General features: G+C 59.7%; 54 protein-coding genes (1 of these 54 only partly in view). 22 read left to right on the top strand and 32 right to left on the bottom strand.

What is annotated here, in order from left to right:
* From AC3IP0_RS00270 to coxB, 3 genes are all read right to left on the bottom strand, one after another.
* A protein-coding gene (locus AC3IP0_RS00270) for a cytochrome c oxidase assembly protein (protein ID WP_489317803.1) crosses the window boundary here: on the bottom strand, window positions 1–14 show its 5' portion. It extends 538 nt beyond the left edge of the window; 14 of the gene's 552 nt are visible here — the first part of the coding sequence; the start codon lies at window positions 12–14; its stop codon lies beyond the left edge, outside the window.
* A gap of 117 nt (window positions 15–131) precedes the next feature.
* Window positions 132–1724: a cytochrome c oxidase subunit I gene (gene ctaD / locus AC3IP0_RS00265; protein WP_056726727.1), complete on the bottom strand. Its 1593-nt coding sequence runs from the start codon at window positions 1722–1724 to the stop codon at window positions 132–134.
* An 82-nt stretch (window positions 1725–1806) separates the two neighbouring features.
* Complete coding sequence (coxB, locus tag AC3IP0_RS00260; protein WP_489317802.1) at window positions 1807–2934, bottom strand: cytochrome c oxidase subunit II; 1128 nt, start codon at window positions 2932–2934, stop codon at window positions 1807–1809.
* Between the two features lie 369 nt (window positions 2935–3303).
* Here coxB and AC3IP0_RS00255 point away from each other — a divergent pair, with 369 nt between their 5' ends.
* A complete protein-coding gene (locus AC3IP0_RS00255) occupies window positions 3304–3954 on the top strand; it encodes a hypothetical protein (protein WP_489317801.1) in 651 nt (216 codons plus the stop codon).
* Between the two features lie 57 nt (window positions 3955–4011).
* On the opposite strand, the gene AC3IP0_RS00250 is transcribed toward AC3IP0_RS00255, so the two are convergent.
* The 3 genes from AC3IP0_RS00250 to AC3IP0_RS00240 form a co-directional block, all read right to left on the bottom strand.
* Window positions 4012–5538, bottom strand: a complete 1527-nt coding sequence (locus AC3IP0_RS00250; protein ID WP_489317800.1) for a SulP family inorganic anion transporter — start codon at window positions 5536–5538, stop codon at window positions 4012–4014.
* Between the two features lie 90 nt (window positions 5539–5628).
* Window positions 5629–6360, bottom strand: coding sequence for a carbonic anhydrase (locus tag AC3IP0_RS00245; RefSeq protein ID WP_008045785.1), 732 nt, complete (start codon window positions 6358–6360; stop codon window positions 5629–5631).
* Window positions 6361–6604: 244 nt separating this feature from the next.
* Window positions 6605–7663 carry a PA0069 family radical SAM protein gene (locus tag AC3IP0_RS00240; protein WP_489317799.1) on the bottom strand — a complete coding sequence of 353 codons (1059 nt, stop codon included), beginning with the start codon at window positions 7661–7663 and terminating at the stop codon, window positions 6605–6607.
* Window positions 7664–7885: 222 nt separating this feature from the next.
* On the opposite strand from AC3IP0_RS00240, the gene AC3IP0_RS00235 reads away from it, so the two are divergent.
* The 3 genes from AC3IP0_RS00235 (at window position 7886) to AC3IP0_RS00225 (ending at window position 9567) form a co-directional block, all read left to right on the top strand.
* The gene (locus AC3IP0_RS00235) at window positions 7886–8188 is read left to right on the top strand and encodes a hypothetical protein (RefSeq protein ID WP_489326408.1); all 303 of its coding nucleotides are present in this window, start codon (window positions 7886–7888) and stop codon (window positions 8186–8188) included.
* A gap of 85 nt (window positions 8189–8273) precedes the next feature.
* Window positions 8274–8813 (top strand): hypothetical protein, encoded by a 540-nt coding sequence (locus AC3IP0_RS00230; RefSeq protein ID WP_489326407.1) that lies wholly within the window; start codon window positions 8274–8276, stop codon window positions 8811–8813.
* Between the two features lie 109 nt (window positions 8814–8922).
* Entirely contained in the window at window positions 8923–9567 is a 645-nt protein-coding gene (locus AC3IP0_RS00225) for a dual specificity protein phosphatase family protein (RefSeq protein ID WP_489326405.1), read from the top strand.
* A 41-nt stretch (window positions 9568–9608) separates the two neighbouring features.
* Here AC3IP0_RS00225 and AC3IP0_RS00220 read toward each other — a convergent pair whose 3' ends face one another.
* Both AC3IP0_RS00220 and prlC read right to left on the bottom strand, forming a co-directional pair.
* Window positions 9609–9896 carry a YheV family putative zinc ribbon protein gene (locus AC3IP0_RS00220; RefSeq protein ID WP_223443553.1) on the bottom strand — a complete coding sequence of 96 codons (288 nt, stop codon included), beginning with the start codon at window positions 9894–9896 and terminating at the stop codon, window positions 9609–9611.
* Window positions 9893–11944: an oligopeptidase A gene (gene prlC, locus AC3IP0_RS00215; RefSeq protein WP_489317796.1), complete on the bottom strand. Its 2052-nt coding sequence runs from the start codon at window positions 11942–11944 to the stop codon at window positions 9893–9895. Before prlC ends, AC3IP0_RS00220 begins: the two co-directional genes overlap by 4 nt.
* An 88-nt stretch (window positions 11945–12032) precedes the next feature.
* Between prlC and AC3IP0_RS00210 the strand changes: the two genes are divergently transcribed.
* Window positions 12033–12578 carry a gamma carbonic anhydrase family protein gene (locus AC3IP0_RS00210; protein ID WP_477753447.1) on the top strand — a complete coding sequence of 182 codons (546 nt, stop codon included), beginning with the start codon at window positions 12033–12035 and terminating at the stop codon, window positions 12576–12578.
* Between the two features lie 26 nt (window positions 12579–12604).
* On the top strand, window positions 12605–13255 hold the full coding sequence (locus tag AC3IP0_RS00205) for an HAD family hydrolase (protein WP_489326403.1): 651 nt from the start codon (window positions 12605–12607) through the stop codon (window positions 13253–13255).
* A gap of 143 nt (window positions 13256–13398) precedes the next feature.
* Here the strand turns inward: AC3IP0_RS00205 and AC3IP0_RS00200 are convergent, their stop codons facing one another.
* From AC3IP0_RS00200 to AC3IP0_RS00160, 9 genes are all read right to left on the bottom strand, one after another.
* Complete coding sequence (locus tag AC3IP0_RS00200) at window positions 13399–14022, bottom strand: ABC-type transport auxiliary lipoprotein family protein (RefSeq protein ID WP_489326401.1); 624 nt, start codon at window positions 14020–14022, stop codon at window positions 13399–13401.
* Window positions 14019–14957, bottom strand: coding sequence for an MlaD family protein (locus tag AC3IP0_RS00195; protein ID WP_489317793.1), 939 nt, complete (start codon window positions 14955–14957; stop codon window positions 14019–14021). Before AC3IP0_RS00195 ends, AC3IP0_RS00200 begins: the two co-directional genes overlap by 4 nt.
* Before the next feature lies 1 nt (window position 14958).
* Complete coding sequence (locus AC3IP0_RS00190; RefSeq protein ID WP_489326400.1) at window positions 14959–15762, bottom strand: ABC transporter ATP-binding protein; 804 nt, start codon at window positions 15760–15762, stop codon at window positions 14959–14961.
* Window positions 15759–16907, bottom strand: a complete 1149-nt coding sequence (locus AC3IP0_RS00185) for an ABC transporter permease (protein ID WP_489317791.1) — start codon at window positions 16905–16907, stop codon at window positions 15759–15761. Before AC3IP0_RS00185 ends, AC3IP0_RS00190 begins: the two co-directional genes overlap by 4 nt.
* A 54-nt stretch (window positions 16908–16961) precedes the next feature.
* Window positions 16962–17990, bottom strand: a complete 1029-nt coding sequence (locus tag AC3IP0_RS00180; RefSeq protein WP_489317790.1) for a DUF5924 family protein — start codon at window positions 17988–17990, stop codon at window positions 16962–16964.
* 145 nt (window positions 17991–18135) lie between these two features.
* Window positions 18136–19512, bottom strand: a complete 1377-nt coding sequence (locus tag AC3IP0_RS00175; protein ID WP_489326399.1) for a M16 family metallopeptidase — start codon at window positions 19510–19512, stop codon at window positions 18136–18138.
* A gap of 56 nt (window positions 19513–19568) precedes the next feature.
* The gene (locus AC3IP0_RS00170) at window positions 19569–21227 is read right to left on the bottom strand and encodes a Na/Pi cotransporter family protein (RefSeq protein ID WP_489317788.1); all 1659 of its coding nucleotides are present in this window, start codon (window positions 21225–21227) and stop codon (window positions 19569–19571) included.
* A gap of 293 nt (window positions 21228–21520) precedes the next feature.
* On the bottom strand, window positions 21521–22288 hold the full coding sequence (locus tag AC3IP0_RS00165; RefSeq protein ID WP_489317787.1) for a TerC family protein: 768 nt from the start codon (window positions 22286–22288) through the stop codon (window positions 21521–21523).
* An 85-nt stretch (window positions 22289–22373) separates the two neighbouring features.
* On the bottom strand, window positions 22374–23681 hold the full coding sequence (locus tag AC3IP0_RS00160; RefSeq protein ID WP_008045759.1) for a CitMHS family transporter: 1308 nt from the start codon (window positions 23679–23681) through the stop codon (window positions 22374–22376).
* 319 nt (window positions 23682–24000) lie between these two features.
* Here AC3IP0_RS00160 and AC3IP0_RS00155 point away from each other — a divergent pair, with 319 nt between their 5' ends.
* On the top strand, window positions 24001–24402 hold the full coding sequence (locus AC3IP0_RS00155) for a GFA family protein (protein WP_489317786.1): 402 nt from the start codon (window positions 24001–24003) through the stop codon (window positions 24400–24402).
* On the opposite strand, the gene AC3IP0_RS00150 is transcribed toward AC3IP0_RS00155, so the two are convergent.
* Complete coding sequence (locus tag AC3IP0_RS00150; protein ID WP_489317785.1) at window positions 24403–24729, bottom strand: DOPA 4,5-dioxygenase family protein; 327 nt, start codon at window positions 24727–24729, stop codon at window positions 24403–24405. It abuts the gene before it with no gap.
* A gap of 86 nt (window positions 24730–24815) precedes the next feature.
* Between AC3IP0_RS00150 and AC3IP0_RS00145 the strand changes: the two genes are divergently transcribed.
* Window positions 24816–25478 (top strand): NAD(P)-dependent oxidoreductase, encoded by a 663-nt coding sequence (locus AC3IP0_RS00145; protein ID WP_489317784.1) that lies wholly within the window; start codon window positions 24816–24818, stop codon window positions 25476–25478.
* Here the strand turns inward: AC3IP0_RS00145 and AC3IP0_RS00140 are convergent.
* Window positions 25475–26425: a choline sulfate utilization transcriptional regulator gene (locus AC3IP0_RS00140; protein WP_150728139.1), complete on the bottom strand. Its 951-nt coding sequence runs from the start codon at window positions 26423–26425 to the stop codon at window positions 25475–25477. The two genes, AC3IP0_RS00145 and AC3IP0_RS00140, sit on opposite strands and share 4 nt — an antisense overlap.
* A gap of 114 nt (window positions 26426–26539) precedes the next feature.
* On the opposite strand from AC3IP0_RS00140, the gene betC reads away from it, so the two are divergent.
* The 3 genes from betC to AC3IP0_RS00125 all read left to right on the top strand — a co-directional run bounded on the left by betC (window position 26540) and on the right by AC3IP0_RS00125 (window position 30711).
* The gene (betC, locus tag AC3IP0_RS00135) at window positions 26540–28054 is read left to right on the top strand and encodes a choline-sulfatase (protein ID WP_489326397.1); all 1515 of its coding nucleotides are present in this window, start codon (window positions 26540–26542) and stop codon (window positions 28052–28054) included.
* A 16-nt stretch (window positions 28055–28070) separates the two neighbouring features.
* The gene (gene choX / locus AC3IP0_RS00130) at window positions 28071–28991 is read left to right on the top strand and encodes a choline ABC transporter substrate-binding protein (protein WP_489317781.1); all 921 of its coding nucleotides are present in this window, start codon (window positions 28071–28073) and stop codon (window positions 28989–28991) included.
* 151 nt (window positions 28992–29142) lie between these two features.
* Window positions 29143–30711 (top strand): SulP family inorganic anion transporter, encoded by a 1569-nt coding sequence (locus AC3IP0_RS00125; protein WP_489317780.1) that lies wholly within the window; start codon window positions 29143–29145, stop codon window positions 30709–30711.
* 78 nt (window positions 30712–30789) lie between these two features.
* On the opposite strand, the gene aroE is transcribed toward AC3IP0_RS00125, so the two are convergent.
* Window positions 30790–31611 carry a shikimate dehydrogenase gene (gene aroE, locus AC3IP0_RS00120; RefSeq protein WP_489326395.1) on the bottom strand — a complete coding sequence of 274 codons (822 nt, stop codon included), beginning with the start codon at window positions 31609–31611 and terminating at the stop codon, window positions 30790–30792.
* A 13-nt stretch (window positions 31612–31624) separates the two neighbouring features.
* Entirely contained in the window at window positions 31625–32539 is a 915-nt protein-coding gene (hemF, locus tag AC3IP0_RS00115; RefSeq protein WP_489326394.1) for an oxygen-dependent coproporphyrinogen oxidase, read from the bottom strand.
* 163 nt (window positions 32540–32702) lie between these two features.
* On the opposite strand from hemF, the gene AC3IP0_RS00110 reads away from it, so the two are divergent.
* Entirely contained in the window at window positions 32703–33680 is a 978-nt protein-coding gene (locus AC3IP0_RS00110; RefSeq protein WP_489326392.1) for an NADPH:quinone reductase, read from the top strand.
* Window positions 33681–33778: 98 nt separating this feature from the next.
* Here the strand turns inward: AC3IP0_RS00110 and tsaC are convergent, their stop codons facing one another.
* The 3 genes from tsaC to AC3IP0_RS00095 form a co-directional block, all read right to left on the bottom strand.
* Window positions 33779–34336: an L-threonylcarbamoyladenylate synthase type 1 TsaC gene (tsaC, locus tag AC3IP0_RS00105; RefSeq protein WP_489317776.1), complete on the bottom strand. Its 558-nt coding sequence runs from the start codon at window positions 34334–34336 to the stop codon at window positions 33779–33781.
* 54 nt (window positions 34337–34390) lie between these two features.
* A complete protein-coding gene (gene dprA / locus AC3IP0_RS00100) occupies window positions 34391–35497 on the bottom strand; it encodes a DNA-processing protein DprA (RefSeq protein WP_489326390.1) in 1107 nt (368 codons plus the stop codon).
* Window positions 35498–35578: 81 nt separating this feature from the next.
* Complete coding sequence (locus AC3IP0_RS00095; RefSeq protein ID WP_489317774.1) at window positions 35579–36403, bottom strand: peptidoglycan-binding protein; 825 nt, start codon at window positions 36401–36403, stop codon at window positions 35579–35581.
* Between the two features lie 184 nt (window positions 36404–36587).
* On the opposite strand from AC3IP0_RS00095, the gene def reads away from it, so the two are divergent.
* From def to AC3IP0_RS00070, 5 genes are all read left to right on the top strand, one after another.
* Window positions 36588–37094, top strand: coding sequence for a peptide deformylase (gene def, locus AC3IP0_RS00090; protein ID WP_008045730.1), 507 nt, complete (start codon window positions 36588–36590; stop codon window positions 37092–37094).
* A 57-nt stretch (window positions 37095–37151) separates the two neighbouring features.
* Entirely contained in the window at window positions 37152–38111 is a 960-nt protein-coding gene (gene fmt, locus AC3IP0_RS00085) for a methionyl-tRNA formyltransferase (RefSeq protein ID WP_489326388.1), read from the top strand.
* A complete protein-coding gene (gene rsmB, locus AC3IP0_RS00080) occupies window positions 38108–39418 on the top strand; it encodes a 16S rRNA (cytosine(967)-C(5))-methyltransferase RsmB (RefSeq protein ID WP_489326387.1) in 1311 nt (436 codons plus the stop codon). The genes fmt and rsmB overlap by 4 nt, the downstream gene beginning before the upstream one ends.
* A 22-nt stretch (window positions 39419–39440) precedes the next feature.
* Window positions 39441–40817 (top strand): Trk system potassium transporter TrkA, encoded by a 1377-nt coding sequence (gene trkA / locus AC3IP0_RS00075; RefSeq protein ID WP_008045725.1) that lies wholly within the window; start codon window positions 39441–39443, stop codon window positions 40815–40817.
* 177 nt (window positions 40818–40994) lie between these two features.
* Window positions 40995–41309, top strand: coding sequence for a tetratricopeptide repeat protein (locus AC3IP0_RS00070; RefSeq protein WP_489326385.1), 315 nt, complete (start codon window positions 40995–40997; stop codon window positions 41307–41309).
* On the opposite strand, the gene AC3IP0_RS00065 is transcribed toward AC3IP0_RS00070, so the two are convergent.
* The 3 genes from AC3IP0_RS00065 to AC3IP0_RS00055 all read right to left on the bottom strand — a co-directional run bounded on the left by AC3IP0_RS00065 (window position 41310) and on the right by AC3IP0_RS00055 (window position 43107).
* Window positions 41310–41549 carry a PilZ domain-containing protein gene (locus AC3IP0_RS00065; RefSeq protein ID WP_489317770.1) on the bottom strand — a complete coding sequence of 80 codons (240 nt, stop codon included), beginning with the start codon at window positions 41547–41549 and terminating at the stop codon, window positions 41310–41312.
* 72 nt (window positions 41550–41621) lie between these two features.
* Entirely contained in the window at window positions 41622–42509 is an 888-nt protein-coding gene (locus tag AC3IP0_RS00060; protein WP_008045719.1) for a lysophospholipid acyltransferase, read from the bottom strand.
* Window positions 42510–42549: 40 nt separating this feature from the next.
* The gene (locus AC3IP0_RS00055) at window positions 42550–43107 is read right to left on the bottom strand and encodes a DNA-3-methyladenine glycosylase I (RefSeq protein ID WP_150728125.1); all 558 of its coding nucleotides are present in this window, start codon (window positions 43105–43107) and stop codon (window positions 42550–42552) included.
* Between the two features lie 81 nt (window positions 43108–43188).
* Here AC3IP0_RS00055 and glyQ point away from each other — a divergent pair, with 81 nt between their 5' ends.
* The 4 genes from glyQ (at window position 43189) to AC3IP0_RS00035 (ending at window position 47601) form a co-directional block, all read left to right on the top strand.
* Window positions 43189–44142, top strand: coding sequence for a glycine--tRNA ligase subunit alpha (gene glyQ / locus AC3IP0_RS00050; RefSeq protein ID WP_025112261.1), 954 nt, complete (start codon window positions 43189–43191; stop codon window positions 44140–44142).
* Window positions 44139–46193, top strand: a complete 2055-nt coding sequence (gene glyS / locus AC3IP0_RS00045; RefSeq protein WP_489317769.1) for a glycine--tRNA ligase subunit beta — start codon at window positions 44139–44141, stop codon at window positions 46191–46193. Before glyQ ends, glyS begins: the two co-directional genes overlap by 4 nt.
* Before the next feature lie 4 nt (window positions 46194–46197).
* Complete coding sequence (gene gmhB, locus AC3IP0_RS00040) at window positions 46198–46737, top strand: D-glycero-beta-D-manno-heptose 1,7-bisphosphate 7-phosphatase (protein WP_489319834.1); 540 nt, start codon at window positions 46198–46200, stop codon at window positions 46735–46737.
* A gap of 84 nt (window positions 46738–46821) precedes the next feature.
* Window positions 46822–47601 carry a lysophospholipid acyltransferase family protein gene (locus tag AC3IP0_RS00035; protein WP_489317768.1) on the top strand — a complete coding sequence of 260 codons (780 nt, stop codon included), beginning with the start codon at window positions 46822–46824 and terminating at the stop codon, window positions 47599–47601.
* Between the two features lie 215 nt (window positions 47602–47816).
* Here the strand turns inward: AC3IP0_RS00035 and AC3IP0_RS00030 are convergent, their stop codons facing one another.
* Window positions 47817–49352 (bottom strand): sensor histidine kinase, encoded by a 1536-nt coding sequence (locus tag AC3IP0_RS00030; RefSeq protein WP_489317767.1) that lies wholly within the window; start codon window positions 49350–49352, stop codon window positions 47817–47819.
* A 170-nt stretch (window positions 49353–49522) separates the two neighbouring features.
* Between AC3IP0_RS00030 and AC3IP0_RS00025 the strand changes: the two genes are divergently transcribed.
* Complete coding sequence (locus tag AC3IP0_RS00025; protein WP_489317766.1) at window positions 49523–50239, top strand: response regulator transcription factor; 717 nt, start codon at window positions 49523–49525, stop codon at window positions 50237–50239.
* A 61-nt stretch (window positions 50240–50300) separates the two neighbouring features.
* Here the strand turns inward: AC3IP0_RS00025 and gyrB are convergent, their stop codons facing one another.
* From gyrB to dnaA, 4 genes are read right to left on the bottom strand one after another with little or no spacing between them, the layout of a single operon-like run.
* A complete protein-coding gene (gene gyrB, locus AC3IP0_RS00020; RefSeq protein ID WP_223455160.1) occupies window positions 50301–52718 on the bottom strand; it encodes a DNA topoisomerase (ATP-hydrolyzing) subunit B in 2418 nt (805 codons plus the stop codon).
* Between the two features lie 5 nt (window positions 52719–52723).
* Complete coding sequence (gene recF / locus AC3IP0_RS00015) at window positions 52724–53827, bottom strand: DNA replication/repair protein RecF (RefSeq protein ID WP_489326384.1); 1104 nt, start codon at window positions 53825–53827, stop codon at window positions 52724–52726.
* Window positions 53828–53847: 20 nt separating this feature from the next.
* The gene (gene dnaN, locus AC3IP0_RS00010) at window positions 53848–54951 is read right to left on the bottom strand and encodes a DNA polymerase III subunit beta (RefSeq protein ID WP_489326382.1); all 1104 of its coding nucleotides are present in this window, start codon (window positions 54949–54951) and stop codon (window positions 53848–53850) included.
* A 39-nt stretch (window positions 54952–54990) separates the two neighbouring features.
* The gene (gene dnaA, locus AC3IP0_RS00005) at window positions 54991–56511 is read right to left on the bottom strand and encodes a chromosomal replication initiator protein DnaA (protein ID WP_489317763.1); all 1521 of its coding nucleotides are present in this window, start codon (window positions 56509–56511) and stop codon (window positions 54991–54993) included.

Below are 56511 nucleotides of genomic sequence, written 5' to 3'. Positions count from 1 at the left end.
ATCGAGTCAGCCATAACTTCGAACCTCCACACCAATCCCTGTGGGAGCGAGCTTGCTCGCGATAGCGGTTTGCCTGACACACCGCGTCGCATACATCGCAGGCAAGCCAGCTCCCACAGGACCGAGGCGTTTCATTTCACTTCCGGCGGCGTGGTGAAGGTGTGATACGGCGCCGGCGACGGGATGCTCCACTCCAGACCTTCAGCCCCATCCCACGGCTTTGCCGGTGCCGGCGGGCCGCCGCGAATGGTCTTGATCACGATGAACAGGAAGAAGATCTGCGTGGCACCGAACATGAATGCGCCGATCGACGACACCATGTTGAAGTCGGCGAACTGCAGGTTGTAGTCCGGAATCCGTCGCGGCATGCCCGCCAGCCCTACAAAGTGCATAGGGAAGAAGGCCAGGTTCATGCCGATGAACGACAGCCAGAAATGCAGCTTGCCGAGGGTTTCGTCGTACATGTGGCCGGTCCATTTCGGCATCCAGTAATAGGCCGAGGCGAAGATCCCGAAGATCGCCCCCGGCACCAGCACGTAGTGGAAGTGCGCGACCACGAAGTAGGTGTCCTGGTACTGGAAGTCCGCCGGGGCGATGGCCAACATCAACCCGGAGAAACCGCCGATGGAGAACAGGATCACGAACGCCACGGCAAACAGCATCGGCGTCTCGAACGTCAGCGAACCCTGCCACATGGTGCTGGCCCAGTTGAACACCTTCACGCCGGTAGGCACCGCGATCAGCAGCGTGGCGTACATGAAGAACAACTCGCCCACCAGCGGAATGCCGACCACGAACATGTGGTGCGCCCAGACGATGAACGACAGGAACGCGATACTCGCCGTGGCGTAGACCATCGAGGTGTAGCCGAACAGTGGCTTGCGCGAAAAAGCCGGAATGATCGAGCTGACGGCACCGAACGCCGGCAGGATCATGATGTACACCTCGGGGTGACCGAAGAACCAGAACACATGCTGGAACAGCACCGGGTCTCCGCCACCGGCTGCACTGAAGAAACTGGTGCCGAAGTGGATGTCCATCAGCATCATCGTCACGCAACCGGCCAGTACCGGCATCACCGCGATCAGCAGGAACGCGGTGATCAGCCAGGTCCAGACGAACAGCGGCATTTTCATCAGCGTCATGCCGGGGGCGCGCAGGTTGAGGATGGTGGCGATCACGTTGATCGCGCCCATGATCGAACTGATCCCCATCAAGTGGATGGCGAAGATGAAGAAGGTCACGCTTTCCGGCGCGTAGGTCGTCGACAGCGGCGCGTAAAACGTCCAGCCGAAGTTCGGCCCGCCGCCCGGAGTGAACAGGGTCGACACCAACAGCAGGAACGCCGCCGGTAACAGCCAGAAGCTGAAGTTGTTCATGCGCGGCAGGGCCATGTCCGGTGCGCCGATCATCAGCGGGATCATCCAGTTGGCGAGACCGACGAAGGCCGGCATCACCGCACCGAAGACCATCACCAGACCGTGCATGGTGGTCATCTGGTTGAAGAATTCCGGCTGGACGATCTGCAGCCCCGGCTGGAACAGCTCGGCGCGAATCACCATCGCGAACGAACCGCCAAGCAGGAACATGGAGAATGCAAACCACAGGTACAGCGTACCGATATCCTTGTGGTTGGTAGTCAGCACCCAGCGCATCAGGCCTTTGGCGGGGCCGTGGGCGTGGTCGGTGGCGGTATGAACATGTTCATCGATTACAGCAGTCATGTTCTGTCTCCTGCAAACAGATGGGCTGGGCAGGCCGGGGTGCGTAGCCCCGAGCGGTTCCTTAGGTGCGCAATAGACCGGGTCATTTGCTTTCCGCCTGTTTCAGCTCCAGCACTTCTTTAGGCGTGACCATGTCGCCCTTGTTGTTGCCCCAGGCGTTACGTTCATAGGTCACGACCGCCGCGATATCGACCTCCGAGAGTTGCTTGCCGAATGCGGCCATGGAAGTGCCAGGCTTGCCGTGGAAGACAATGCTCAGGTGAGCGTCTTTCGGTCCGGTGGCGATTTTCGAGCCCTTGAGTGCCGGGAACATCGGCGGCAGACCCTGGCCTTCGGCCTGGTGACAGGCCACGCAGGTGGTGTGATAGACCTTGTCGCCGCGTTCCTTGAGCTCCTCGAGCGTCCATTCCTTGCTGGTCAGTTCTTTGAGTTGCGCGGCCTCGGTCTTGCGATCGGCCAGCCATTTTTCGTAATCGGCCTTTTCCTTGACCTCGACCACGGTCGGCATGAAGCCGTGATCCTTGCCGCACAACTCGGCGCACTGGCCACGGTAGATGCCGGGCTTGTCGACGCGGGTCCAGGCTTCATTGACGAACCCGGGAATCGCATCGCGCTTGACCGCGAAAGCCGGCACCCACCAGGAGTGGATGACGTCGGCGGAGGTCACAAGGAAGCGCACTTTGGCGCCGACCGGCAGCACCAATGGCTTGTCGACTTCGAGCAGGTAATGCTCGCCCTTGGTTTCCTTGTTGTGGATTTGATCCTGAGGGGTGGTCAGGTTGCTGAAGAACTCGACGTCCTGGCCCAGGTATTTGTAGTGCCACTTCCACTGGTAGCCGGTGATCTGGATATCGATTTCCGGCTCGCTGGCGTCGTACATCTTGATCAGGGTCGCGGTAGCGGGAATCGCCATGGCCACCAGGATCAGGAAGGGTACGATGGTCCAGAGGATTTCGACGGTGGTGCTTTCATGAAATTTGGCGGCCACCTGCCCGGTCGAGCGGCGGTGGAGAATCATCGACCAGAACATGGCACCAAATACGATGATGCCGATCACCACACAGATCCAGAAAATGATCATGTGCAGGTCGAATACTGCGTGACTGATTTCAGTCGCTCCAGGCGCCATATTCACAGTCCAGGCCGCTTGCGCCTGACTGAAAATCGACCACAACAGGAGGCCCATCCAGACATGTGGATGTCGCATCATTGCGGGTTCCCCTTATCGTTCTTGTTATCCCGCCGGCTTTCACCTGCGGCAAGGGAGCGGCTGCATCAGACTACGAACTTGAGCACCGGGCCTTGCTGCATATGCAGTCGGGCGTCATCAGCTAACTCCATTCCAACCCGAGTATAGACAGCACCTCTGACCTCGCAATGCGAAGGCGTAAATCATCTGAAACAGCATTAACTTGCTTTGCAGGGTACGAATGGAGAAGGATGCAGACGAGTGGTGGCAAACCGATATAACGGGGCCGTCTCAAGGATGAAATAATTATGACAAATGCGTCTTAGCATTTTTCGTAAGCCAGCTAAGTTATGTCTTCCCTATTTCATTGCCTTGTTTCCTGGAGTTTTCATGAACACCGCCGCATTGCGCGAGCAGATCCAAAAAGCCCAACAACACGAAGCCGAGACCGGCCTGCTGACGCGTCAGCTGGAAAGTAAACTGCCTCATCTGCACCCGGCGATCCAATTGCCGGAGACCGATACCAACGGCGTACTGACGCGATTTGTCGCCGCCTACATCGAAGAAGTGCCCGATCTGCTGGATGCAGCCAATGAAGTCGCCAGGGAAGCGGGCATTGAGTCACAGATCAAACCGGTGCTGGCAATCGCCGAGCAGTACTTCCTCCAGCCGCCAGCCATCATGGCCGGCCATGTCGGGCTCGACAGCCTGCTGGATGAAGCCTATCTGGCGCACCGGTTTGTCGAAGAGGTCAATGACCTGTACATCAAGCATTTCGGCCAGCCACTGATCCCCTTGGACATGACTGTCGCCAACCTGATTGCTCATCAATTGATCGGTGAGTCGTTCGCCAACCAACTGGACGAAGTGGTGCATCACGCCATCGACGAGATGCTCAACGACGAAAGCTTCGCACTGGAGTCGGTGGAAGCCTACCGTGAAAAGCTCAACAGCCCGGACACCGGCACCGCGTGGAAACGCTGGCCGTGCATGTCCCGCCGTTTGGGCGTAGGCCTGGAACTGGATCAGCCGGCGGCTTGATCCACCGGTAAACACAATCCCCTGTGGGAGCGAGCAAGCTCGCCCCCACATTGGACCTCAGCCAGCCGCACCTATGCCCGTGTTGGTACGAACCCTGCCTTCGAGCCTGCGCTTCAATCCCCGCGATTCAATCAACAGCTTCGAACCCTTGGCCGCGTTCGCCCGGCCCCATTCCTCAAGCAACTCCAGACACGAGTGATCGATGTAGCTCAAGTTATTGAGCGGCACATGCACCGTCGCGCCTGGCGGAATGCTACCCAGCACCTGGGTCAGCGCCGGCACTTTGAGGAAGGTCGCCGCCCCTGCCAGGCGCAATTCCATTTCCCCATCCTGCGGCAGGTCGATCAGGCTGATTTTCAACCGCGAAGCTTTCAGCGCCAGTTTCACCAGCGTCAGGCCGAAACCAATCAACACGCCAGTCAGCAAGTCCGTGAAAACGATGGCGAGCGCGGTTGCCGCATAGGTGAACATCGGTGCCCGACCATACCGGCCCAAACCACGGAAGACCTTGAGATCCACCAGCTTGAAACCGGTGTACACCAGCACGCCCGCCAGGCTCGCCACCGGAATGCTTTGCAGCACGCTGGACAGCAACAGTACGAACGCCAACAACCACAGGCCGTGGAAAATGGTCGAAAAGCGCGTGGTTGCGCCGGCCTGAACATTCGCCGAACTGCGTACGATAACGCCGGTCATCGGCAACGCCCCAAGCAGGCCACACAGCATGTTGCCGATACCTTGCGCCGACAATTCCCGGTCGAAGTCCGAGCGCTGACCACTGTGCATGCGATCAACCGCGGCGGCTGAAAGCAAGGTTTCGGCGCTGGCGATGAAGGCCACGGCAAACGCCGCGATCAGCAAGGTCGGATCAGCCAGGTTGAGCAGATCCGCGGGCTTCAGCCAGTCGATGGCCTCCGTCAGGTTGGCCGGAACCTCAACCCGTTTGACCTGCAACGCCAGCACCAGGCTGGCAAGCGTGGCCAGACCGACGCCAAGTAGCGCGCCTGGAACGAAGCGCAGGGATTGCGGACGGAATTTCTCCCACAGCCACATGACAGCGATCGTCGACAAACCGAGCAACCCGGCTTGCCAGCCAAACGAGGGCAACGCCTGAGCCATCGCCGCCGGGAAGGCCGCCAGGTTATCCAGACCCGAGGGTTTGGGCACGGCATCCAGCATCACATGTACCTGAGACAGGATGATCAACACGCCAATCCCGGCCAGCATGCCGTACACCACCGCAGGTGCCGTCACCCGAAACCAGCAGCCCAGCTTCAAACGGCCAGCCACCAGTTGCAACAAACCCGCCAGCAACAGAATGGGCCCAAGCATGGCAATGCCGTGCTGGCGGACCAACTCGAATACCAGAACGGCCAGGCCCGCCGCCGGACCGCTGACTTGTAGCGGCGAGCCGGCCAACCAGCCGACCACCAGACCACCGATGATGCCGGTGATCAGGCCTTTGGCCGGCGGCAGCCCCGAGGCAATCGCGATGCCCATGCACAGGGGCAGGGCGACCAGAAACACAACCACAGAAGCCAGCAGCTCCCGTGGCAGAACAGCTTTGAGTCGAGCAGCACGCATGGCGAGTCTCCCGAAGTTTTCTTCAGGCATGGCAAAACCAGGCTGCCTGAACGGCAGCCTCGGCTGAACCACACAACGATTTAGGAGGGTTTAGAAGCGCGCTTTGGGCGTCGCCACTGGAATTGGCAGGCTGCCATTGAGCGGCAGGAAACAGCCTTGATCGGCGTCGTACGCTTTGATTTCGCTGGTTTCGATGTTGTAGACCCAGCCGTGAATAAATAGCTGACCGTTGGCCATGCGCGAGGCCACCGACGGATGGGTGCGCAGATGCTGCAATTGGGCGATCACATTCTCTTCGGTGAGGATGTGCATGCTTTCGCTTTCGCTAGAGCAGTTGCAGTTCTCCTGCACCATGGTCTTGGCCACTTCGGCATGACGCAGCCAGGCTTTGACCGTGGGCATTTTTTCCAGACTGTCCGGGTTGAGCACCGCGCGCATGGCGCCGCAGTCGGAATGCCCGCAAATGATGATGTGATGCACCCCCAGAGCCAGAACGGCGTACTCGATGGCCGTGGAAACACCACCGTTCATTTGCCCGTAAGGCGGCACGACGTTGCCGACGTTACGGGTCACGAACAGGTCGCCGGGGGAGCTTTGGGTAATCAACTCGGGAACGATGCGCGAATCGGCGCAGGCGATGAACATCGCTCGTGGCCGCTGGGCTGTGGCGAGTTTCTTGAAGAGCTCTTCCTGCTGAGGAAAGATCTCATGATGAAAATGCAAAAAGCCGTCAACGATATGCTGCAACGCTGCATCGGCGGTTTCGGCCTCGGGTTGGGCTGAAGCCGACGCAGCCAACGGCTGTTTATCCTTGTCACTCATCAATTCATCCTCATTGGCGGGCTCAGGGAATCTTCCCGTGTGGTCCGGTGTGAAGCCAGTGGCTGGTTAAAAAACATCCAGGCCAAAAATCTCGACCCATCAGTCACTCGATGAACAAGGTAGCGGCCGAATCTTAATTGAAACTGAATAAAACGCTCTAGAATGCGTGTTCCAGGTCACAAAAAACGTGACCAGCCCAAGGCGTGAGCGCGATCTTCAGTACTCAACCATAGGCCAATTGTCCTCAAATCAACGACATTTGGCGACCGGGCGGACAAAAGGCATTGCAGTCCAGATCAAAGCCTTCCCGGCGATTGAGCCCCAGGCGCTTGATGGTTTTGGCAAAGCGCTGTGCCAGCAGGTCGGCGAAGGGGCCTTCACCGCGCATTCGAGCGCCAAAGCGGCTGTCGTAGAGTTCACCGCCACGGCTCTGGCGAATCAGGCTCAGCACATGTGCCGCCCGTTGCGGATAGTGGGCGCCCAGCCATTCTTCGAACAGCGGCGCCACTTCCAGCGGCAGGCGCAACATCATGTAGGCAGCACTTTGCGCCCCGGCCGCATGGGCCTCGGTGAGCAGGCTTTCGAGTTCACTGTCGTTGATCATCGGAATCATCGGTGAACACAGCACGCCCACCGGAATGCCCGCCTCGCGCATGACCCTGATAGCCCGCAACCGGGCCTTGGGCGCTGCGGCGCGGGGTTCGAGGATGCGCTTGAGCTCGTCGTCCAGGGTGGTCAGGCTGATCATCACCGCCACCAGTCTTTGGCTGGCAAGTTCGGTCAGCAGGTCCAGGTCGCGAAGAATCAGCGAGCCCTTGGTGACGATAGTCACGGGGTGTCGGTAACGCAGGAGCACTTCGAGGGTTTGCCGGGTGATTCTGTATTCACGCTCGATCGGCTGATAGGGGTCGGTGTTGGAGCCGAGGTTGATCGGCGCACATTGATACCCACGTTTGGACAGCTGCTCCTCCAGCACATCCACGGCGTTGGTCTTGGCGATCAGTTTTGTCTCGAAATCCAGCCCCGGTGACATGTCCCAATAAGCGTGACTGGGGCGCGCATAGCAATAAATGCAACCGTGCTCGCAGCCGCGGTAGGGATTGATCGAGCGGTCGAAGGGCAAGTCCGGTGAAGTGTTACGGGTAATGATGGTTTTTGCCCTTTCAATGCTCACCTCGGTGCCCTGGGTGAGCGGAACTTCCTGGTACCAGCCGTCGTCCTCAACCACCGAATGACTGGGGGCAAAGCGGTTGTGCGGGTTGGTTGCGGTGCCGCGGCCGCGGGGAGGCATAGAGCTAACCATCGGCGGACTCCTTGATCTGTATATCCATACAGTATACGACCCACTGCGAATCGACCAGTACCGCTCAGCCCTTCATCTGGCGACGGGGCGTCGTTAGTTACTTGTTCGTCAATGATGAGAAAACTGAAGAAACATATAGTCAGTGGTTAGATCAAATACCCACCCGTATATTCAGCCCGACAAACAACACCCTCAACAGCGATCAAATAAAAGGATTTATTAATGTCTTTCTTTAACCAGCGCGGTATCTTTCTGCAACTCATGCAACCGAGTCCTTCGGAGCCCAACACACTGGTTTCGCTACAACTTGCTCGAAAAGAGCTGAGTTGGGATGCGGAAAACAATGTTCAAATTGAAAACCTGGTCGACTCGGAGTTTTACACAGCTGTTTCCACAGACCGTGGTAACTCGTTCAGCATCAGGGCTGTTGGCAAGGATGTCGATGGCGACGGAAACATCGGTGCCGACGACAAAGCCAAGTTGCAGGCGCTGGCAAAAGCCTATGCCAGTATCGTCAATCCCTGAGCCCTGACTTTCCAATCTCTGGAAAGCGCTATGCCGAATGCATGCGGGCTCCCGCATGCATTCCAGACAGCCACGAGGATAAAAAATGTCCAAGCCCATAAAAACCGGTGCTTATCTACAAAAAATAGAAACTCCAAAAGATGTGCAGGTAGTTATCAAGCTAATAAGGGCAGACGAGTATCCAAACAAAACAATGGAGCAGTTCGCTGATGTTCTCGCAAGCGCTCCCTCCGTGACACTCCATATAAAAGACGATAGCAAGACTTCAAAGCTCGATTTTGATCCATGGTCCGATATCAATGTCATTCCAGACAATAGTATCGACGAAAAGGACACTGCCGCCCTTACACAACTTGCACTCGCTTTTTATCATCAACAGATAATTGCTCCAGAGGGCATAGCGTACCTATATCGTCTTCCCGCTGAGCTTCGAGTAGATGTTGAGGTATTTGACATTGATGAAGAGGATCATCAGCTGTATAGCCTCGGTGTGTACGAGACCAAATCTGCGGATTCCGGCTCGCCTTTTGAAGGTCGTGAACGCAACCCTGAAACTGGACATGTGTTTGACTATGGGGCCGAACTGAACGGTTTGCTCAAAGCATTCATCAAACTGAAACTATAACCTGAGCGCAGGCTTCACGATTCTTTGACAGTCAGCTCACAGGCCTTTGACCGTGCATGGCTGATCCTTGCCACCCTCTTCCCGTACCTTTCTGAACGGTCGCTCAAGCATGCCTTTCCCACGTTTTTTATCTGCAATATGCCTGTCGCTGGTTGCACTCGTTAACCTGACACCGGCACTTGCTGACGACGGTGGGATGAAGCGTCCGGCAGACTGGGCTCAACAGGTAGAGAAGCAATACAACCTCTTCCAGATGTCGCCGACGCTCTATCGCAGCGCCTTGCCGGACAAGGGCGCGGTGCCGCTGCTGGAGAAACTCCAAGTGGGTACGGTAATCAACTTCCTGCCCGAAGCAGATTCCAGTTGGTTGTCCACGCCAGGCATCACGCAAGTACAACTGCCTTATCGCACCAACCATGTGGATGACGCCGATGTGCTCAAGGCCTTGCGCGCCATTCAGTCTGCCGAAGCCAAAGGCCCGGTGCTGATGCACTGCAAACACGGTTCCGACCGTACCGGCCTGATGGCAGCCATGTACCGGGTTGTCATCCAGGGCTGGACCAAGGAGGAGGCCCTGAACGAAATGACCCAAGGCGGCTTTGGCGACAGCACCCACTTCAAGGACGGCATTCGCTACATGATGCAGGCCGATGTGGAAAAACTGCGCACGGCCTTGGCCAATGGCGACTGCAGCACCAGCCCGTTCGCCGCGTGTTCTATGAAGAGCTGGTTCAAGTCCGCTCATATCGAATAAAAAAAGCCCCCGTTGCATTGCGCAACGGGGGCTTTTTTCACTCAGTTTTGTTCGTCAGGCTTTTTCTTCAGTTTCGGATTCGGGAAGAACTGAACCGCCTGAACCTTGGTGTCGGCAGGTTTGAGTGCGCTGGTGTTAACCCGCGTACCCAACTCCTTGGGCACCGACAGTCCTTGCTCATTGAGTGTGTCGGAGTAACCGCAGGCCACGCACTCTCGGTGCGGGACCTGGTCTTCATTCCACATCATCAACTTGTCCGGCTCGCTGCATGCCGGGCAGACCGCCCCGGCGATAAAGCGTTTTTTCGTAATCACAGGCCCCTCACTCATGCTGCCGCGTCCTCACTCAGGCCGCTGTGGCGCAAGAGTGCGTCAATTGATGGCTCACGACCACGGAAGTCGACGAACAGCACCATCGGCTCCTGGGAGCCGCCACGGGCCAGGATTGCTTCGCGGAACGCACGACCGGTGTCGGCGTTGAGCACGCCTTCTTCTTCGAACTTCGAGAACGCATCGGCCGACAGCACTTCAGCCCATTTGTAGCTGTAGTAACCCGCGGCGTAACCGCCAGCGAAGATGTGAGCGAAGCTGTTAGGGAAACGGTTGTAGGCCGGTGGACGCATCACCGAGACCTCGTCGCGCACGCCTTCGAGCACTTGCAGCACGCTGCGGCCGTCGCCGTGGGTGGCGTGCAGTTCGAAGTCGAACAGCGAGAACTCCAGTTGGCGAACCATCATCAGGCCGGACTGGAAGTTTTTCGCCGCGAGCATTTTCCCGAGCAAGTCCTGGGGCAGCGGTTCGCCGGATTCATAGTGACCGGAAATCAGCGCCAGGCCTTCCGGCTCCCAGCACCAGTTTTCCATAAACTGGCTCGGCAGCTCGACCGCATCCCAGGCCACGCCGTTGATGCCGGACACGCCAGCATGCTCGACTCGGGTCAGCAGGTGATGCAGGCCGTGACCAAACTCGTGGAACAGGGTGGTGACTTCGTCGTGGGTCAGCAGCGCAGGCTTGCCGCTGTCAGCCGGGGTGAAGTTGCACACCAGGTTCGCCACCGGGCTTTGCAATACACCGCCAGCGGTGCGACGGCGGTCGCGGGCGCCATCCATCCAGGCACCGCCACGCTTGTTGGCGCGAGCGTAAAGGTCGAAGAAGAAGCGGCCGACGTGCTGGCCGTTTTCCTTGATTTCAAACAGGCGGACATCCGGGTGCCAGGTATCGAAACCTTTCTGCTCGGCAATCTCGATGCCGTACAGGCGCTGGACGATGGCGAACAGGCCGCTGAGCACCTTGTCGATCGGGAAGTAGGCACGCAGGGCTTCCTGGGCCACGCTGTAGCGTTGTTCACGGAGTTTTTCACCGTAGAAACCGCTGTCCCAGCTTTGCAGGTCCGGGCAGCCCTGTTCGGCGGCATAAGCCTTGAGCTGTTCCAGATCCTGGGCGGCGAACGGCTTGCTGCGCTTGGCCAGGTCCCGCAGGAAGCTCAGTACCTGATCGCTGGATTCGGCCATTTTGGTCGCCAGGCTCAGCTCGGAGAAACTGCTGAAACCCAGCAGCTTGGCCAGCTCCTGACGCAGGTCGAGGATTTCTTCCATGACCGGGCCATTGTCGTTCTGGCCGGCGTTCGGGCCCTGGTCCGACGCACGGGTGCAGTACGCGGCGTAAACCTCTTCACGCAATGCGCGGTCCTGGGCGTAGGTCATCACCGCGTAATAGCTCGGGAATTCCAGGGTGATCAGCCAGCCGTCCAGATCCTTGGCCTGAGCCGCGGCGGCCATTTGCGCCTTGGCCGAGTCGGTCAGGCCGGCGAGGGCTGCTTCATCGGTGATGTGCTTGGTCCACGCCTGAGTGGCATCGAGCAACTGGTTGGAGAAACGGCTGCCCAATTCGGACAGCTTGCTCTGCACTTCGGCGTAACGCTTCTGTTCGGCTTCCGGCAGGTCGATACCCGACAGACGGAAGTCACGCAGGGAGTGTTCCAGGATAGTTTTCTGCGCCACGTCGAAACCGGCGGCCTCCGGGCTGTTGGCCAGGGCTTCGAAAGCCTGGAACAGTTCGCGGTTCTGCCCCAATTCGGTGGAGTAGGCGCTCAAGGCCGGCAGGCACGACTCGTAGGCTTCACGCAGTTCGGCGCTGTTGCACACGGCGTTGAGGTGGCTGACCGGGCTCCAGGCGGCGCCCAGGCGGTCGTTGAGTTCGTCCATCGCCAGCACCAGGCCCGCCCACGTTGGCTGTTTGACCTGGGTCTTGAGGATCTCGACGATGGCGGCACGGTTGTCAGCCAGGATCTGTTCAATGGCCGGTTGTACGTGTTCGGCGCGGATGGCGGAGAACGGCGGCAGGTCATAGGACTGCAAAAGAGGGTTGTTCACGCTCACGGTTGATACCTTGGCTGGAGAAACATGCAGTCATCTTAATTACAATCGACGCTCACCGCAGCTATCAGCAACAGAGAGAAACCCTATCGTGAACCTTCGCAAGTATCAGAACCACACGCCGCTGCTGGGTAAAGGCGCTTTTGTCGACGGCTCGGCGGTGGTGATCGGCGACGTTGAAATTGGCGAAGACAGCTCCATCTGGCCGCTGACAGTGATTCGTGGCGACATGCACCGCATCCGCATCGGCGCGCGCACCAGCGTGCAGGATGGCTGCGTGTTGCACATCACCCACGCCGGGCCGTTCAACCCCGACGGTTTTCCGCTGCTGATCGGCGATGACGTGACCATTGCCCACAAGGTCATGCTGCATGGTTGTTCGGTAGGCAGCCGAGTGTTGATCGGCATGGGCAGCATCGTCATGGACGGCGCGGTCGTCGACGATGATGTGATCATCGGTGCCGGCAGCCTGGTGCCGCCGGGCAAGCATCTGCAAAGCGGCTTCCTGTATGTGGGCAGCCCGGTGAAGCAGATCCGCCCGCTGACTGACAAGGAACGGGCCTTTTTCACCTACAGCGCGGCGAACTACGTGAAGCTCAAGGACCTGCATCTGGCCGAAGGCTACGACCAGCTTTGACCCGGCCCCCTTATTCAGGATTCGACATGCATTACCAAACCGTTTTATTCGACCTCGATGGCACCCTGACCGACCCGCGCGAGGGCATCACCCGTTCGATCCAGTTCGCCCTGGGCAAACTGGGTATCGATGAACCGGACCTGGCCAAGCTCGAACACTTCATCGGTCCTCCGCTGTTGCAGGCGTTCATGCAGTTCTACGACTTCGATGAAGCCAGGGCCTGGGAGGCGGTGAACTTCTACCGCGAGCGCTTCAAGGTCACCGGCCTCTACGAAAACCGCATGTTCGATGGTGTCACGCCGCTGCTGGAAACCCTGAACGGACAAGGGCGGCAGCTGTACATCGCTACCTCGAAACCGTGGGTGTTTGCCCGGGAAATCGCCCGGCATTTCGACTTTGCCAAACACTTCAAGGTGATTTACGGCAGCGAACTGGACGGCACCCGGACCAACAAGGTCGAACTGATTGCCCACCTGATGGCCGAAGAAAACCTGGACCCGGCCAACACCCTGATGATCGGCGACCGCAAGCACGACCTGATCGGCGCGCGCAGCAATGGCATGGACGGGGCGGCGGTGGGTTACGGGTTCGGCAGCCATGAAGAGTTGAGCGCCGAAGCGCCTGCGTATCACTTTGAAACGCTGGCTGAGCTGCATCAGGCGTTTTTGCAGAGCTGATAACGCCGACACAAATCAACTGTGGGAGCGGCGGTGCGGCGATCCGACTTGCTCGCGAAGAGGGAGTGTCAGTCGACATCAATGTTGCCTGATACACCGCTTTCGCGAGCAAGCCCGCTCCCACAGGGGGACTGTGTTCTTCCTCAAGGTCTCGGTGGCGGCGCCAATTTCTGCCCTTGCTCAACCGCCCAATTCACCACCTGCGCGGTCAACTGATCGTTCGCCTGACCGAACCCGACCACCACCGCCGGGACCTGCATATCGCTCAAGGGCTGGCGCACTTCAAAGCGGCGGCTGGCGAGGATGCGCTGGTCGTAACTGCGCACCAGCAATGCATCCAGACGCACGACTGCGCTGGCATTCGTGCCCTGGTATTCCGTCTGGAACGCCTGCAGGCTGCCGCCCAATTCAAGATCGGTCTGGAAAATGCTGTCATCGGTGCTCAACAACAGCACCCGTCCGTCATGCTGGAAACCTTCCAGCAGCCGATTGCGCACCAGTACCGGCGCCGGGTCGCTCCAGCGTGAACCCTTGTAGTGGCTGATCACATCGCCCTGGGGAATCACTGCAATGTTCGGACTGTTCAACGCTTCGCTGGACTGGAATTTGCTCAGGCGCAGCGACCAGCGCTGCGGCGTGCCATGGCTGGCCGATGCGCTCTGGGTCGACGGCAATCGATAGACCTCGAAGGGCTCGGGCTTGGGCAGGATCGAGCACGAACCGATCAGCGTGAAGCCAGCGAGGAGGGCAATCCGAATCAGCTTCATGGCGTGAATTCCTTGGTCTTGTCACTGCCCAGCAGGTAACCGCTAGGGTTGGCCTCCAGGCGTTTGGTAATGGCGCGCAGCGAGGACAGGGTTTCGCGCATCTCGTGCACGGCCGGGCCCAGGCCATTGAGGCCTTGCATGCCGCTGTTGAGCGAATCCTGATTGGCGGTGATCAGTTTGTTGAGGGTGGCGCTGCTCTCCTGCAGCGACTTCATCGCCTGCTCGGCACTGCCCAGCGCTTCCTTGCCATGCTCATTGAGCAGCCCGTTGGCATTGCGCATCAGCGCCGTGGTCTGCTCCAGCATGGTGTTGGCCTGCTTGCCCACCGACGCCAGTTGCTGCATGGCCTGGCGGATATCGCCGCGCTGATCGGCAATGACCCCGGTGGTTTGCTCCAGGTGCTCCAGGGTGTTGCTGATGCGCTCGATGTTTTCCGTGGAGAACATCAGGTTGACGTTATGCATCAGCGTGGTCACCCCGGCCATCAGGTCTTCGCTGTCATTGAGCAGGCGGGCGATGGGTGAGGGCGAGGCGACGATGGTCGGCAGGTTGCCGTCCTTGCCCTTGAGCGTCGGGCTCTGTGGCGTGCCGCCGCTGAGCTGGATGATCGAAGTCCCGGTGACGCCGGTCAGGGCCAGTTTGGCCTGGGTGTCTTCCTTGACCGGGGTATCGCCGGCCAGGCGAATTCGCGCCAGCACCCGGCGCGGGTCTTTCGGGTCCAGGCGCAGCGAGATCACATCGCCGACCTTGATCCCGCTGTACTGCACCGAACTGCCCTTGGACAAACCGCTGACCGCCTCGTTGAACACGACTTCGTAGTCCTTGAACTCGGTGTCGACACTGGACTTGGCCAGCCACAGGCCGAACAGCAGCGCGGCGGTCACCACAATCACGGTGAACAGGCCGATCAATACATGATGGGCTCGGGTTTCCATGTCAGACCTCGTTGAGCTGTTGGGCGGCCGTCAATGCCGCGCGGCCTCGAGGGCCATGGAAGTATTCGTGAATCCACGCATCGTTGGTTTCCGACACCTTGTCGATGGCGTCCGCCACCAGCACTTTTTTCTGCGCCAGCACCGCCACCCGGTCGGTGATGGTGTAGAGCGTGTCGAGGTCGTGGGTCACCAGAAAGACACTCAGGCCCAGGGCGTCGCGCAGGGTCAGGATCAATTGGTCGAACGCGGCGGCGCCGATCGGGTCGAGACCGGCGGTGGGCTCGTCGAGAAACAGGATGTCCGGGTCCAGCGCCAACGCGCGGGCCAGCGCGGCACGCTTGATCATGCCGCCGGACAGCGATGACGGGTATTTCTCCGCCGCCGACAGTGGCAACCCGGCCAGGGCCATTTTCACCGCAGCCAGGTGCTCGGCGTCGTTGCGGCTCAAGCCGGCGTGTTCGATCAGCGGCAGGGCGACGTTCTCGGTCACGGTCAGCGAAGAGAACAGCGCGCCTTTCTGGAACAGCACGCCGAATCGCCGCTCCACCAGCGAGCGCTCGTGTTCGGACAAGCTCGGCAGGTTTTTCCCGAAGACTTTCACCACGCCTTCGCTGGGCTGGCGCAACCCGACAATGCTGCGCAGCAGCACCGATTTGCCGCTGCCAGAGCCGCCGACCACGGCGAGGATCTCGCCCTTGTACAAGTCCAGATCGAGGTTCTCATGCACGCTCTGGCTTCCAAAGCGGTTGCACAACCCACGGACTTCAATCACCGCCTCGGTGGGCGCTCGGGGTACTCGACTCACCAACCCATCTCCATGAAAAACATCGCGGCGATCGCATCCATCACGATCACCACGAAAATCGACTGCACCACACTCGACGTGGTGTGCGCGCCCACAGACTCAGCGCTGCCACTGACCTTGAAACCTTCCAGGCAACCGATGGCGGCGATGAGGAAGGCGAACACCGGTGCTTTGACGATCCCCACCAGAAAGTGCTGAACGCCGATGTCCGTTTGCAGCAGCGAAAGGAACATCGCCGGCGAGATATCCAGCGCCACCGCGCAGACCACGGCACCGCCGATAATCCCCGACAGCATCGCCAGAAAGGTCAGCATGGGTAAGGCGATCAGCAACGCCAGGACCCGCGGCACCACCAGCAACTCCACGGGATCGAGGCCCAGGGTGCGGATGGCGTCGATTTCCTCGTTGGCCTTCATCGAACCGATTTGCGCCGTGAACGCACTGGCGGTGCGCCCGGCCATCAGGATCGCGGTCAGCAACACACCGAATTCGCGCAGGAAGGCAAACCCCACCAGGTCCACGGTGAAGACGGTGGCGCCGAAAGTGGCCAGCACCGTCGACCCGAGGAACGCCACCACGGCGCCCACCAGAAAAGTCAGCAATGCAACGATGGGGGCGGCGTCGAGACCGGTCTGTTCGATGTGGGCGATCATCGGCGTAACGCGCCAGCGCTTGGGACGGAACAGGCCGCGGACGATGGTTTCGATGATCAGGCCGACGAAACCCAGCAGTTGCAGGGTGTCCTGCCAGACGGTGTCCACCGCGCGGCCAATGCGGGTCAGCAACTGAATGGAAACGCTGACTTCCGGTTCCTTGATCGGTACGCAGAAGTCGGTCAACGAGCAGTAGACGGTTTGCAGCAAGGCCCGATCGGCGGCGGAGAGTGTGCAATCAGGATGTTCGGCGGAACGACCGAGGCGCTCGGAGCCGAGCAGTTCGACCAACAGCGAGGCGCCGGCGGTGTCGAGGGTGCCGAGACCATTGAGGTCGATGGGGGTGTTGGCGTCGTACTGGCCGTGGAGTTTTTCGCTCAACAGCTTGAGGTCAGCGTAATGGGCAAGCGTCCAATCGCCCGTCACCCGCAACCGCGCAGGGGTAATCGACGTGTCCAATCGGGCGTTGCCGGCCATCGTGCTGCTGATCATAAGCTCCGTGCTTGTTCAGTGATTACGCAGATTTACGTAATAGCACGAACCGGATTACTTTTCTTTGATCGCTGTGCTGTCCGTGACTTTGAAGCGCAGCACGCCGATGACCTGGCCATCTTCGGTCAGCACCCTAACCTGCCATTTTCCGGCCGGGTTGCCCGGGAAGTTTTGCTTGTGGGTCCAGGCCCGGTAACCTTCCTTGCGCCCGCCACGAATATCCAGGGGGATGCGGTCGACCTCTTTACCGTTGAATTTCCAGACGTGATAAATCCGCTCGTCCAGGCCACGCGGGGCGTTGATCGCGGTGTACGCATAGAGCCCGCCATTGCGAATCTGCTCGGCGCTGACTTCGTCGAGGCTGGCACCAGGCGTGCGGTCCTGCATCTGCGTGCTGATGGCCACGTCGGTCATCCACAGCGTCGCCGGCGGCACCCATGAGCGCAGCGCCCAACCAACGGCGCCGATGCCCAGGGTGATACTCAAGATCGCCAGTGCATTGCGCAGGGTACGAATCGGGAAGATCGACGCCAGGCTCGGGAATGACAGCAGCACCGAGATACCCAGTGCCCATTTGAAACTTTGCGCGGTGGTCAGGTGCATGATCACCGGCAAGGCGGTGAGCAGCGCGGCGAACAGGGTCAGGGTGTGCAGGGCCAGAAACGCCCAGCGCCGTGGAGCCAGCCACTTGTAGTAGAGCGGGTCGATGATCGATATCAGCGCCGCGACGCCCAGCAGCCCGGTGAAAAACAACTGGCCGCTGTTCCACGTCGTGGTGATGAAGAAGAACGGCAGGACAAAGAACAGGCTTTCCTGATGGATCATCTGCGTTGCGTAACGCAGCAACGGTTCCGGGATTTCTCGCTTGAAAATACGCGCGAACAGCTTGGTCAGGCTGTTTTCCAGCATCAGCCAGATCCAGCTGATCAGCATGATGGTGGTGATCCAGCTCGCCAGGCCTTGCTGGCGATCGACCAGAATGAAACTGCCCACCCCGGAGATGAAACCAAAGAGCGCAATGACCCCAGGGTAGCGCTTCATCAATTCGAGGATGCGCTGTACGAAAAGGGTCAGGTTTTGCATTCGGCGGTTTCACAGTCGTCGTAGGAAAAAACCTCGACAGGGTACCGCTGGTGCGGCCCTGTGGCGAGGGTTCACGGTCAGTTACACCTCGCTCCCACAGGGGGATTGTGTTTCCCACAAGGCGTTGGCTTTCCAAACAGAGTGGTTACTTCCTGCGATGCAAACGCCAGCCCACCAGCATCAACACGATCAAGCCCGCCCCACCGACCACCAGCCACATCACTTGGTCATAACTGAACAACGGCTTCTCGATCCGCAAATACCCCGGTTGCAGGAGCAATTCACGCACGGCCTTGTTCGCCTCTTCCAGGGTCACCCCTTGCAGCTCCCGGGCCGGGTTGGCGAAGTGGCCATCTTCGTAGTTGCCGATGGCGCTCCAGTAGTAGTCGGCCAACGCGCTGTTGCCTTGTACGGCCCAGGCCTGGCGGGCGATCGCGGCCTGTTTGAGGCGATTGAAGGTGTCGGCATTGAGGCCGTCCTTGAGCAGTCCGGCCTTCAAGTCATCGAGCACGTGCTCGGCATCGGCCACGTCGTCGCGTTCAAGGTCGGCGTTGAGGCTCATGAAACCTACGCCGCCGAAAACCTCGCGTTCCGCCCACGGGCCGTAGGACAAACCGTGAGCCAGGCGTAACTGGCGATAGAGCGCCCAATCCAGATAGTCCTTGAGCAAATCGAAGGTTTCATCGTGCCCATCCTCCAGTACCGGCTCCGGCACCAGCCAGTGCAACTTGGCGCCGTTGCCGACCAGACCGTGGGGCAAGGTGCGCTCATGGGCTGCGCTGGCCTGGATTTGCGGCAGCGGCGGATGCTCGCCAGGCGTAATCGCTTCCAGCGCGCCATACGCCCGCTCCAGATAGGCCGGCAGCAACTTGTCGAGGTCGCCGACCACGATCAGGGTCATGTTGTTCGGCGCATACCAGTCCTTGCGCACCTGCTCCAGCTGTTCACGGGTCAGGTCATCGACTTGCGCACGCTCCGGGCATTTGAGGCCCAGCTCGACGGCCAGTTGTTTGCTGGCCGTGTGGCCCAGATCCTGACGATCGAGCCAGCGTTGCAGGTGCGAGTAGTGGCCGCCGTCTTCACGCTCGACCACTTGCTTGGCCGCGTTGATGGCGCTGTCGTCGAGGCGGGTCTGGGTCAGCAGCGCCAGCAACAGGTCGAGCACCTTACGCTGGTTTTTCGCTGGGGCTTCGATGACGAACGTTGTATCGGCATTGCTGGTGAACGCGTTCCACTCACCGCCCAGAGCCTGCATGCGTTCTTCCAGGCCACCTTCGCCGCTGGCGTCGATACCGCTGAACAACAGGTGTTCCAGCAGATGCGGCAGCTCCTTTTCTTCGCACTTGAAATCGTCCAGGCCAACGCCGACCACCAGCCGGATCGCCACATGCCCGCGGTCAGTGCCGGGTTTGAGTAGCAACTGCAAACCATTGCGCAGGGTGTAGCCCTCGACCTGGAAGCGATCCAGGGCGAATGACGGGAATGAACCAAGCAACAGGCAGGCGAACAACAGACAACGCATAACGAGCTTCCGTACGGCAAGCGTAAGTTCAACAGACTTCAGGCAACTGTGGACGTTCAGGGTGAATGAGTGATGTCGCTCAAATCGTCGACCACCAGCGCACCGGTGTCCGATGTTTCCAGCACGACGTAGGCACTGCTGCAAAACAGCGAATTCAGACGTTTCATGTCGGCGATCAGCTCCAGGTGCAACGAACTGGTTTCGATACTTTGCACGATTTTAAGTTGCAAGCGGCTGACATGAGCGTGAGCCAGGCGCCGTTCCTGTGCACGGAAACGACGTTTTTCACGCACCAGCTGGCGGGCACTTTCCGGGTCGCCACTGAGAAACACCGACATCCCGAGCCGCAGGTTGGAAATCAACTGAGTTTGCAGCCCGGTCAATTCGTCCAGCCCGACTTCGGAAAACGACCGGCGCTGCGAGGTTTTCTGCTGCTGGACCTTGCGCAGCATGCGTTCGATCAAATCGCTGGCCAGTTTCAGGTTGATCGCCAGTTCGATGATTTCCGCCCAGCGCCGGCTATCCTGATCGCTGAGATCTTCCCGGGGCATTTGCGCCAGATACAACTTGATCGCGCTGTAGAGCGCTTCGACATCATCGGTCAGACGGCGCATTTCCTGGGTGACGGCGGTTTGCTTGCCGTGCAAAACATCGAGCATGGCTTCGAGCATGTTGTCGATCAGGTCGCCCATGCGCAGGGTTTCCCGGGCCGCGTTGGCCAGCGCCAGACCGGGGGTGACCAACGCCGTGGGGTCAAGGTGCCGGGGCTTGGCCGTACCGTTGGCCAGCGGGCGCTCCGGCAGCACCCAGGCACAAAACCTGGCCATCGGCCCGACGCTGGGCAGCAGGATCAGGCAACGTGCGGTGTTGTAGAGCAGGTGAAAGCCAATGACCATTTCCTGAGGGCTGAAATCCAGGCCATCGAGCCAGTGCACCAGCGGATCGAGCACCGGAATGATCAATAAAAGACCAATCAGTTTGTACAGCAGGCTGCCCAGCGCCACTTGGCGCCCGGCGGCGTTCTGCATGCTGGTGCTGAGGAAGGCGAGTATGCCGCTGCCGATATTGGCGCCGATCACCAGCCCGATGGCCACCGGCAGGCTGATCACGTTGGCGCCCGCCAGGGTCGCGGTGAGCAACACTGCGGCCAGGCTGGAATAGGAAAGCATCGCGAACAGCGCGCCGACCAGGGCGTCGAGCAGGATGTCGCCGGTGAGCGAGGCGAAAATCACCTTCACCCCTTTGGCATGGGTAATCGGGTGCGCGGCTTCGACAATCAGTTGCAGCGCCAGAATGATCAACCCCAAGCCAATGGCGACACGGCCCATCTGCCCGAGTCGGGTCTGCTTGCGCGACAGAAAGAAAATCACCCCGGCAAAAATCAGCAGGGGCGACAACCACGACAGATCGAACGTCAGCACCCGCGCCATCAGGGCCGTACCGACATCGGCACCGAGCATGGTGACCAACGCCGGCGTGAGCGCCATCAGGCCCTGGCCGACAAAGGAAGTGACCAGCATGGCGGTGGCGTTGCTGCTCTGGACCATCGCAGTCACGGCGATCCCGGAGAGGAAAGCCAGCCAGCGGTTGGTCATGTTATGGCTGATGACATGGCGCAAGTTGGTGCCGTAGACCCGCAGGATGCCGGTTCGGACGATGTGCGTGCCCCAGATCAGCAGGGCCACGGCAGAAAGTAAATTGAGCAGGGTGAGCATAATGACCCCCTGTGGTGTAGCGCCCCAAAGGAGCAAGTTGACGGTACCGCGCGACGTTCTACGTTCTGTACTTAAGCTGTAGTTGGCTAACGGTCTGCGCGCCAGCATCGCATAGCCAAAGAAGGGATTGAAACAAAACCGTCATGAGAACAGATTCATGTAACCAGCCAAAAACAAAGTGGGAGCGAGCCTGCTCGCGATGAGGCCATCAGATTCAACTTTGATGTTGACTGACAGACCGCCATCGCGAGCAAGCTCGCTCCCACAGGTTTTGCGTATTTACCGCTACCGGGTTACTGGCCCGGAATGTCCTTGCGCAGCTTTACCGGATCCTGCTGTTTCTTCTTTTTCGCGATGGCGGTGCGCATCTTGATGTTGATCGCTTCCACAGCCAGCGAGAACGCCATGGCGAAGTAGACGTAGCCTTTTGGCAGGTGCACGTCCAGGGATTCGGCAATCAGCACGGTACCGACCAACAGCAGGAACGACAACGCCAGCATCTTCAGCGATGGGTGCTTGTCGATGAACTCACTGATGGTGCCCGATGCCCACATCATCACCAGCACGGCCACGATGATTGCCGCGACCATGACCGGTACGTGGGACACCATGCCGACCGCAGTGATTACCGAGTCCAGGGAGAACACGATGTCAATGATCGCGATCTGGATGATGGTGTAGAGGAAGTTGCCGCCCTTGCCCGAAGGCTCGTCGTGGCTTTCGTCTTCACCTTCCAGTGCGTGGTACATCTCTTGCGAGCTTTTCCACAACAGGAACAGACCACCGAAGAACAGGATCAGGTCGCGTCCGGAAATACCCTGGCCGAATACTACGAACAGGTCCGCCGTCAGGCGCATGACCCAGGTGATCGACAGCAGAAGCAGGATTCGCGTGATCATGGCCAGCGCCAGACCGAAAATCCGGGTGCGCGCCTGCATGTGTTTGGGCATGCGGCTGACCAGGATCGAAATCATGATGATGTTATCGATGCCCAGGACGATTTCCAGGGCGGTCAGGGTGAAGAAAGCAACCCAGATTTCAGGGTTGGTCAGCCATTCCATGTGTATTCCTTTGAGCGATTGTTAAACCACAACGGGCCCGGGCTTCAAACAGCGAAGCCTGGACCCGAAGTGGTGAGTCTTGGGCTTATAGAGTGCTGAACACCGGGAAAGTCCCCAACAGCAGTGCAGCAATCAGTATGCAGATACAAACCAGCACTGCCCACTTGAGAGTGAAGCGCTGGTGGTCACCGAAATCGATACCGGCCAGGGCCACCAACAGGTAGGTCGATGGAACCAGCGGGCTCAACAGGTGGACGGGCTGACCGACGATCGAGGCACGTGCCATTTCCACCGCGGTTATACCGTAATGGCTGGCAGCCTCGGCAAGTACCGGTAACACGCCGTAATAAAATGCATCGTTCGACATGAAGAAGGTGAACGGCATGCTTACCAACGCCGTGATCACCGCCAGGTACGGGCCGAGGAAGTCCGGAATCACCGCCAACAGGCTTTTCGACATGGCATCGACCATCCCGGTGCCGGTCAGGATACCGGTGAAGATACCGGCCGCAAAGATCAACCCGACCACCGCCAGCACGCTACCGGCGTGAGCCGCGACGCGATCCTTCTGCTGTTGCAGGCAAGGATAGTTGACGATCATGGCGATACTGAATGCCACCATGAACAGCACCGGCAACGGCAGCAGGCCGGCGATCAGGGTGCACATCAGGGCCAGGGTCAGGGCGCCGTTGAACCAGATCAGCTTCGGACGACGGGCGTCCGGGAACTGCGAAACGCTGATTTCGCTGTGGTCGATTTCATCGCCCACCAGGTGCAGCTCACCCAGGCGTGCACGTTCACGCTTGCCGTAGAAGTAGGCAATGACCAGGATCGCCACCACACCGGCCAGCATCGCAGGAATCATCGGTACGAAGATGTCGGACGGGTCCACATGCAGCGCACTGGCCGCACGAGCGGTCGGGCCGCCCCATGGGGTCATGTTCATCACGCCACCGGCGAGGATGATCAGGCCGGCCATGATCCGCGGGCTCATGCCGATACGGCTGTAGAGCGGCAGCATGGCGGCCACGCAGATCATGTAAGTGGTCGCGCCGTCACCATCGAGGGAAACAACGAGCGCCAGAACGGCGGTGCCGACCGAAACTTTCAGCGGGTCGCCCTTGACCAGTTTGAGGATCTTGCGCACGGCCGGGTCGAACAGGCCGGAGTCGATCATCAGGGCGAAGTACAGGATAGCGAACATCAGCATCACGCCGGTCGGCGCAAGCTTGGTGATGCCTTCGAGCATCATCGGGCCTATCTTCGGCGAAAAACCGCCGAACAGGGCAAAAATTATCGGGATGATGATCAGGGCGATCAGCGCGGACAGGCGCTTGGTCATGATCAGGAACATGAACGTGATGACCATGGCGAAGCCAAGGAAAGTCAGCATGGGAATACTCCAGGCGTAGCGCGGCTAGGGAATGGGCGGATCGGGCGGGATCAGCGCAGAACGGGAAGCACGAGACGTACGGGCGGAGTTACAGCGAAGCGGCGGATGGAAGAGGACATCAGAATCACCATTGTTGTTGTTAAATGGGCTGTGCGAGCGATAAAACGCTGGCATTGGCCAACCGGTCTGTTGCCGGTAGTGGGGCGATCCTAATCGGGGAAGCTTTCAGCCAGCTTTCGGCGATGAAAGCAAGGACCGGATGTGCAACCGATCGTCGGATTGGGTTTCAAGTCCCTGAACACAGGGCGGGAGGTTGAACATGGGCGAACTTCACACCGGCGGCTGCCATTGCGGGCAACTGCGCTATCAATTCAACGGGCCGCTGCACGATATCGCCCACTGCCACTGTTCGATTTGCCGACGAGTCAGCGGCGGCATCGTGACCACCTGGATCACCGTGCCGGCATCAGCCTTTCAATGGCTGACCGGGACGCCGTCGCGGTACGAATCTTCATCCACCTGCGCGCGATATTTCTGCGGCCACTGTGGGGCGCAACTGGCGCTGGTGACGCACCTGAGCCCGGAAAGCATCGACCTGACCATCGCCACCCTCGACCATCCCGAGCAAGCACCGGCCGAGCGGCACATCTGGACCGATAGCCGATTGCCGTGGCTGCATCTGGACGAACATTTGCCCGGCGAGGCCGAAGAAACTATCTGATCAAAAAACAGTCAGGTTCAGCGGCCGAATAGCGCCCATCCAGATGGCGTGCTCGGTGTGGTCAAGCAAATCGTCGCCGGTGTCCGGGTGCAGAAACACCACCAGACCCTTGCGGTTCAGCGCCAGCCACGGCAGCACGTCGCCCAGCACCTGCGGCTCGAACGCCAACTGGCAACTCCAGTCCGGGTGCGGACCGACCGGGCGCTCGTGCACGCGGCCCATTTTCAGTGGAAACAATTGCGCTGCCTGTTCACACAAGGCCCGCGCCTGCCCGATCGTGCTGGCATCGAAATAAACGTGGGCGTGGTAACCCGTGATCTGCTGCATCTGAACCCCTCTGAAAACTGTTCGAACCCTCGCTGGTTCCTGCGGGTCAAACATCATATAGGCGCTGGAAAACAGGAAGCCCAGCCATGAAAAATGCCGAAACCCCCGTCGTGAAAGTGGTGCTTTATGGTGCCATGAGTAGCCTGGGCAGTGCGCTGATGGCTGAAATGCTGCGGCGCCAGCATGAAGTGATCGCGATTCTCGATGACCTCAATGCGCTGGCACCCCGTCCGGGGCTGCGCACCAAGACTGGCGACCTGTTCGACGCGCAACGGGTCAAGCAAAGTGTGGCCGGCAGCTCCGTGGTCATCTGCGTACTGGACGCTCCAGGCTTACCGTTCAACAGCGAACACGTGGAAAAAAACATCGTACCGGGTCCGGTCGAGCAGGTACTGGCAGTGGATGCGCTAATCGATGGCATGCAGGCAGCAAACATCGCCCGATTGTTTCTGGTGGGTGATTTCGACGTGCTGGACGATCCGGAAACCGAGGACAGCTTGCAACGTCACGCCGCCGAGGAAATCCGCGAGGCACTGCAAAGCAGTCCTTTGAAGTGGACGCTGGTTAATGAACCGCGCGGGGTACCGGGGCTGACCATCGAACATTTTGCCCAGATCGGTGGCAATCTCGAGCCGGGGTTGGCCGAGCCGCTCGGACGGCTGGCCCGCACCGCCGTGGGCATTGCCGATGAATTGCACTTGAACCTGCACATCCGAGAGCACGTCAACTTCATCGCAACCGACAGCTAAACCGCAATGGACGGCAGCGTCAGGCCATTGAGCGATTGCGCACTGCTGGCCTGTTCGGCCATCAACCAATCCACAAACTGCTGGATCAATGCTCCGCGTCGTTTGCGCTGGGGCAGAACCACGTAGTAACCCAGCCTCGACATCACCGTTTCGCCGATCGGTCGACACAACAACCCTTGCGCCAGCAAGTTATCCACAAGGTGCCGCCAGCCAATGGCCACGCCCTGACCGCCAATCGCGGCCTGAATCAGCAGGGTGTAGTTGTCGAAACGCAACTGCCCGGGCGCCGGGGGCGAAGTGATGCCCAGCTCGCGGAACACACCACTCCAGTCGAACCAGTTACTGCTGTGTTCCCCACGCAGGTGCAGCAACGGAAACTCCAGCAAAGCCTGGGCCGGCAACGGCAGGGGACGTTCGCTCAACAACTGCGGGCTGCACACCGGAAACACTTCCTCGCTGAACAACCAATGGCTTTCACCCTGCTTGAAGCGGCCATCGCCGAAAAGTACCGCCACATCGATATCGGTACGTAGCATGTTATGGCTGCGTTCACTGGTGACCAGGCTGACATCCACTTGCGGATTGGCCGCGTGAAAGCGGTGCAGACGCGGCATCAACCAATAGGCGGCGAAAGCAAAATCCGTGGCCACCTGCAACACTTCATGCTGTTGCTGTGCGCTGATCGCGCTCAATCCTGCGTCGATGTTCTGCAAACCGAGCTGAACCTGCTCGAAAAGTATCTGCCCAGCCTCAGTCAGTTCGATTCCACGATAAATGCGGTCGAACAGGCGTGTCGCCAGTTGTTCTTCCAGGCGCTTGATCTGCTGGCTGATGGCCGGTTGCGTGGTGCCCAACTCAACCGCCGCCGCGGTAAAACTGCGCTGACGGGCCGCCGCTTCGAAGGCGCGAAGCAGATCCAGTGACAGGTCACCAAGGGCGTCATACATAAGCTGTGCTTATCCTAGTCATTGCCGTGCGTGGGCTTTACCGCAAGGTGCGAGGGTTTCATTCTCGAAGCCAGCACTCTCGCATAAACATCCACTATGGAATGCCGCGATCACATGAAGCGCAAGAACATTCTTTTCATCATGGCCGATCAAATGGCCGCGCCAATGTTGCCGTTCTACGGCCCATCGCCCATCAAACTGCCTTATCTCAGCCGCCTCGCCGCACAAGGCGTGGTGTTCGACTCGGCTTATTGCAACAGCCCCCTGTGCGCGCCGTCGCGTTTCACCCTGGTCAGCGGCCAGTTGCCGAGCAAGATCGGCGCCTACGACAACGCCGCCGATTTCCCCGCCGACGTACCGACCTACGCCCACTACCTGCGCCGCCTCGGCTACCGCACCGCCCTGTCGGGCAAGATGCATTTCTGCGGCCCGGACCAGTTGCATGGCTACGAAGAACGCCTGACCAGTGACATTTACCCGGCCGACTACGGCTGGGCGGTGAACTGGGATGAACCGTACGTGCGGCCGACCTGGTATCACAACATGTCGTCGGTGCTGCAAGCCGGGCCGTGCGTGCGCACCAACCAGCTGGATTTCGATGAAGAGGTGGTGTTCAAGGCTCAGCAATACCTGTTCGACCATATCCGCGAGGATGGCGATCAGCCGTTCTGCCTGACCGTTTCGATGACTCACCCACACGATCCGTACACCATTCCCAAGGCTTTCTGGGATTTGTACGACGACGCCAACATTCCATTGCCCACAACCCCGGATCCGCATTCACTCGATCCACACTCCCAGCGTTTGCTCAAGGTTTACGACCTGTGGGACAAGCCGCTGCCTGTGGATAAGATCCGCGATGCCCGCCGTGCCTATTTCGGCGCGTGCAGCTATATCGACGGCAACGTCGGCAAACTCCTGCAAACCCTCGAGGATACCGGGCTGATCGATGACACCATCATCGTGTTTTCCGGTGACCACGGCGACATGCTCGGCGAGCGCGGCCTCTGGTACAAAATGCACTGGTATGAAATGGCCGCACGGGTGCCGCTGCTGATCAGCGCACCGGGGCAGTTCGGCGCCGGCCGGGTCAGCGCCAGTGTCTCCACGGCGGACCTGTTGCCAACGTTTGTTGAATTGGCCGGCGGCTCGCTGGAACCGGGCTTGCCGCTGGACGGCCGCTCGCTGGTCCCGCACCTGCAAGGGCAGGGCGGTCACGACGAGGTGTTCGGTGAATACATGGCCGAAGGCACCATCAGTCCGTTGATGATGATCCGCCGCGGTGCCTACAAATTCATCTACAGCGAAGATGACCCTTGCCTTCTCTTCGATGTACAGAATGACCCTCGCGAACTGGAAGAACTCAGCCATTCGCCGCAACATCGCCAGCTTTTCGACGATTTTCTCGCCGAAGCGCGGACCAAATGGAACATCCCGGCGATTCACCAGCAGGTGCTCGCCAGCCAGCGGCGCCGACGTTTCGTGGCCGAGGCGCTGACCCTCGGCAAGCTGAAGAGCTGGGATCACCAGCCGCTGGTGGACGCCAGTCAGCAGTACATGCGCAACCACATCGACCTCGACGATCTGGAGCGTAAAGCGCGTTATCCACAACCCTGCCAAAACCAATAATGTTAAGGGGAAGTCCATGCAAAGGTTATCCACAGTACTGACGGTCGGGCTCCTGGCTCTGGGCAGTGCATCGGCGTTTGCCGATCAGAGTTGCGAGACGGTGAAGATGGCCGACCCGGGCTGGAGCGACATCGCCGCGACCAATGCCATCACCGGGTTTCTGCTGGACGGCATGGGCTACAAGGCCAAGGTCGACACCCTCGCAGTGCCGATCACCTTTGGCGGGCTCAAGGATGGCCAGGTCGATGTGTTCCTGGGTAACTGGATGCCGGCGCAGCAGGGCTTCTATGACAAGTTCGTCGCCAACGGCGATGTCACCCAATTGGCGAAGAACCTCGACGGCACCGAATTCACCCTCGCCGTTCCGGACTATGTGTGGAACGCGGGTGTGCATGACTTTGCTGACCTGAACAAATACGCCGACAAGTTCGACCGCAAGATCTACGGCATCGGTTCCGGCGCGCCGGCGAACATCTCGCTGCAAGAGATCATCAAGAAAAACGATTTCGACATGGGCCAGTGGAAACTGGTCGAATCCAGCGAGCAGGCAATGCTGGCAGAAGTGTCCCGCGCGGTGAAAAAACAGAAATTCGTGACCTTCCTCGGCTGGACCCCGCACCCGATGAACGTGCAGCTGAAAATGCACTATCTGAAGGGTGGCGAGAAATACTTCGGCGACACCGGCAGCGTGCATACCCTGACCCGCAAAGGTTATGCACAGGCCTGCCCGAACGTCGGCAAACTGCTGACCAACCTGAATTTCACTCAGGAGATGGAAAACAGCATCATGGCCGAGGTGGTGAACAAGAAAGTCAGCAATGCCGACGCGGCCAAGGCGTGGATCAAGGCCAACCCGGCAGTGCTGGACAAGTGGCTCGATGGGGTGAAGACCGTGGATGGCAAGGATGCTTTGTCGGCGGTCAAAGCCAAGCTTTAAGGTTCAAGAACGCCTTCGCGAGCAGGCTCGCTCCCACAGGTCCGCGCAGTCCCTGTGGGAGCGAGCCTGCTCGCGAATCGATTTATGCCCTTGCGCCATTACCTCTGACACACCACCCTGACGCATTTACAGTCATTCACCGAGAGGCCCCATGGCCCTGCCAAGCCGCCATTCACTCTTCCCCTTCCTCACCTGGCTACCCCGGCAAACCCGCGCCAGTGTCGGTCGTGACCTGATTGTCGGCCTCAGTGGCGCGATTCTCGCGTTGCCGCAATCCATTGCCTACGCACTGATTGCCGGCCTGCCGCCGGAATACGGCCTTTACGCGGCAATCATCCCGGTATTGATCGCTTGTCTCTGGGGCTCGTCGTGGCATTTGATCTGCGGTCCTACGGCGGCCATCTCCATTGTCTTGTACGCCAGCGTCAGTCCTCTGGCTGTTCCAGCGTCGCAGGACTACGTCATGTTGATCCTGTTGCTGACGTTTCTTGCCGGCCTCTTTCAGTGGCTGCTGGGATTGCTGCGGTTTGGCGCCCTGGTGAATTTCGTCTCGCACTCGGTGGTACTCGGCTTCACCCTGGGTGCCGCCGTGGTGATTGCCATCGGTCAATTACCTAACCTGCTGGGGCTGGACTTACCTAGCCAGGCCACCGCGCTGGATAGTTTCATCACCTTGTTGCGCCATCTCGGCGAAATCGATAAACCTTCGCTGGCGCTGGGGCTGGCGACGGTGGTGGTTGGCGTGATCCTCAAGCTGCTGCTGCCACGCTGGCCGACACTGTTGATCACCCTGGTTCTCGGCGGCTTGCTGGTCTGGCTCTGGCCATCAATGTTCAGCCATGTGCAACTGGTCAGCGCCTTCACCGGCAAGCTGCCGCCTTTCAGTCCGTTGCCGCTGGATCTTGATTTGATCCTGCGCCTGCTGCCCAGCGCGGTGGCGGTCGGTATGCTCGGACTGGTCACCAGCCTGTCGATTGCCCGCTCGATCTCCGCACGTTCGCAGCAATTACTCGACGCGAATCAGGAAGTTCGTGCCCAAGGTCTGTCGAATATCGTCGGTGCGTTTTTTTCTGGATCGCTGTCAGCCGGCTCTTTCACTCGCTCAGGCCTGAGTTACGAAGCAGGGGCCTGTTCGCCGCTGGCCGGGATTTTTTCGGCATTGTGGGTGGCGCTGTTTGCGATCTTCGGCGCGAGCCTGATCGCGCACATCCCGATTCCGGCCATGGCCGGCAGCATTCTGTTGATCGCCTGGGGACTGGTGGACCATCGCGGCATTCGCGCGTTGTTGCGGGTCAGCCGCGCTGAGTTCGTGGTCATGGCGCTGACCTGCGTCGCCACGCTGCTGCTGGAATTGCAAACGGCGATCTACGCTGGCGTGTTGGCCTCGCTTTTTTTCTACCTCAAGCGCACATCGCAACCACGGGTGCAGCATGTGCGAGATGGCGAGGAAGACATTCTGCGGGTAGGGGGCTCGATCTTTTTCGGCGCCAGCCATTACCTGCAAGTGCGCCTGCAACGCATGCACGGCGCGCGCGTGGTGATCGAGGCGCAGCAGATCAACTTCATCGACTATTCAGGGGTGGAAATGCTGCACCAGGAAGCGCGGCGCCTGCTTCGCCAGGACCGCAGCCTGACCTTGCGCCGGGCCCGACCGCAGGTGGTGGAAGAACTGAGGAAGCTGGAAGGGGCGGAAAAATGCCCGATCCGGTTTGAAGATTAAAGAGATCGCAGCCTTCGGCAGCTCCTACGGGTTGTGTGATCGCCAGTAGGAGCTGCCGAAGGCTGCGATCTTTTGACTTTAAAGGGCCAACTGCCGGCGAAGTTCAGCCAACACCGGCACCGTATCCGGCCGCACTCCGCGCCACAGGAAAAACGCTTCCGCCGCTTGCTCGGCCAGCATCCCCAAGCCATCCATCGCCACGGCAGCCCCGTGTTCGCTGGCCCAGCGGCAGAACGAGGTCGGCTCCTTGCCGTACATCATGTCGTAGCACACCGTTTTGCCCGGTTCGATCAGGCTGGCAGCAATCGGCGGTACATCACCTGTCAGGCTCGCGGAGGTCGCGTTGATGATCAGGTCCACCGACTCCCGCAACCAGTCATAACCGCTGGCCGAGACCGGCCCAAGATCGCAGAACAGTTCCGCCAGCAACTCGGCCTTTTCCACCGTGCGGTTGGCGATGATCACCGATGCCGGTTGCTCGGCCAGCAAGGGCTCCAAAGCACCGCGCACCGCGCCGCCGGCACCGAGCAGCAGGATGCGTTTGCCCTTGAGGCTGAATCCGGCGTTGACCGTCAGGTCGCGCACCAGCCCGGCACCGTCGGTGTTGTCGCCCAGCAGACTGCCATCGGCCAGTTTGCTCAGGGTGTTCACCGCTCCGGCCCGTTGCGCCCGCGCCGTCAGGCTGTTCGCCAGCCGATAGGCCTCTTCCTTGAACGGCACCGTCACATTGGCGCCGCGTCCCTCGAGGAAAAACGTCCGGGCACAGGTGGAAAAGTCGTCGAGTGGCGCCAGCAGCGTGTTGTAGTCCAGCTTTTGCGCGGTCTGCTCGGCGAACAGGCGATGGATCAACGGCGACTTGCTGTGGCCAATCGGGTTACCGAATACGACATAACGGTCCATCAGTATTCCTCGTTCAGGCTTCGGCCAACCAATCGCGGTCTTGCAGGAAGTACTCGGTCAGGCGCGCTTCTTCGCTGCCAGGCTCGGCCTTCCAGTCGTAACCCCAGCGCACTTGCGGCGGCAGCGACATCAAGATCGACTCGGTACGCCCACCCGATTGCAGGCCGAACAGCGTGCCGCGGTCGTAGACCAGGTTGAATTCAACGTAGCGGCCTCGGCGGTACTCCTGGAACTCACGCTGCCGGGCGGTGAACGCATCGTTCTTGCGGCGCTGCACGATCGGCAGGTAAGCGTCGATGTACGCGTCGCCTATGGCCCGCATGAAGGCGAAGCTGGTGTCGAAATCCCACTCGTTCAGGTCGTCGAAAAACAGGCCACCGATGCCACGTGGCTCGTGACGATGCTTGATGTGGAAGTAGCTGTCGCACCAGGCCTTGTAACGCGGGTAGACGTCCGGGCCGAACGGCGCACAGGCCTGCTCGGCGACGCGGTGCCAGTGGATGCAGTCTTCTTCGTTGCCGTAATACGGGGTCAGGTCGAAGCCGCCGCCAAACCACCAGACCGGTTCTTCACCTTCTTTTTCCGCGATAAAAAAACGCACGTTGGCGTGGGAAGTCGGCACGTGCGGGTTGTGCGGGTGAATCACCAGCGACACGCCGAGGGCTTCGAAGCCACGGCCGGCCAGTTCCGGTCGATGAGCGCTGGCAGACGGTGGAAGACCGCTGCCAAAGACATGGGAAAAGTTGACGCCGCCCTTTTCAATCACCGCGCCGTTTTCTATCACACGGGTGCGACCGCCACCGCCCGCCGGCCTGGTCCAGGCGTCTTCGACGAATTGCGTGCCACCGTCTTCGGCTTCCAGAGCGGCGCAAATACGGTCTTGCAGGTCGAGCAGGTAGGCTTTTACGGCCTCGGTGCGGGTCGTCATGTCATCACCTTGAATCGGGCAAAACAACGCGGCGCTCCATTGGAGCTCAGCCTGCGCAAATGGGCGCGTAGCATACCATCGCAAGTCACCCCGTCGCAGTTGACGAAGATCAAGCTTAGGAGTCCGATAGGGAGCTTGGTAAAACGACCTATGGAGAGTTCTGATGGCAAAGCGTATCCAGTTCCGCGCCCATGGCGGCCCCGAAGTGCTCGAATACGTGGATTATGAACCCGCCGAGCCCGGTCCGAAGGAAGTACGCGTGACCAACAAGGCCATCGGCCTGAACTTCATCGACACCTATTACCGCAGCGGTTTGTATCCACCGCCGTCCCTGCCGTCGGGTGTCGGTTCAGAGGGTGCCGGCGTGGTCGAGGCGGTGGGCAGCGACGTGACTCGCTTCAAGATCGGCGATCGCGTGGCCTATGGCAGCGGCCCTCTGGGCGCCTACAGCGAAGTTCACGTCTTGCCCGAGGCCAATCTGGTGAAACTGCCGGACGCCATCAGCTTCGAACAGGCCGCCGGCGTGATGCTCAAGGGCCTGACCGTGCAGTACCTGCTGCGTCAGACTTATGAACTCAAGGGTGGCGAAACCATCCTGCTCCATGCCGCGGCCGGCGGGGTCGGTTCCCTGGCCTGCCAATGGGCCAGGGCCTTGGGCGTCAAGTTGATCGGCACTGTCAGCTCGGCGGAGAAAGCCGCGCTGGCCAAGGCCAACGGCGCCTGGGCGACCATCGACTACAGCCATGAAAACGTCGCTCAGCGCGTGCTGGAGTTGACCGACGGCAAAAAAGTCCCGGTGGTGTACGACGGCGTTGGCAAGGACACCTGGCTGACCTCACTCGACAGCGTCGCGCCGCGTGGGCTGGTGGTGAGTTTCGGCAATGCGTCCGGCGCGGTCGACGGCGTGAACCTGGGGATCCTGGCGGGGAAAGGCTCGCTGTACGTGACCCGGCCAACCCTGGGCACTTATGCGAACAACGCCGAGAACCTGCAACGCATGGCCGACGAGTTGTTCGAGATGATCATCAGCGGCAAGCTGACCGTGGATATCAGCCAGCGTTATCCACTGGCTGACGCGGCGAAGGCGCAGACCGAGTTGTCGGCTCGGCGTACGACCGGTTCAGTTGTTCTGTTGCCCTGACTGACGCCATCGCGAGCAAGCTCGCTCCCACAGGGGATTTGTGTTCGACACAGACCCAATGTGGGAGCGAGCCTGCTCGCGATGGGCACACCTCGGTATCAGTCCGGGCGCACTACCTTGCCGGTGGCCAGATCACGAATCACGCTCGGGTTCTTGCGCCCGCCCAGATTGCCACCCAGCACCAGATCCACCTGGCCACGGAAATACTGTTCGACGCGAATCCGCGTGCGTGCTGCCGGGCGTCCCTGCGGGTTGGCCGACGTCGACACCAACGGCCCGACCAGCGCGCACAAGTCCCGCACCTGCGGGTGATCGCTGACCCGCAGCGCCACTGTTTCATGCACGCCGGTAATCCACTCCGGCAGCAGGTTCTGGTGCGGCACCAGCCAAGTGTTCGGACCCGGCCAGGTGCTGGCCATGCGGTCCATCCACAACTCGGGGAAGTCTTCGAAGAGGAAATCGAACTGACGGATGTTGTCGGCGACCAGAATCAGCCCCTTGTCCACAGACCGGCCCTTGATCAGCAGCAGACGTTCCACCGCTTCCTCGTCCCAAGGGTCGCAACCCAGGCCCCAGACTGCTTCGGTTGGGTAGGCAATCACCGCCCCGGCGCGAATTGCTTGCGCGGCTTGTTGCACACGCCAACTGTTGACCATGAAAAACACTCCAGAATAAGGCTCTGCGCAGTTTACCGATCTTGTTTATAAAACCTAGCTCACCCGCGCAAACCAGCGCCCGCTTTCGCACACGGCGCGGCCATCCATTTCCAGTTCCGTCAACGCCGCCAGCACTTTCGGCAGGGCCCAGCCGCTTGCCTCGGCCAGCGCTTCACTGGTGTGAGGCGCGGCATGCAGCAGTTTCAGCAGTGGGTGAGTCGTCGTAGGGGTGCAGGTTTCTGTGGATAACGACAGTCGTTGCCAGCCGCGCAAGGCTTCGATGATATGTTCGATGGTTTCCACCAGCACCGCACCGTCCCGGATCAACTGATGACAGCCGCGGGCGCCGGGGTGATGGATCGACCCGGGCATCGCAAACACCTCGCGCCCCTGTTCCGCCGCCAGCCTCGCGGTGATCAGAGAACCGCTGGCGACACTGGCTTCGACCACCAGCACCCCGAGAGACAAACCACTGATGATCCGGTTGCGCCGGGGGAAGTTGCCGGCGCTGGGACCTGCATCCAGCGGAAACTCCGAAAGCACTGCGCTGCCCGACTCGATCATGGCGTCCGCAAGGCGTCTATTTCGCTGTGGATAAAACTTCTCGAGCCCCGTACCGAGCACACCGACCGTTTGCCCGCCGACGTCGAGCGCGGCCTGGTGCGCAGCGGCGTCAATGCCCAGGGCCAGGCCGCTGGTAATGACAAAACCGGCACCGGCCAGACTGCGGGAAAACGCGGCAGCGGTGTCCATTCCTGGCCGGGACGCGCGACGGCTGCCGACCATCGCCAGTTGTGGTTTTTCCAGAATGCCCGGATCGCCCGCGACAAATAACAGCTGCGGTGCATCGCTGATTTGTGCCAGCAGTGCCGGGTAATCCGGTTGGTCCCACATCAGTAAATGCTGGGCCGGATGCTCCAGCCAGGCCAATGCATGACTGGCGCCGTCACGGATCTCAGTGCTACGCCTGGCCTCGGAACAGGCCAGTGGCAAACCCAGCGCGCGCCAGGCACTGGCTGGTGCACTGAGGGCTTTGGATGCCGAGCCGAAGGCTTCGAGCAATTTCTTGAAACGCGCCGGGCCGAGTTCCGGCAAACGGTGCAGACGTAATCGAGCTTCCAGTTCCGCGGGGGAAACCGGTGTAACAGTAGGCAGCGACATGGATCATCCTTGATCGTAATAAGCACCCGTACAAACGGGAATAAGCTGTGGATAACTCTGTTGGTAACTTGTGAAGCACTCTTACGGATTTCGCACCTTGTCCATCACCGACAGCGAGCGCGAAGCGCTGAGCACCAGCCCATAACTGAGCTTGTCGTAGGTACGGAAAACCATCAGCAGACCGGCGCGCTCATCGGGAATTTTCAACGGCTGACCGGTGATCCGGTCCCGCACGGTTTCGCCGGTCTTCATCACCGCCAGCAGATTGCCTTCGGCCAGGCCGTCGCGCTGCCCCTTGTTCAGCGTAACCACGTCCAACTCGCCAATCTGCGTGACCCCACGCGGCACATCGATGATCAAACCGTTGATTTCGTGGCTCGGTGCGCTGGGCGTAAAGGTCGAGTTGATCGCATGCTCTTCAGCGCTGAACAAGCGATCGCCGAGGCGGACTTCCTGGGTCGTGCGCTGCAACTCCAGGGTGGCGACGTCACCTTCGATCGCCACGACATCGCCGCCGCCGATGTCGTCGGCGTTGATCCCCAGGATTTCCTTGCTCTGCGGATCGGTGTAGACCTTGCCTTGGCGGAAGATGCCGTACGCCGGTTGCGCCGGGTCGAAATGGCCGCGGGCAAAGATGCGGTCACCCGCGCCGCTGAGCACGCGTTCGGCATCGCCAGCGACGATGTAAGGCGCCTTGTCGAAATCCTCGGCCTTGTCGACGATGCGGTTGCTTAGCAGAAAGCTGTTGATCGATTTCAGCGCAACGCCGGGGATAGCCTCGGTCACCGGACTGCTGCGCACCTGAGGCGACAGCTTTATGGTGGGAATATCTTCCCGAAGTTGCACTTGCCCGTACGCCAGACCGGCCGAGGCCAGGAGCAGCAGGGCGAGTAGTGATTTCCTCATGCGGTGAATCCCTTTATTATGTACGTTCGCGTGAAACGCCAGAGCCGTCAGAGGCTCGCTCCCTGCTTGCTTATCAAGACTTGCTTGTCAACAAAAGGGAGCTACGTTTTACAACGGTAGCCTGCATCTTCGGACCGCCAGGCCATCGACCCGACCTTACTTCACACGTGCACAAATCAAGCTTATGGCCATTTTAAACATCCTCGAATTCCCTGATCCGCGTCTGCGCACTATCGCCAAACCAGTGGCCGTAGTGGACGACGAAGTGCGTCAGCTGGTCGACGACATGTTTGAAACAATGTATGAAGCGCCTGGCATCGGCCTCGCCGCTACCCAGGTCAACGTGCACAAACGTATCGTCGTGATGGACCTCTCCGAAGACCGCAGCGAACCGCGAGTGTTCATCAACCCCGAGTTCGAACCCCTGACCGACGAGATGGGCCAGTATCAGGAAGGCTGCCTGTCGGTGCCGGGCTTCTATGAAAACGTCGATCGCCCGCAACGGGTCAAGGTCAAGGCACTGGACCGCGACGGCCAGCCTTACGAACTGATCGCCGAAGATTTGCTCGCCGTGTGCATCCAGCACGAATGCGACCACCTCAATGGCAAATTGTTCGTCGATTACCTGTCCACGCTCAAACGCGACCGCATCAAGAAGAAACTGGAAAAGCTTCATCGCCAGAACGCCTGATGCCCATCTTCAAAGGCTTGCTGCGGCAAGCCTTTTTCTTTTCAAGAGACGTCACCCATGACTGAGCCACTGCGCATCGTCTTTGCCGGCACCCCCGAATTCGCCGCCGAACACCTCAAGGCCCTGCTCGACAGCCCTTACGAGATCGTCGCGGTCTACACCCAACCGGATCGTCCGGCCGGTCGCGGGCAAAAACTGATGCCGAGCCCGGTCAAGCAGCTTGCTCTAGAGAACAGTATCCCGGTGCTGCAACCGCCGACCCTGCGCAACGAAGATGCTCAGGCTGAACTGGCTGCACTGAAGCCGGACTTGATGGTGGTGGTCGCCTACGGCCTGATCCTGCCGCAAGTGGTGCTGGATATTCCGCGCCTGGGTTGCATCAACAGCCACGCCTCGCTGCTGCCACGCTGGCGTGGTGCGGCGCCGATCCAGCGCGCCGTGGAAGCGGGGGACGCTGAAAGCGGCGTGACCGTGATGCGCATGGAAGCCGGTCTCGATACCGGGCCGATGCTGCTCAAGGTCGCCACCCCGATCAGCGCCGAAGACACCGGCGGCAGCCTGCACGATCGCCTGGCCGAAATGGGCCCGCCGGCCGTGATCCAGGCGATTGCCGGCCTCGCCGCCGGAACCCTGGAGGGCGAAGTGCAGGACGACAGCCTGGCCACCTATGCGCACAAATTGAACAAGGACGAAGCACGCATCGACTGGAGTCGCCCGGCGGTTGAGCTGGAGCGTCTGGTCCGTGCCTTCAACCCGTGGCCGATCACCCACAGCACCTTGAACGGCGAAGCCCTGAAAGTGCTGGCCGCAAACCTCGCTGAAGGCAAAGGCACCCCGGGTGAAATCCTTAGCGCCAGCAAGGACGGTCTGATCGTCGCCTGCGGCGAGCAGGCCTTGTGCCTGACCCGTCTGCAATTGCCCGGCGGCAAGGCGCTGAACTTCAGCGACCTGTTCAACAGCCGCCGTGAGAAATTCGCCACCGGCACTGTCCTCGGTCAAGTGGCGGACGCTCAATGAATCCGCGTCTGGCCGCCGCCAAAGCACTCGCCGCTGTCCTGAGCGGAAAAGCGTCCCTCAACAGTTCGCTGCCCACCCAACTGGACAAGGTCGAGGGCCGTGATCGCGGTTTCACTCAGGACCTGGCATTCGGCACCGCGCGCTGGCAGCCACGTTTGTCGGCGCTGGCGGACAAGCTGCTGCAGAAACCGTTCAAGGCCGCCGACGCCGATGTCGAGGCGCTGTTGCTGGTCGGTCTCTATCAACTGCTCTACACCCGCGTCCCGGCCCATGCAGCCATTGGTGAAACCGTCGGTTGCGCCGACAAGCTGAAAAAGCCCTGGGCGAAGGCCTTGCTCAACGCTGTGCTGCGTAATGCTCAACGCGAAAGCGAAACGATTTTCGCCGAGTTGGAGCGCGATCCGGTGGTGCGCACCGCTCACCCGCGCTGGCTGCAGAAATCCCTGAAAGCGTTCTGGCCGGAGCAATGGGAAGCCATTTGCGCCGCCAACAACGCGCATCCGCCGATGATCCTGCGGGTTAACCGTCGCCATCACAGCCGTGATACCTACCTCGGTTTGCTGACTGACGCGGGAATCGCCGCCACAGCATGTGTGTACAGCCGCGACGGTATCGTGCTCGACGCCGCCGCCGATGTGCGCAGCCTGCCAGGTTTCGCCGAGGGCTGGATCAGCGTGCAGGACGAAGCCGCGCAACTGGCTGCCGATCTGCTCGACCTGGCCCCCGGTCAACGAGTGCTCGACGCTTGCTGTGCGCCAGGTGGCAAGACCTGCCACATTCTCGAGGCCGAGCCAAAACTGGCCGGCGTCGTGGCGGTAGACCTGGAAGCCAAGCGGCTGGTACGGGTGCGGGAAAACCTCGAACGCCTGAAGCTCAGCGCCGAACTGATTGCCGCCGACGGCCGCGACACTCAGGCGTGGTGGGACGGCAAGCCGTTCCAGCGCATCCTGCTGGACGCGCCATGCTCGGCTACCGGTGTGATTCGTCGTCACCCGGATATCAAGTTGACCCGCCAACTCGACGACATCGCCGCGCTGGCGCTGCTGCAGGGCGAGTTGCTCGATGCCATGTGGAAAACCCTGGAGGTCGGGGGCATCCTGCTGTACGCCACCTGTTCCACGCTGCCGACCGAAAACACCGAAGTCATCGAAGCCTTCCTCGCCCGCACGCCGGGTGCCCGGGAACTGGACCTCGCCACGGCGGCCGGCATCAAGCAGCCCCATGGTCGCCAGTTACTGGCCCAGGAAGGTGGCCACGATGGTTTCTATTACGCCAAGCTGATCAAGATCGCCGCCGCTCGCGGTTAAATGGATTCAATGGAGTGACTGGATGAAAATCATCATCCTCGGTGCAGGGCAGGTCGGCGGTTCGCTGGCGGAACACCTGGCCAGCGAAGCCAACGATATTACTGTGGTCGACACCGATGGCGAACGCCTGCGCGACCTTGGTGACCGCCTGGACATCCGCACGGTACAAGGTCGTGGCTCGTTCCCGACCGTGTTGCGCCAGGCCGGAGCCGATGACGCCGACATGCTGGTCGCAGTGACCAATAGCGACGAAACCAACATGGTCGCCTGCCAGGTCGCCCACACCCTGTTCCACACCCCGACCAAGATCGCCCGGGTTCGCGAAGCCGCGTACCTGACCCGCGAAGAGCAGCTGTTCCAGAACGAAGCGATTCCGGTGGACGTGCTGATCAGCCCGGAACAAGTGGTTACCAACTACATCAAGCGCCTGATCCAGCACCCCGGCGCGTTGCAGGTGATCGACTTCGCCGAAGGCAAGGCGCAACTGGTGGCAGTGCGGGCTTACTACGGCGGACCGCTGGTGGGTCAGCAACTGCGGCAGTTGCGCGAGCACATGCCGAACGTGGAAACCCGCGTCGCGGCGATTTTCCGTCGTGACCGGCCGATCCTGCCCCAGGGCGACACGGTGATCGAGGCCGACGACGAGGTGTTTTTCATCGCCGCCAAGGCGAACATTCGCGCGGTGATGAGCGAAATGCGCCGTCTCGACGAAACCTATAAACGCATCGTCATCGCCGGTGGCGGGCAGATCGGCGAGCGTCTGGCCGAGGCCATCGAAAGCCGTTATCAGGTGAAAATCATCGAGATGAACCCGGCACGCTGCCGTCATCTCTCCGACACACTGGACAGCACGGTGGTGTTGCAGGGCAGTGCTTCGGACCGCGACCTGCTGATGGAAGAGAACATCGCCGACGCCGACCTGTTCCTGGCCCTGACCAACGACGACGAAGCCAACATCATGTCGTCGCTGCTGGCCAAGCGCCTGGGTGCGAAGAAGGTGATGACCATCATCAACAACCCGGCCTATGTCGATCTGATCCAGGGCGGCGACATCGACATCGCCATCAGCCCGCAACTGGCGACCATCGGCACCTTGCTGGCCCACGTGCGCCGGGGCGACATCGTCAGCGTGCACTCACTGCGCCGGGGCGCGGCAGAGGCCATCGAGGCCATTGCCCACGGTGATGCGAAATCGAGCAAGGTGATCGGCAAGGCCATCGAGAACATCGGCCTGCCGCCGGGCACCACCATCGGTGCGATTATCCGCGACGAAGAAGTGATCATCGCCCACGACGACACCGTGATCGAAGCGGGTGACCATGTGATTCTGTTCCTTGTGGATAAAAAGCATATTCGCGATGTGGAGAAGTTGTTCCATGTGGGGTTGAGCTTCTTCTGATCCGGATTTTTTGGTGATCAGGCTGGCCTCATCGCGAGCAAGCTCGCTCCCACAGGGTTCTCGGTCGTACACAGCATTTGTGTTTCTGAAGATCCACTGTGGGAGCGAGCTTGCTCGCGATAGCGGACTTTCAGATCCCGGGCATCTTCCTGACAAATTTTAAAAAGGAATCCACCGATGATCGAATCCCTGGAAAAAATGCTCGCCAAGGGTGTGGATAACTCATTGCTGCGCTTCGGCTTGGGCAAGGGCTATCTGGATCTTGGGGAGAACGCCAAGGCTGCGGAGCATTTCCAACGCTGCGTCGAATTCGATCCGAAGTATTCGGCGGCATGGAAACTACTGGGCAAGGCCCATCTCGCGCTGGCGGACTTTGCGGCGGCGCGGCAGGCCTGGGAGCAAGGCCTGGAAGCCGCTCGCGGCCATGGCGACAAGCAGGCCGAGAAGGAAATGACGGTGTTCCTGAAGAAGCTTGACCGTCAGGCGCACTGATCAGAGATAACGCAAACCGATGCCCTCGGCATCCACCAGCACCACTTCCATACGTACCCGCGGCGCGCCTGTGGGTAAGTCCTGCACCTGACCGTAAACCACCGCCCCCCGGGGCAGCGCCGACAGTTGCGGATGCTTGACGTAAACGCCGGTGGTCGACAGGTTGCGCGTCTGCCCCAGGCAATCACCGATGCTTTCGTGAGTGATCTTGATGCGGAATGACTTGCGGTGTTCGGACATCTTCTGCGCCCTTGAGTGAACGGTTGTGGATAACCCCAAGTCCAGGGTTATCCACAGATCATGCCAATCGATTCAATACCAACGCTCTTCACCCGGTGGACGCTTCTTGAAGCGCTTCATGCTCCACATGTACTGGCTCGGGTACGCCCGCACATAGCGCTCGACCACCTGGCTCATGGCCGCACAGGACTGCGCCGTATCGGTGCTGTACATGGCCTCTGGCGCGGCTTCAAGGATCACTTTGTAGCCGGAACCGTCCGGCAGGCGCAGGGCGTGCAGGAATACGCCGACCGCTTTGCCGCCGGCCAGCATGTTCGGCACGAATTTGCTGGTCAGCGCCTGGGTGGCGAAGAACGGCACGAAGATCCCGGCGGATTCGGACGGTTCCGGATCAGCGGGAATGCCCACTGCACCACCTTTGCGCACTTCCTTGATGACGCTGAGGATGCCTTCTTTTGTGGAAGCGGCGACCTTGTTACCCAACTGCACCCGCTGCTTTTGCAGCAATTCATCCACCGCCTTCAACTTCGGCGGGCGGTAGAAAATGATCGGTTTGCACTGACTGCAATAGAAGTGGTTCAGCACTTCCCAGTTGCCCAGGTGGCTGGTGATGCCGACCACGCCTTTGCCGGAGGCGAGGGCGTCCTTCAATATGTCGAGGCCTTCGACCTCGCGCACCAGGTCGATGGAGCGCTGGGCCGGCCAGATCCAGGCGCAGGCGCTTTCGGTCAGGGACTTGCCGATGTCCTTAAGGCTCTGTCCGACTAAACGTTCGCGCTCGGCGGGGTCCATGTCCGGAAAGCACTTGGACAGATTGATCCGTACCACGTCGCGGGAACGGTTCGGGGTTTTCCACATGACCCAGCCAATCGCCGAGCCCACGGCCTGCACGGCCCGCCACGGAAGCAGGGCAAACAGCCGCAGAGCGCCTACCAGCAAGGCGCCTTTCAACTTATCCACAGGTCACTCCTGATTTTGTGCTGTGCGCGAGGCGGCCATTCTAACCGCCGTTCGCCAACTGCGCGTAGCGGTCGCAGTCCCGGGTGTGATCCATGACCATGCCCGAGGCCTGCATCAGCGCGTAGCAAATGGTCGGGCCGACGAACGTGAAACCGGCTTTTTTCAGGCCTTTGCTCATTTCCACGGCGGTAGGTGTCACGGCCGGGACTTCACTGCGATCCTTGAAATGATTGATCACAGGCACGCCACCGACGAACGACCAGAGAAACGCCACCGGGTCCTCCAGCGCCAGCCAGGCCTGGGCATTACGCCGGGCCGCGTTGAGTTTGAGGCGGTTGCGGATGATGCCGGGATCGAGCATCAACTCGTCGATTTCGGCATCGCTCATTTGCGCCACGCGCTGGACATCAAAACCGAACATCACCTGGCGATAATGCTCGCGCTTGCGCAGCACAGTGATCCAGGAAAGCCCGGCCTGGAACCCTTCGAGCAAAAGCAACTCGAACAAACCCTGCGCATCGCGTAGCGGCGTGCCCCACTCCTGATCGTGATATGCCATGTACAGCGGATCTTCGGAACACCAAAAGCAGCGTGGCATAAGGCTCCAGGGGGCGTGCGCAGCAATGAATCGGGTATACTCCCGCTCTTTAAATCGCAGCCCAAGAAACAGGTGAATTTCGTGAGCCAGCCTACGCCAGCCGTGCGTACCTTCCAAGACTTGATCCTCGCCCTCCAGCAATACTGGGCCGAGCAAGGTTGTGTGGTACTTCAGCCCTACGATATGGAAGTAGGCGCCGGCACTTTCCACACTGCAACATTCCTGCGCGCCATCGGCCCGGAAACCTGGAACGCCGCCTACGTGCAGCCAAGCCGTCGTCCGACTGACGGCCGCTACGGCGAAAACCCGAACCGTCTGCAGCACTACTACCAGTTCCAGGTGGTCCTGAAGCCGAACCCGGACAACTTCCAGGAACTGTACCTGGGCTCCCTCAAGCACGTCGGCCTGGACCCGCTGGTCCACGACATCCGCTTCGTCGAAGACAACTGGGAATCGCCGACCCTCGGCGCCTGGGGTCTGGGCTGGGAAGTCTGGCTCAACGGCATGGAAGTGACCCAGTTCACTTACTTCCAGCAAGCGGGCGGCATCGAGTGCTACCCGGTGACCGGCGAGATCACCTACGGTCTCGAGCGTCTGGCCATGTACCTGCAAGGCGTGGACTCGGTCTACGACCTGGTCTGGGCTGACGGCCCGATGGGCAAAGTGACCTACGGCGACGTGTTCCACCAGAACGAAGTGGAGCAGTCCACTTACAACTTCGAACACGCCAACGTCGACAAACTGTTCGAACTGTTCGATTTCTACGAAAGCGAAGCCAAGCGCCTGATCGAACTCGACCAGCCGCTGCCGTTGCCGAGCTACGAAATGGTGTTGAAGGCTTCCCACACCTTCAACCTGCTGGATGCGCGCCGGGCGATCTCGGTGACCGCGCGTCAGCAATACATCCTGCGTGTACGCACCCTGGCGCGTTCCGTTGCGCAAGCCTACCTGCTGGCTCGCGCCAAGCTGGGCTTCCCGATGGCGACCCCGGACCTGCGTGACGAAGTACTGGCCAAGCTGGAGGCTGCACAATGAGTGCTCTGGATTTTCTGGTTGAACTGGGCACTGAAGAACTGCCACCCAAGGCCCTGAACACCCTGGCCGAGGCGTTCCTCGCCGGTATCGACAAGGGCCTGCAAGCTGCCGGCCTGAACTACGAGACCAAAACCGTTTATGCCGCGCCGCGCCGTTTGGCTGTGCTGATCACCTCGCTGGCCACCCAGCAGCCGGATCGCAGCGTCAACCTCGATGGCCCGCCACGTCAGGCGGCGTTCGATGCCGAAGGCAACCCGACCCAAGCGGCACTGGGCTTTGCCAAGAAGTGCGGCGTCGACCTGAGCGAAATCGATCAGAGCGGCCCGAAACTGCGTTACAGCCAAAGCATCGCCGGCAAGGCGACCGCGAGCCTGCTGCCGACCATCGTCGAAGATTCCCTGAACGACCTGCCGATCCCGAAACGCATGCGTTGGGGCGCGCGCAAGGAAGAATTCGTTCGTCCGACCCAATGGCTGGTGATGCTGCTCGGTGACCAGGTCATCGACTGCACCATCCTCGCTCAGAAGGCCGGTCGCGATTCCCGTGGCCACCGCTTCCACCATCCGGAAAGCGTGCGCATCGGTTCGCCGGCAAGCTACCTGGCCGACCTGCGTGCCGCCTACGTGCTGGCCGACGCCAACGAGCGTCGCGAGATCATCAGCAAGCGCACCGAAGAGCTGGCCACCCGTCAGGAAGGCACGGCAATCGTTCCGCCAGCCCTGCTCGATGAAGTGACCGCGCTGGTCGAATGGCCAGTGCCGCTGGTGTGCTCGTTCGAGGAACGCTTCCTCGATGTGCCGCAAGAAGCGCTGATCACCACCATGCAGGACAACCAGAAGTACTTCTGCCTGCTGGATGCCGACGGCAAGTTGCTGCCACGTTTCATTACCGTGGCCAACATCGAAAGCAAAGACCCGCAGCAGATCATCGCCGGTAACGAGAAAGTGGTTCGCCCACGCCTGACCGACGCCGAGTTCTTCTTCAAGCAAGACAAGAAGCAGAAGCTCGAAGACTTCAACCTGCGCCTGCAAAACGTGGTGTTCCAGGAAAAACTCGGCAGCGTCTATGACAAGGCCGAACGTGTTTCCAAACTGGCTGCCTACATCGCTGCGCGCATCGGCGGCAACGCTTCGTGGGCTGCTCGCGCAGGCTTGCTGTCCAAGTGCGACCTGGCGACCGAGATGGTCGGCGAGTTCCCGGAGATGCAAGGTGTCGCCGGTTACTACTACGCCCTCAACGACGGCGAGCCGGAAGATGTCGCACTGGCGCTGAACGAGCAGTACATGCCGCGCGGTGCTGGCGCTGAACTGCCGAGCACCCTGACCGGTGCGGCCGTGGCCATTGCTGACAAGCTCGACACCCTCGTGGGTATCTTCGGTATCGGCATGCTGCCGACCGGCAGCAAAGACCCGTACGCCCTGCGCCGTGCCGCACTGGGCGTGTTGCGTATCCTGATCGAGAAGCAACTGGATCTGGACCTGAACGACGCGGTGGCCTTCGCTGTGAATGCGTTCGGTACCAAGGTCAAGGCTGCCGGCTTGAACGAATCGGTGCTGGAGTTCATCTTCGACCGCCTGCGTGCCCGTTACGAAGACGAAGGTGTCGATGTTGCGACCTACCTGTCGGTACGTGCCCTGAAACCGGGTTCGGCCCTGGACTTCGACCAGCGCGTGCAAGCGGTACAGGCCTTCCGCAAACTGCCGGAAGCCGCTGCCCTGGCCGCGGTGAACAAGCGCGTGTCGAACTTGCTGAGCAAGGTCGAAGGCTCCGTTCCTACCGTCGTGGAAGCCAAGTACTTCGACAACGCCAACGAGTTCTCCCTGTACTCGGCGATCCAGCAGGCTGACCAGGCTGTACAGCCAATGGCCGCCTCGCGTCAGTACAGCGAATCCCTGGCACGCCTGGCTGCACTGCGCGAGCCGGTGGATGCGTTCTTCGAAGCCGTGATGGTCAACGCGGAGGACGCAAAAGTGCGCGCCAACCGTTATGCGTTGCTGGCGCGTCTGCGTGGTTTGTTCCTCGGCGTCGCCGACATTTCGCTGCTGGGTTGAGGGACTGCTGTTGAAACTGCTGATTCTCGATCGGGACGGGGTGATCAATTACGACTCCGACGCTTACATCAAGTCGGTGGAGGAGTGGATTCCACTCCCCGGTTCGATCGAAGCCATCGCGCAGTTGAGCAAGGCCGGCTGGACGGTAGCGGTCGCTACCAACCAGTCGGGCATCGCTCGCGGCTATTACGACCTCGTCACCCTGGATGCCATGCACGAGCGCTTGCGCGCGCTAGTGGCGGAGCAGGGCGGTGAAGTCGGGCTGATCGTCTACTGCCCGCACGGGCCGGACGAAGGCTGCGATTGCCGCAAGCCGAAGCCCGGGATGTTGAAAACCATCGCCGCTCATTACAACGTGTCGCTGACCAATCTCTGGTTCGTCGGCGACAGCCTTGGTGACCTGGAAGCCGCCAAAGCCGTCGATTCACAGCCAGTTTTGGTAAAGACCGGGAAAGGCGAAAAGACTTTGGGCAAGACCCTTCCGGTTGGCACATTGATTTTTGACGATCTGGCGGCGATTGCCGCAGAACTTATCCACAATTAGAGTGCTTCTGATATTTCCTGATAAAGGATTGATCAGGAGTGCGCTTTATACAGGCGGGTATTGCCCGCAACGGTAAACGTCACCATGTCGATACTGCAGGCCATCAGAACCTTCCTCTTTTACCTGCTGCTGGGCACCAGCTCCTTGCTGTGGTGCAGCTTGAGTTTTTTTATCGCGCCGTTTCTGCCCTTCAAGGCACGTTACCGCTTTATCAACGTGTACTGGTGCCGCTGCGCCCTGTGGCTGAGCAAAGTGTTTCTGGGCATTCGCTACGAAGTGAAGGGGGCCGAGAACGTACCTGAACGGCCTTGCGTCATTCAGTCAAACCACCAGAGCACTTGGGAGACTTTCTTTCTCTCCGCCTACTTCTCACCGCTGAGCCAGGTGCTCAAACGTGAATTGCTCTATGTGCCGTTCTTCGGCTGGGCCATGGCCATGCTGCGACCGATCGCCATCGATCGCGGCAACCCGAAAGCCGCACTCAAGCATGTGGCGCAAAAAGGTGATGAGTTACTCAAGGACAATGTCTGGGTGCTGATCTTCCCCGAAGGCACGCGCGTTCCTTTCGGCACCGTCGGAAAGTTCTCGCGCGGTGGCAGCGCCTTGGCGGTCAACGCCGAATTGCCGGTGCTGCCGATTGCGCACAACGCAGGCAAGTTCTGGCCGAAAACCGGTTGGGCGAAGAAGCAGGGCGTCATCACTGTGATCATTGGCGAGCCGATGTATGCCGCAGGCACCGGACCGCGAGCCGTTGCTGAATTGAACGACCGGGTCCAGGCGTGGAACGAGCAGATGCAACGGGAAATGGGCTCGCTGCCACCGGCTCCCCAAGCGCCGGTTTCAAACGATCAGGTGGCTGTCTGAGATTCTGTGGATAACCTGTGTACCGTTTCATTGAAAATCGTCGTTTTTTGTACGTAACCTTATGATTTTTTTATATATTTCTTAGAATGATAAAAGCCATAAAAACGTGCATAAGTTTTTTTCGGACGTAAAAAAACCGGCTGATATAGCCGGTTTTTTTATGCCCGGAACAATCGCTGACTGTCGCCATGACGAGCGACCTGGATCGCTCGCTTTCATTCTGCAAGCAGCGGAAATTGCAGCCTGAATGTCGTGCCCCGACCCACCTCGCTCTGACACTCGATCCGCCCGCCGTGCCGATCAACCACGGCTTTGACCATCGACAATCCCAACCCCACGCCATCGATACCCTGGGCGGAAGAAAAGCGTCGGTATTGGCTGAACAGTTCGGGTAACTCCTCAGCGGCGATGCCTTTGCCCTGATCGATGAGTTCACAGATCAGCCAACCGTCGTGTTGACTGACGCGCAAACGGATACGAGTACCTGAAACACTGTACTTGATGGCATTTTCCAGCAGATTGAACAACGCCCGGGTCAGCAGCGCCTGATCCGCCAGAACCAGACTTTCCTGTGCCACTTCTTCCACTTGATGAGCCAGTTCGATCTGTTTCTGCTGCGCGATGGGTAGCGCCTGGTCGAACACATCCAGCACAAGCATCGCAAACAGGCTCGGCTGGAACTGATAAGCCTCGGACTCGGCCCTCGCCAGTTGAACGAAACCGTCAGTCAGTTCCAGGGCCCGGCGTACCTGCAGCTCGATTTGATCAAAGAGTTGCAAATCACCGCCCACCTGATGACGGTGGACGTCGAGCAACGCGAGGATGGCCGAGTGAGGCGCCCGCAGGTCGTGGGACAGAAACCGCAACAGGACCGCGCGCTGCTGCTCCGCATCGCGTTCCACACTCAAATCAGTCAGGTTCCATAACCAGCCGACCGGAATCTCACCGTCTACCGGCAACAACCCGGCACGCTCCAAGCGCAGGCTGCGCTCCTTGAGGTCGCGAAACTCCAGCAGCGGCAGTGTCGATAAAGACAAGCCCGGCCCACGACTCATATCCGGATAACCCAGTTGTTTAAGTCGCTTGAGTACATCATCGCCGACCAGATCCCCGCCAAACAGGTCACGGGCCTTGCGGTTGCCGAGCAGAATCTGTCCTTGGGGATCGCTGATCAACGTGGCCACCGGCAAGTACTCCAGGGCATCGGCGATGAATCGGTGGGTATCGCGGGTCAGACTCATGGCTTGTTCCAGCGCCATGATCTGCTTCTGCAAACTGTCGTCACCGGGATACTGGGCACGACGGCGCTCCGGAAACACTTTTGGCTCACTGTCCAGCCGCGCCAATTCCCAACCGAAATAGGTCAGCACCACACTGAGGCGCCGCCAGTTCCAGATCAGATAACCAAACAGCATCCCCAGCACCGCAGGCGTCGGTGACCACCACCAGCGCTTGAACTCCGCAAGACCGACGCTGGTCAGCAACGCACAAGCCATCCCCGTGAGCGTCAGCCAGAGCGCCAGGCGCGGGCGCCACAGCAACAACCCGAGCACGCACGTCACCAGACCAAGGGAAAGCCCTGCGCTCAAGCCTGGGGATGCATCGCCCAAGTTGATTTGCGCGCGATAGGACAGCAACGTCGTCAGCGGCAACAGCACGAGACTTATCCACAACCACTCGCGCACCAATTGCCGAAACAATCGCTGTACCTGGCTTGGCTCTCGGCTTTCACGGCGGCGTTGGTCAAACATGGCCAACAGGGCAGGGCGGAATGAATGGTTTCATGGTGCCTACGTCTGAGGTGTCGACTCAAAGAATCATAGCGGACGCCGCGACCAACGGCGGGCCGCTTGCTTTCACTGTTTCGATTGAGCCGCTATGGTCGATAAGGAGCTGCCCATGCGACAAGGAATCACCCTGTATGCGCGTAGCGATTCTGGACGATGAGCCCGCCGAACTGCGCCGGGTCGAACAAACCCTGCAACAGATGGCCGAAGCCGGAGAGCAGCCGTGGTCGCTGTACAGCTTCGAACGGGGCGAAGACCTGTTGCGCCAACTGCGTAGGGAGACTTTCGACCTGCTGATCCTCGACTGGCAACTGCCTGACCTCACGGGTTTGTCATTGCTGCTCTGGACCCGCGAACACATGGAAGCACCGCCTGCGGCAATCATGCTCACCAGTCGCGACGGCGAAAGCGATATCGTTCAGGCCCTGAATGCCGGCGCCGATGACTACGTCAGCAAACCGTTCCGCCCCAATGAACTCAAGGCCCGGGTTGGCGCGGTCCTGCGTCGACATGCTCAGCAGCGCGCGTCTGCCGAAGGGTTGAGCTTCAATGACCTGGTTTTCGACGACGCCGAACTGACCATCACTCGCGACGGCAAACCAATTGTCATGACCGAACGCGAATACCGCCTGGCGCATTGCCTGTTCAGCAACCTCGGTCGACCGCTGTCGCGGGATTACCTGTACGAACGATTCTGGCCCCATGAAGAAATGTCGTTGTCACGCCCGCTGGACACCCACATCTACCGCCTGCGCAACAAGCTTGGCCTGACAGCGGATCGCGGTTGGCAGTTGCTGACGATTTACGGGTATGGGTATCGGTTGGAGAGTGTGGCACCGGCGAGCGAGTGAAACGCTGGCAATAAAAAAGGCCAACGCAATGCGTTGGCCTTTTCGTTGGTATCGCCCAGGATCAGAAATCCAGGTTGGACACCGCCAGGGCGTTGCTTTCGATGAAGTCACGGCGAGGTTCGACCGCATCACCCATCAGGGTGTTGAAGATCTGATCCGCGCCAATGGCGTCTTCGATGGTCACTTTGAGCATCCGGCGCTGGCTTGGGTCCATGGTGGTTTCCCACAGCTGATCCGGGTTCATTTCGCCCAGACCTTTGTATCGCTGGATGGTGTGACGCTTGGTGCTTTCAGCCATCAGCCATTCAAGGGCTTCCTTGAACTCGGTCACCGGCTTCTTGCGCTCGCCACGCTGGATGTACGCGCCGTCGTCCAGCAGGGTGCTCAGTTGAGCGCCTAGCGAAACGACAGTCTTGTAATCGTTGCTGCCAAAGAAGTCGCGGTTGAAGGTGACGTAGTTCGACAGGCCGTGGGAGATCAGTTCGACCTCTGGCAGCCAGACGTTACGTTCACGGTCTTCACGCAGGCTGGCTTTGTAAACCAGGCCGGACTTCTCGACGGTGCGCAGGCGAACTTCGTACTGAGCCAGCCAATCTTGCATCGCTGCGTGATCGGACAGTTGCTCCATGCTCACCGCTGGCAGGTAGATGAAGTGCTCGGTCAGCTCCTGTGGGTACAGGCGCGACAGACGCTTGAGGGTCTTCATCACCAGACGGAAGTCATTCACCAGACGCTCAAGCGCTTCACCGGAGATGCCAGGTGCTTCTTCGTTCAGGTGCAGGCTCGCATCTTCCAGGGCCGACTGCGTCATGTACTCTTCCATGGCCTCGTCGTCTTTGATGTATTGCTCTTGCTTGCCTTTCTTGACCTTGTACAGCGGTGGCTGAGCGATGTAGATGTAGCCGCGTTCGATCAGCTCCGGCAACTGACGGAAGAAGAAGGTCAGCAGCAGGGTACGGATGTGCGAACCGTCGACGTCAGCATCGGTCATGATGATGATGTTGTGGTAACGCAGCTTGTCGATGTTGTACTCGTCGCGGCCGATGCCGCAGCCCAGCGCGGTGATCAAGGTGCCCACTTCTTGCGAAGAGATCATTTTGTCGAAGCGCGCCTTCTCGACGTTCAGGATCTTGCCCTTCAGCGGCAGGATGGCCTGGGTCCGACGGTTACGTCCCTGCTTGGCGGAGCCGCCAGCAGAGTCACCTTCCACGAGGTACAGTTCGGAAAGGGCAGGGTCTTTTTCCTGGCAGTCAGCCAATTTGCCCGGCAGGCCGGCGATATCCAGCGCACCTTTACGACGGGTCATTTCACGGGCTTTACGCGCCGCTTCACGGGCACGCGCCGCATCGATCATCTTGCCGACGACCAGCTTGGCTTCGTTCGGGTTTTCCAACAGGAAGTCGGAGAAGTACTTGCCCATTTCCTGTTCGACCGCGGTCTTCACTTCGGAAGAAACCAGCTTGTCTTTGGTCTGGGAGCTGAACTTCGGATCCGGTACTTTCACCGAAATGATCGCAGTCAGGCCTTCACGGGCATCGTCACCGGTGGTCGCGACTTTGTGCTTCTTCGCCAGACCTTCGGCTTCGATGTAGGTGTTCAGGTTACGCGTCAGCGCGGAACGGAAACCCACCAGGTGAGTACCGCCATCGCGCTGTGGAATGTTGTTGGTGAAACACAACAGGTTCTCGTTGAAGCTGTCGTTCCACTGCAGGGCGATTTCCACGCCGATGCCGTCTTCGCGCTGAATGTTGAAGTGAAACACCTGGTTGACCGCAGTCTTGTTGGTGTTCAGGTATTCAACAAACGCTCGCAGGCCGCCTTCGTACTTGAACAACTCTTCCTTGCCGCTGCGCTCATCCTTGAGGACGATGCCGACACCGGAGTTGAGGAAGGACAGTTCACGAATCCGCTTGGCCAGGATGTCCCAGCTGAAGTGGATGTTCTTGAACGTCTCGGCCGATGGCTTGAAGTGAATCTGGGTGCCGGTGGTTTCACTCTCACCAACGATTTTCATCGGCTCTTGTGGAACACCGTGGACGTAAGTCTGTTCCCAGATTTTGCCGCTGCGGCGAACGGTCAGGACCAGTTCTTTGGACAGTGCGTTCACCACCGACACACCTACACCGTGCAGGCCACCGGATACTTTGTAGGAGTTGTCGTCGAACTTACCGCCGGCATGCAGTACGGTCATGATGACCTCGGCTGCCGAAACACCTTCTTCTTTGTGCACGTCTACCGGGATGCCACGACCGTTGTCACGAACGGTGATGGACTCATCCGGGTGAATGATGATGCTGATGTCGTCGCAATGGCCGGCGAGAGCTTCGTCGATCGAGTTATCGACCACTTCGAACACCATGTGGTGCAGACCGCTGCCATCGTCGGTGTCACCAATGTACATACCGGGACGTTTGCGTACGGCATCCAGGCCTTTCAGCACTTTAATGCTCGTTGAGTCGTACGTATTTTCTTCGCTCAATGCCTTCACTCCCGATGGTCGTGGGTCTGGGTGATACGGCCCTGTTCCACGTGGAACAGAGCGACTGGCGTTTCCGTCTGCCAGCTTTCCCTCAATAATTCGTGATCTACACAGGTGATAAAGACCTGGCAGCGTAAGTCTTCCAACAAGCGGCAAAGCGCGCGACGGTGGTGCTCGTCCAGCTCGGACGGCAAGTCATCCACCAGATAAATACACTGACCGCGTCGAGCCTGGCTGACCAAGTGCCCCTGGGCAATCCGCAATGCGCAAACCACCAACTTCTGCTGGCCACGGGACAAGATGTCCGCGGCGTTGTGCGCGCCCAGTCTGAGACGCAAATCAGCACGTTGTGGTCCGGCCTGGGTATGTCCCATTTGCTGGTCTCGCTGAAGAGACCCGGCGAGCACGGCACTCAGTTCACGGTCCTTGTCCCAGCCGCGGTAATAGCTGAGCGTCAAGCCTTCAAGCTCAACCAGATCGCTCAAGGTTTGTTCAAAGACTGGTTTCAAGGCTTTGATATAAGCGCGGCGGTATTCATCTATTTCAGCGCTGGCCTGGCACAGTTCCCTGTCCCAAACCGCTTGCGAAACGGCGTCAAGTGTACCATGCCGCAGCCAAGAGTTTCTCTGGCGCAGGGCCTTCTGCAAGCGCTGCCAGGTTGACATGAAGCGCGGTTCCACGTGGAACACACCCCAGTCGAGAAACTGCCGGCGAATCTTCGGCGCACCTTCCAGCAATCGAAAGCTGTCCGGATTGATCAGTTGCAGTGGCAAGATCTCGGCCAGTTGCGCGGCGCTGCGCGCATTCTGCCCATCGATACGAATCTGGAATTCGCCTTGGCGATCCCGAGAAATGCCCAAGGCGCTATGCCCACCCTCCGCCAGTTCAACCTGGCCAAATACCGTACAGGCAAGCTGTTCGTACTGAATGACCGGCAACAGACGGGTGCTGCGAAACGAACGGGCAAGCCCCAGCAGATGGATGGCTTCCAGAACACTGGTTTTGCCGCTGCCGTTGGCGCCGTAAAGAATATTGATGCGGGGGGAGGGGGAGAAGGTCACCGGGTGCAGATTGCGCACCGCGGTGACCGAGACGCGACTTAAGGACATCTAGCTTCTGCTGAGCATGATTACAGACGCATCGGCATGACAACGTAGGCCGAGTCGTCGTTATCCGATTCCTGCACCAGCGCACTGCTGTTGGAGTCGGACAGGATCAGACGAACCTGCTCGGTGGTCATCACACCCAGTACGTCGAGCAAATAGCTCACGTTGAAGCCGATTTCCAGAGAGCCACCGTTGTATTCAACGCCCACTTCTTCTTCCGCTTCTTCCTGCTCCGGGTTGTTCGCCTGGATCTTCAGCTGACCACTGGCCAGTTGCAGACGGATACCACGGTACTTCTCGTTGGACAGAATCGCGGTACGGCTGAACGCTTCCCGCAGAGTCTGGCGATCGCCAAGTACCAGCTTGTCGCCGCCCTTAGGCAGAACACGCTCGTAGTCCGGGAATTTGCCGTCGACCAGTTTCGAAGTGAAGGTGAACTCACCGGTGGTGGCGCGGATGTGGTGCTGACCCAGAACGATGCTGACATTGCCGTCCGGCTCGGTGAGCAGGCGTGCCAGTTCAAGGATACCTTTGCGCGGCACGATGACCTGGTGACGATCCGGCTGACCGATATCGGCCTGCATCGAGCACATGGCCAGACGGTGACCGTCGGTGGCCACGGCACGGATGATACCGGCCGATACTTCCAGCAGCATGCCATTGAGGTAGTAACGCACGTCCTGCTGGGCCATGGCGAAGCTGGTGCGTTCGATCAGACGACGCAGCTTGCTTTGCTCCAGGCTGCAGGTCAGCGAACCCGGGCCTTCTTCCACGGTAGGGAAATCGTTGGCCGGTAGTGTCGACAGGGTGAAGCGACTACGGCCAGCCTTGACCACAAGCTTCTGCTCGTCGACCTTGATGTCGATCAGCGCATCGTTCGGCAGGCTTTTGCAGATGTCCATCAGCTTGCGCGCCGGCACGGTGATGGAACCCGGATCCGCCGGTTCTTCGAGTTGAACACGACCGACCAGCTCGACTTCCAGGTCGGTACCGGTCAGCGACAATTGCTGGCCTTCGACAACCAGCAGCACGTTGGAAAGTACCGGCAAGGTCTGTCGGCGTTCGACGACGCCTGCGACCAGTTGCAGGGGTTTCAACAGGGCTTCGCGTTGAATGGTGAAATGCATGGTCTAGTCCCTTGCCTTAATAAGCTGCGCTGGTGTTCATCAAGTGGTCAGCGTACGCAGCAGGTTCTTGTAGTCCTCGCGGATGTCCGCGTCGGATTCCTTAAGTTCGTTGATCTTGCGGCACGCGTGCAAGACCGTTGTATGGTCGCGACCGCCAAACACATCGCCGATTTCCGGCAGGCTGTGGTTGGTCAGTTCCTTGGACAACGCCATGGCGACCTGACGCGGACGAGCCACCGAACGCGAACGGCGTTTGGACAGCAAGTCGGAGATCTTGATCTTGTAGTACTCGGCGACAGTGCGCTGAATGTTATCCACAGAGACCAGTTTATCCTGCAACGCCAACAAGTCCTTAAGGGATTCGCGAATCAGCTCGATGGTGATATCGCGGCCCATGAAGTGCGAGTGGGCGATCACGCGCTTGAGCGCGCCTTCCAGCTCACGGACGTTGGAGCGAATGCGTTGGGCAATGAAGAACGCGGCGTCGTGAGGCAACTCGACTTTGGCCTGATCGGCCTTCTTCATCAGGATCGCCACGCGGGTTTCCAGCTCAGGCGGCTCGACCGCTACGGTCAGGCCCCAGCCAAAGCGGGATTTGAGGCGCTCTTCAAGGCCTTCGATTTCCTTCGGGTAGCGGTCACTGGTGAGAATGACCTGCTGGCCACCTTCGAGCAGGGCGTTGAAAGTGTGGAAAAACTCTTCCTGGGAACGTTCCTTGCGGGCGAAGAACTGAATGTCATCGATCAGCAACGCATCCACCGAACGGTAGAAGCGTTTGAACTCGTTGATCGCGTTCAGTTGCAGGGCCTTGACCATGTCGGCCACGAAACGCTCGGAATGCAGGTACACCACCTTGGCATTCGGGTTCTTCTTTAATAGATGGTTACCCACAGCATGCATCAAGTGGGTTTTACCCAGGCCGACGCCACCATAAAGGAAGAGCGGGTTGTAACCATGCTTGGGGTTGTCTGCCACCTGCCAGGCGGCGGCGCGCGCCAGCTGGTTGGATTTACCTTCAACGAAATTCTCAAAGGTAAAGGTGCGGTTCAGGTAACTGGTGTGCTTGAGCGCACCTTCAACCTGCACGGTACGTTGCTCGGCGCGCACAGGTGCCTGTTGCGAACTGGCACCAGCCATTGGGTCGAAGCTGTCACGGGAAGGTTCTTCCTCGGTGACCTCGGCCACTTTTTGCGTCGCACGTTTGGTCGACGCGGCGGCAGGCGCTGGTGGCGGACTGACAGGCGCTTGAGCAGCCTGGGCCTGGGAAGCCGCGGCAGCCAGGGGAGCATTGGGCGCGGCACGGGGTGCCGAACTGCGTTTGCTGCCTATTAATAGGGAAAGCGCAGGCGCCATGCCATTGCCGTGCTCATCGAGCAATTCGAGAACACGCCCCAGGTATTTTTCGTTGACCCAGTCCAGAACAAAACGATTGGGCGCATAGACACGCAACTCGTCGCCTTCGGCTTCGACCTGTAGTGGACGGATCCAAGTGTTGAATTGTTGGGCAGGCAGCTCATCGCGCAGAAGCTCCACGCACTGCTGCCAAAGTTCCACTGACAC

The organism is Pseudomonas sp. GL_103 (assembly GCF_057835175.1).
Note: the sequence above shows the minus strand (reverse complement) of the source record. Positions and strands in the feature narration are given on the sequence as shown.

What these genes read in the sequence shown, in the direction of transcription:
- ctaD (WP_056726727.1), bottom strand. Translation starts at nt 1,724, where the DNA reads ATGACTGCTGTAATCGATGAACATGTTCATACCGCCACCGACCACGCC.
- coxB (WP_489317802.1), bottom strand. Translation starts at nt 2,934, where the DNA reads ATGATGCGACATCCACATGTCTGGATGGGCCTCCTGTTGTGGTCGATT.
- AC3IP0_RS00255 (WP_489317801.1), top strand. Translation starts at nt 3,304, where the DNA reads ATGAACACCGCCGCATTGCGCGAGCAGATCCAAAAAGCCCAACAACAC.
- AC3IP0_RS00250 (WP_489317800.1), bottom strand. Translation starts at nt 5,538, where the DNA reads ATGCGTGCTGCTCGACTCAAAGCTGTTCTGCCACGGGAGCTGCTGGCT.
- AC3IP0_RS00245 (WP_008045785.1), bottom strand. Translation starts at nt 6,360, where the DNA reads ATGAGTGACAAGGATAAACAGCCGTTGGCTGCGTCGGCTTCAGCCCAA.
- AC3IP0_RS00240 (WP_489317799.1), bottom strand. Translation starts at nt 7,663, where the DNA reads ATGGTTAGCTCTATGCCTCCCCGCGGCCGCGGCACCGCAACCAACCCG.
- AC3IP0_RS00235 (WP_489326408.1), top strand. Translation starts at nt 7,886, where the DNA reads ATGTCTTTCTTTAACCAGCGCGGTATCTTTCTGCAACTCATGCAACCG.
- AC3IP0_RS00230 (WP_489326407.1), top strand. Translation starts at nt 8,274, where the DNA reads ATGTCCAAGCCCATAAAAACCGGTGCTTATCTACAAAAAATAGAAACT.
- AC3IP0_RS00225 (WP_489326405.1), top strand. Translation starts at nt 8,923, where the DNA reads ATGCCTTTCCCACGTTTTTTATCTGCAATATGCCTGTCGCTGGTTGCA.
- AC3IP0_RS00220 (WP_223443553.1), bottom strand. Translation starts at nt 9,896, where the DNA reads ATGAGTGAGGGGCCTGTGATTACGAAAAAACGCTTTATCGCCGGGGCG.
- AC3IP0_RS00205 (WP_489326403.1), top strand. Translation starts at nt 12,605, where the DNA reads ATGCATTACCAAACCGTTTTATTCGACCTCGATGGCACCCTGACCGAC.
- AC3IP0_RS00200 (WP_489326401.1), bottom strand. Translation starts at nt 14,022, where the DNA reads ATGAAGCTGATTCGGATTGCCCTCCTCGCTGGCTTCACGCTGATCGGT.
- AC3IP0_RS00195 (WP_489317793.1), bottom strand. Translation starts at nt 14,957, where the DNA reads ATGGAAACCCGAGCCCATCATGTATTGATCGGCCTGTTCACCGTGATT.
- AC3IP0_RS00185 (WP_489317791.1), bottom strand. Translation starts at nt 16,907, where the DNA reads ATGATCAGCAGCACGATGGCCGGCAACGCCCGATTGGACACGTCGATT.
- AC3IP0_RS00180 (WP_489317790.1), bottom strand. Translation starts at nt 17,990, where the DNA reads ATGCAAAACCTGACCCTTTTCGTACAGCGCATCCTCGAATTGATGAAG.
- AC3IP0_RS00175 (WP_489326399.1), bottom strand. Translation starts at nt 19,512, where the DNA reads ATGCGTTGTCTGTTGTTCGCCTGCCTGTTGCTTGGTTCATTCCCGTCA.
- AC3IP0_RS00170 (WP_489317788.1), bottom strand. Translation starts at nt 21,227, where the DNA reads ATGCTCACCCTGCTCAATTTACTTTCTGCCGTGGCCCTGCTGATCTGG.
- AC3IP0_RS00165 (WP_489317787.1), bottom strand. Translation starts at nt 22,288, where the DNA reads ATGGAATGGCTGACCAACCCTGAAATCTGGGTTGCTTTCTTCACCCTG.
- AC3IP0_RS00160 (WP_008045759.1), bottom strand. Translation starts at nt 23,681, where the DNA reads ATGCTGACTTTCCTTGGCTTCGCCATGGTCATCACGTTCATGTTCCTG.
- AC3IP0_RS00155 (WP_489317786.1), top strand. Translation starts at nt 24,001, where the DNA reads ATGGGCGAACTTCACACCGGCGGCTGCCATTGCGGGCAACTGCGCTAT.
- AC3IP0_RS00150 (WP_489317785.1), bottom strand. Translation starts at nt 24,729, where the DNA reads ATGCAGCAGATCACGGGTTACCACGCCCACGTTTATTTCGATGCCAGC.
- AC3IP0_RS00145 (WP_489317784.1), top strand. Translation starts at nt 24,816, where the DNA reads ATGAAAAATGCCGAAACCCCCGTCGTGAAAGTGGTGCTTTATGGTGCC.
- AC3IP0_RS00140 (WP_150728139.1), bottom strand. Translation starts at nt 26,425, where the DNA reads ATGTATGACGCCCTTGGTGACCTGTCACTGGATCTGCTTCGCGCCTTC.
- betC (WP_489326397.1), top strand. Translation starts at nt 26,540, where the DNA reads ATGAAGCGCAAGAACATTCTTTTCATCATGGCCGATCAAATGGCCGCG.
- choX (WP_489317781.1), top strand. Translation starts at nt 28,071, where the DNA reads ATGCAAAGGTTATCCACAGTACTGACGGTCGGGCTCCTGGCTCTGGGC.
- AC3IP0_RS00125 (WP_489317780.1), top strand. Translation starts at nt 29,143, where the DNA reads ATGGCCCTGCCAAGCCGCCATTCACTCTTCCCCTTCCTCACCTGGCTA.
- aroE (WP_489326395.1), bottom strand. Translation starts at nt 31,611, where the DNA reads ATGGACCGTTATGTCGTATTCGGTAACCCGATTGGCCACAGCAAGTCG.
- hemF (WP_489326394.1), bottom strand. Translation starts at nt 32,539, where the DNA reads ATGACGACCCGCACCGAGGCCGTAAAAGCCTACCTGCTCGACCTGCAA.
- AC3IP0_RS00110 (WP_489326392.1), top strand. Translation starts at nt 32,703, where the DNA reads ATGGCAAAGCGTATCCAGTTCCGCGCCCATGGCGGCCCCGAAGTGCTC.
- tsaC (WP_489317776.1), bottom strand. Translation starts at nt 34,336, where the DNA reads ATGGTCAACAGTTGGCGTGTGCAACAAGCCGCGCAAGCAATTCGCGCC.
- dprA (WP_489326390.1), bottom strand. Translation starts at nt 35,497, where the DNA reads ATGTCGCTGCCTACTGTTACACCGGTTTCCCCCGCGGAACTGGAAGCT.
- AC3IP0_RS00095 (WP_489317774.1), bottom strand. Translation starts at nt 36,403, where the DNA reads ATGAGGAAATCACTACTCGCCCTGCTGCTCCTGGCCTCGGCCGGTCTG.
- def (WP_008045730.1), top strand. Translation starts at nt 36,588, where the DNA reads ATGGCCATTTTAAACATCCTCGAATTCCCTGATCCGCGTCTGCGCACT.
- fmt (WP_489326388.1), top strand. Translation starts at nt 37,152, where the DNA reads ATGACTGAGCCACTGCGCATCGTCTTTGCCGGCACCCCCGAATTCGCC.
- rsmB (WP_489326387.1), top strand. Translation starts at nt 38,108, where the DNA reads ATGAATCCGCGTCTGGCCGCCGCCAAAGCACTCGCCGCTGTCCTGAGC.
- trkA (WP_008045725.1), top strand. Translation starts at nt 39,441, where the DNA reads ATGAAAATCATCATCCTCGGTGCAGGGCAGGTCGGCGGTTCGCTGGCG.
- AC3IP0_RS00070 (WP_489326385.1), top strand. Translation starts at nt 40,995, where the DNA reads ATGATCGAATCCCTGGAAAAAATGCTCGCCAAGGGTGTGGATAACTCA.
- AC3IP0_RS00065 (WP_489317770.1), bottom strand. Translation starts at nt 41,549, where the DNA reads ATGTCCGAACACCGCAAGTCATTCCGCATCAAGATCACTCACGAAAGC.
- AC3IP0_RS00055 (WP_150728125.1), bottom strand. Translation starts at nt 43,107, where the DNA reads ATGCCACGCTGCTTTTGGTGTTCCGAAGATCCGCTGTACATGGCATAT.
- glyS (WP_489317769.1), top strand. Translation starts at nt 44,139, where the DNA reads ATGAGTGCTCTGGATTTTCTGGTTGAACTGGGCACTGAAGAACTGCCA.
- AC3IP0_RS00035 (WP_489317768.1), top strand. Translation starts at nt 46,822, where the DNA reads ATGTCGATACTGCAGGCCATCAGAACCTTCCTCTTTTACCTGCTGCTG.
- AC3IP0_RS00030 (WP_489317767.1), bottom strand. Translation starts at nt 49,352, where the DNA reads ATGTTTGACCAACGCCGCCGTGAAAGCCGAGAGCCAAGCCAGGTACAG.
- AC3IP0_RS00025 (WP_489317766.1), top strand. Translation starts at nt 49,523, where the DNA reads ATGCGCGTAGCGATTCTGGACGATGAGCCCGCCGAACTGCGCCGGGTC.
- recF (WP_489326384.1), bottom strand. Translation starts at nt 53,827, where the DNA reads ATGTCCTTAAGTCGCGTCTCGGTCACCGCGGTGCGCAATCTGCACCCG.
- dnaN (WP_489326382.1), bottom strand. Translation starts at nt 54,951, where the DNA reads ATGCATTTCACCATTCAACGCGAAGCCCTGTTGAAACCCCTGCAACTG.